A 56,345-nucleotide genomic window follows, 5' to 3' on the forward strand; every position below is an offset into this window, starting at 1 on the left:
AAGGGCGAGAAGCATGGATGGGATCGTACAAACAATCATTCCGATAAAGGCATACCGGGGTTCAATTTCATATAAAAAACCTCCGAAAATAGTAAATACCGCAGTGCTCCAGCTGAGAACAAGCGCTGAATATATGCCTTGGGCTTTCGGGATTTGCGCGGGTGAAATATTTTTAATTAAGTATTTCATAAATGCATAGTGTCCCATCGCGAATGAACAGGCATGCAGCGTCTGCGCAATACAGAAAATGATGACATGCGGAAAGGCAAATACGAGTATCCAGCGTACGGTAGCACCAAGCGCCGCCAAGGCGAGCAAAGAGCCTGCCGTAAATTGATGAAAGTATCGGTCAGCGATTGCAAAGAAGATAATCTCCGCGAGAACGGCGATGTTGATGATGATTCCGATGGCATATGCGGGCGCATCGATTTCCTGCAAAAAGAGATAACCGTAATTGTAATAAGACGCGTGTGCCGCATGCAGTAAGATAACGATTGCGAGCACCAGACCGAAATATTTGATGCGGAATAAGGCAAACATGCCCTCTTTTCTTGCGCGGTCTGTTTCCGGCCGTTTTGAAAGAACAGCTGGCGCATGCATAAAGCTGAGGCATGCGAATATCAGGGTGCCCAAAAGCAGTGCCCATAAAATCGCTTGATCTCCGAATATACCTGTAAAGACGGACAGGATGACGCCGGCTGAAACAAAACCCGCGGACCCCCACTGTCGGCTTGTCCCATAGGCCTTTAATTCGTTATGCTGTACAAGGACGCCGCAAGCGCTGTCTAAAGCAGGCATTAAAGCAGGGTAAAACACATGCAGCACTAATGTGACAAGAAGCAGGCTTTGAAAAGAATCAGCGGGAATATAACATAAAAGTGCGAGAAGCGTCCCGGTTCTGGCGCCGTTTAATAAGGCTTTGCTGCTGAATTTTCCTGATAAATAAGGGAAGAAAAATAATGTGGAAATCCCTCTTGCCGCCAAGCCCAGGCTCATAATGAAACTGGCTTCGGATACGGAAACCCCTTTTATATGCACCATCCATCCCGTCCAATAGGGCAGAAAAACACCCCATGTCATAAAAAAACTAAAAAAATGCAGACTCATCCAGCGATATGCTTTCATTCCCGTTCCTCCTTTAATTGGCATGTTATCATGTAAAGACATAAAGACAATATGAGATATCTCATATTTTTGGGGTGGACGATGGAAATTTATAAAGGCGAGAAAAAGCGGCATCAGTTAGAAAAACACTCAATCGCGCATTTATTCTCTTTCCCCGCTGAAGAGTTTATGGAAGTGCGCGAATATGAGCGGGACGAATGGATTATTCAAGAGGGCAGGAGGCCTGACTTCCTGTTTTACGTGCTTGAAGGAAAAGCGAAAATATATGTAACCCATCAAAACGGGAAAGTTTCTTTAATTAATTTTATCAACAAAAATGATTACATCGGAGAGATGGAACTATTACATGAAGTGTATTACACAAAAGGAATTCAAGCCTCAGCGAAGACTGTTTGTTTTGCTCTGCCTATTTACCGCTGCCGCGCGCAATTGCTGCAGGATGCGAAATTCCTGCGTGAATTGGCTAAGTTTTTAAGTGCTAAGGCAACGCTTATGGCTTCGAAATATTCACAAAGTCTGGCGTTCCCGCTTGAAAACCGGCTGGCCGATTTTATTTTGCAGACGGCTTATGAAGGGGTTTATAAAGAGAAGCACGTAACGGTCTGTGATTATTTGGGTGTATCTTACCGTCATCTCTTGCATGTGCTGACGCAATTCTGCCAAAAAGGGTATTTGCAAAAAGAAGGGCGGGGCTATCAAATTAAGCAGCATGATTCACTAAGTGAACTTGCGAAGGCGCTGAAGAATAAGTAGCACGCCCAGAAAAAACAGCCACCCGCAAGTTACGGATGGCTGTTTTCATTATACAAGCTGAGCTTGTTTTTTTCGTGCCTGTTTCGCGGCGTCGACCATATTTTTTAATGCCGCAACGGTTTCTTCCTGCTGTCTTGTTTTCAGTCCGCAGTCCGGGTTTACCCAGAAGCGGTCAGTCGGACACACTTCAAGCGCGTCATCAATAATTTGATAGATTTCTTCAGTTGCCGGCACACGCGGGCTGTGAATGTCGTAAACACCGAGTCCGAGGCCTTTCACGTAAGGATGTTCTTTCAAATATTCTAAAAATCCTCCGTGGCTTCTGCTGTGTTCAATTGTAATGACATCCGCGTCAAGATCATTGATCGTATCTACGATATCTTCAAAGTTGCTGTAACACATATGCGTATGAATCTGCGTCTCATTTTGCACAGAAGACGTCGTTAACCGGAATGCTTCTGCGGCCCAAGTTAAATATTCATCCCAATCCTGCGTTTTTAACGGCAGTCCTTCGCGGAGCGCGGGTTCATCCACTTGGATAATCTGAATACCGGCATCTTCAAGCGCTTTTACTTCTTTTCTGAGGGCAAGCCCGATCTGGAAGGCGATTTCTTTTCTTGAAATATCCACACGCGGGAATGACCAGTTTAAGATGGTGACAGGTCCCGTCAGCATGCCTTTCATGTGTTTTTCCGTCAGCGATTGGGCGTAGACCGTATCTTTTACCGTCATCGGTTCGATAAATTCGACATCTCCGAAAATGACAGGCGGACGTACGCAGCGTGAACCGTAAGACTGCACCCATGCATATTTCGTAAAGGCGAATCCGGCCAGTTTTTCACCGAAGTATTCGACCATGTCCGTACGCTCGAATTCTCCGTGAACGAGCACGTCTAAGCCGATTTCTTCCTGAATGTCAACCCAGCGCTTCGTTTCCGCATTAATAAAGGCTTGGTACTGTTCATCCGTCCAATCTTTTTTCCGCCATTTTTGCCGTGCGCTCCGCACCTCTGCAGATTGAGGGAAGCTTCCGATTGTCGTCGTCGGCAGAAGGGGAAGACCGAGTGATTCATTCTGCAGCGCCAATCGTTCTTCAAAGCTTGCCGGACGGGAGAAATCTTTTTCCGTCAGCTGATTCAGCTCTTCTTTTTGAGCTGAGTTCGCTCCTGTTGCGAATGCTTTTAAAGCCTTAAGTGCCGCTTTTGATTCTTCGATCTGCTCACTGACGGCCGCTTTGCCGGACAGAAGCCCTTCTTTTAAGACGCCGAGTTCCGCCAGTTTTTCTTTAGCGTATGACAGGCCGTTCAGCAAATCCTTTTCAAGATGCTCGTCAGGGTGTTTCGCCACCGGCACGTGCAGAAGGCTGCTTGAAGGCTGAATCCATAACTCCTCAACATCAGCGTGGCTGAGGATATCCAGAGCTGCATCAAGGCGTTCTTCAACATCGATTTTCCAAATGTTGCGGCCGTCGACCACACCGGCTGCCAGCACTTTATCTTTCGGGAAGCCGTGCTTTTTCAGCTGATCAAGGTTTCTGCCTTTATCATGCACGAAGTCAAGCCCGATTCCCTGTACGGGATAAGAAACGAGTTCTTCATATGCATCAACCGAATCGAAGTATGTCTGCAGAAGGACATTCAGTCCTGAAAGCTCTTTTGTGATCGCTTCATAGAGTTCTTTTGCGGCACGGACGTCTTCAGAAGAAGCTGTCACAAGGGCCGGCTCATCGATCTGAACCCATTTTACGCCTTCAGCTTCAAGTTCTTTCAGCAGCTGAACATAAAGAGGAACAAGGCGTTTTTGAATCGCTTTCGCTTCTGATTCTTCGTATCCTTTCGCAAGTGTGACGAATGTGTACGGACCGACGATGACAGGTTTTGTTTCCGCTCCGAATTCTTCTTTGATCCGGCGGTAGTCGTCAAGCTGTTTGTTTCTCGTCAGACGGAATTCAATGCTTTCGTCATATTCAGGAACGATGTAATGGTAGTTGGTATTAAACCATTTCGTCATTTCACTGGAAACGGCGTCTTTTACACCGCGGGCAATCGCAAAGTATGTATCAACGGGATCCGTGATGCTGCGGAATCTTTCCGGAATCCAGTTAAAGCTGACGGCTGTATCAAGCACATGGTCATAATGGGTGAAATCAGAGACCGGCACGATATCGATATGTTGGTCAAGCTGTGTTTTGACAGCTGATAAGAATAAACCGTCAAGTTCTTTAAGAAACGTTTCTTTGTCAGTGTTACCTTTCCAATAAGCCTCAAGCGTTTTTTTCCATTCTCTGTTCAAGCCGATTCTCGGAAAACCGAGGTTCGAAGTTTTGATTGTTGTCATTAAGTTTCCTCCTTTAAGTGAGATGTAACAAAAAAGCCTCTTTCTCATGAGAGAAAGAGGCTTTAACTTCAAAATGCAAGCCTCTCTTATCTCTCAGATCACGTCTGATGGAATTAGCACCGTGCCTTATGAGACAGTCGTCTCGGCGCAAAAATCACGCGCCCCATTTCACAATGGAATTACGGTCGGTTGCTGTTGGGGTCAAAAGGCCAATCCCTCGCCCAACTCTCGATAAGAGAAAATATTTAAATTTTTTTGAAAAGTTACATCATTTGTTGGTTATCTTATCAGCTTATTCAGATCACTGTCAATAGAAAATCTCACATTTTAAAAATTGGTGATGTAACAAGCTGATTAATCATTATATGAGAAAAATATCAGAAAGACAGCAGCTGTGCCTGTTCGGCTCTTTCCATCAGTACTTCAGGCGCGTCTAAATACAGAAATCCGTTCCCGGCCAATGTTTTGGCGATGTCCAAAGGAAGGGTCCGCCGCACGAGCTGGGCGTAGACTTCAGCCTCAGAAAGCGTCCGCTGAAACGCGTCCTGTTCAAGCCCTTTTATTAAGGCAAGCGCTCCGCTCACATGCGGGGCGGCCATTGAAGTGCCCGTCAGCTTCCCGTATTTATGGTTGGGAAGGGTGGAGAGAATATTTTCTCCCGGAGCCACCAGGTCAATCTCTTTATTAGCGTTTGAAAATTCAGACGATTTACGGGCGATTGAGACTGATCCGACTGCGATCACCTCGTTGTAAGCGGCTGGATACGACAGTTCCTCTGTACGTTCGTCTCCGTCACCTTCGTTTCCTGCCGCGCAAACGACCAGAACACCGCTTTTTACCGCATTTGTGACGGCTTCTTTCAATTCAGGCACATCGCTTGGCCCGCCGAGTGACATGGAAATAATATCGGCCTTTTGTTCAACGGCGTAGTTGATGCCGTTAATGATCCATTCGTATTTGCCGCTGCCATTTTGACCGCCGAGAACTTTAACGATTAAAAGGCTTGCTTCCGGCGCGACACCCGAAATTCCGCCGTTTGAATCATTGGCGGCAATCGTTCCGGAAACGTGTGTCCCGTGTCCGTTATAATCGGAAATCGCGTCTTCTTTGCCTCCGTCATCATCGGTGAAGTTTTTCCCGCCGACAATTCGGTCTTTCAAATCAGGATGATTGATGTCGCAGCCTGTGTCAAGCACCGCGATTTTAATATCCTTGCCTTTAAACCCTTTTGCCCACAACTCTGGCGCCTTAATCACTTTAATCCCCTCTGGAAGCTCGTTCACCTCCATGATCTGTTCATCCGTGACATAAGGAATCAAATGCATTTCACCATTCATAAAAAAGCCCTCCTTTTTTATGCTTGCGAGTGGATACAAGGGTGTTGCTACTATTTTATGGCAGATCATGCCGGCCGGAAAGAGTCATTTGAAGCATTTTCATAAAAAAGGCGTAATCTATCGCACTAAAAAACTTCAAATAAATGGATAGTTTAACAGCTTTTATTTTCATTCATGATCCGCTGACGGTATAATTGGAAATGGGAAAGGAGAAGAGATATGAAGATAAGTGAAGCATTATACAACTATTTTTCAGAACAAGTGGATCAAATTGCGAAAGAGTGGATCGAAACGATGGAAGATTCGGATCCGAATTCGATTTATTCTTTGACAAATCCCGTCATCACAGAAGAACTGACGGAGCAGGATAAAGAATTTTACCGGCATATTAATAAAATGTATATCATGCCGAAAAAAGAATTTTTAGAAGAGTTCGAGCGGTGGGTGATTGAGCTTGCGAAAGACCAGAAGCATCTGGATACTCCCGTCCAGTATGTGGTCCGTGAATTCATGAGAAACCGGAGACTATATGTCAGTTATTATGATGCGTTTGCCGATAAACATGAATCTTCGTTTGCACAGGGAGAAAGGAAAAAATGGGAGAATTTAATTGTACAAGTATTTGATTTTACGATTTACACGTTTGTCGATCATGCCGAGCATAACTCAAAAATGCAGCTGAATGCGCAAAGAGAAATGATTTTGGAGTTAAGCTCGCCGGTTATCACACTGAGCAAACGGACGGCGCTGCTGCCGCTTGTCGGCGATATTGACACGGAGCGCGCCAAATTCATTCTTGAAAATACGCTGAGCACATGTGCAAAACGGCTGATTGAACATCTGTTAATTGACCTGTCGGGTGTAGTGGTTGTCGATACGATGGTGGCGCATCAGATTTTTAAATTAGTTGAAGCGCTGAAATTGATCGGCGTCACGTCCACTTTATCCGGAATCAGGCCGGAAATCGCTCAAACCGCTGTACAGCTCGGCATTAATTTCTCAGATATTACGATCAAGTCCAATCTCGCTCAGGCTCTCAATTATCATCAATAACATACCAAAACAGGCTGCCGAATCACTCCGGCGGCCTGTTTTTATACAAACAACAATGAAATGAGCCAGCTTGCGCCGAATAACAGAAGCACGAGCAGGAAAAAGCACCAGTCGGCGCGGCGCACGGTAACAGTTCTGTAAAACGTGCGGTTTCGGCTCCCCGTAAAGCCTTTAGATTCCATCGCGATCGCCGTGCGTTCCGCCTTTCTGATTGCGCCTGCCAATAGCGGAATGGTGAAGCGCCTGAAGGCGGAGAGCTTTCCTTTCAGCCCGGAATCAGACGCCGCGCCCCTGATTCTGTGCGCCTGCCGGATGATCAGGATTTCATCTTTCAGAAGAGGGAGAAACCGGAACCCCGCGATAACGCCGTATGCAAGCTTGGGCGGCAGCTTACACTGCTGAATCAGACTGAGCATGAACAGAATCGGATCAGTTGTGAAAAGAAACATCATCGACAAAGCGGAAAAACATAAAATGCGAAAGGCGATAGAAATCCCAAGCGCCGCGTTATCACTGTTGACGGCAATCGGCCCGAGCTTAAACAGCAGGTTGCTTCCGGTTGTCGGGATGTTTCCGAATACGGCGGCTGTCCATAAAGAACCGAAGGCCAGAATGACAAATGGAATCGTGAACAGCAGCCATTTTTTCAGCGGCACACGCCCCGCCGAGAGGACGCCTCCCGCAATGATGATATAAAACAAAGCAGGGGTGTACGGATTATAAATAAACGACAGCATAATGACGCATAACAATACAGCCGCCGCCTTTATTGACGGGTTAACAGCCTCCAGCCGCAAGTTCATTTCTCCGCCTCCTGTCGTGTCTCATCCATTCATACCGCAGCGGCAAAGCCAAATGCGCCTGCTCGGCGATCCCGGTGTTATCAGAAAATAAAGCGTCGGGAGTTCCCCGGAATACCAGTTTCGTGCCGCAGAGCACAAGGATCGTGTCGGCATAATCTGAGACGAGTTCCATATCGTGTGTCACCATCAAAACAGCCGTTCCTTCCTTTTGAATCTCACGGAGCATTTGCATACACTCCCGCGCCGTTTTGGCATCCTGTCCGAAAGTCGGTTCATCAAGCATCAAAACGTTCACATTGTGCATAAGCATCGTTGCGACGCTGAGCCGGCGTTTTTGTCCTTGGCTTAAAGAAAACGGATGCTGTGAGGCATGGCGTCTCAGGCCGAATCGGGTTAACAGCTGAAGAGCTTTCTCCTTTGCGGCTCTGCTGCTTTCAAAACCGAATATCAGCTCTTGAATGACGGAATCTGTGACAAACTGGTGTTCAGGATTTTGGAAAACATATCCGATCAGCCGCCGCAGCTCTTTTTCAGAATAGGAATCAATCGGTCTGCCGTCTATTTTGATGTCTCCGCCCAGCGGACGGATGAGCTTGGCCGCGGCAGACAGGAGCGTGGATTTTCCTGTTCCGTTAGGGCCGGCAATCGCGGTGATTGAACCTTTTTTTACGGAAAAGCTCACATCCTGAAAAATGACGTCTGCCCCTCTTGAGAATGACAGCTCGTGAACGCTCAGCGCGTCTTCTGCCGAAAGCGCGGCGGGCCGGGGTTCGGGCAGAGACGGTACAGGTTCGTGAAACAGCTTTTCTTTACACAATGTAAAAGGAATGCTGACGTGCTCCTGCAATGAGATCACACGCGGAATCGGAATGCCGAGCTCTATCAGCTCTTCAATCTTTGTCTCAAAGATAACGTCCGTCTCTCCGTCCATCACCTTCTGACCCGTTTCGTCAAGGACAATCGTCCTATCCATCCACGGCGCCCAATGATCAAGCTGATGTTCGATAACGAGAAGGCCGAAGCCTTTTTTTGCTTGAAGATCTTTGATCAGCCGCACTAATTCACGTGCGGAATATGGATCAAGCTGTGCCGTCGGTTCGTCCAAAATAATGAGTTCCGGTTCCATCGCAATGATACAGGCAAGCGCCACTTTTTGTTTTGAACCGCCTGACAGCGAAGCGATCGTTCGCGTTTTCAGATGAGTGATCTCTAATTTTTCTAAAACGTCATCGATGATTGCGTCCATATCTTCTTTTGTATATTGCAAATTTTCCAGGCCGAAGGCGATTTCATCTTCAACCGTCAGCATGCAAAACTGCTGGTCCGGATCTTGAAACACGACGCCGATGGATCTGGCGGCGGGTTCTGTCAGATGTGAAAGAGGTGTTCCGTATAAAGACACGGTTCCCGATTGAACCCCATCGCATGCTTCCGGGTACAGACCGTTTAAACAGAGAGCGAGCGAGCTTTTGCCGCATCCGCTCGGCCCGAGCAATAAAGCCCGCTCTCCTTTGCGGAGCTGAAAGGACACGTTTTGAAGAATCGGCTTTTCATCCTGATCATAAGAAAAGGTAAGACGGCCGGCCGATAGAAGGGGCTCAGATGCCTGCATCTTGGTTCACCTGTTTCTTTTTCTTCTTGAATTGTTTTCCGAGCGCCATGCCGTTCAGCACCCCTGTGTAAGCCAGCGCATCACTGATTGCTTTGCCGAGAAGACCGGCAAGAAGCGCACCTGAGATCAGACGGATGAGAAGCATGACGGCTAATAAACCCGGATTCAAAACAGAGTATCCGGAAACGAACAAGTCATAAACGAAGCTCGTCACAGAAGACCCCATACCGGATAAAAGAAGCACGGGCAGGGTATACACCCGCCAGCGTGTCGCAAAAAAGACCGCTTCCGCACCGATTCCCTGTGCGATCCCGATCAGAATCACCATCGGTCCTGACGGATTTCCGAGTAAGCACTCCACAAACGCGGCGATGATTTCAGAAACGAGAGCCGCTCCCGGTTTTTGAATAATGTACGCGGCAATCACCGAGACGATAAACCAGATACCGTAAATCGGTTCGTAGCTCATCCGGCCGAAAAATCCTGCCGCTATATTGCTTGCATGAGTTGATACTAAATAAATGACAGCAAATACAACACTGATGACGGACATGACGACAATTTCTCTCATTTTCCAATTTTTCATTGTGATCTCCTGCTTTCTTATCAGATAGTCGTATGTATGAAAGAGTTGATTTTACAGGCGGTTTATATTCAGTTTCATGTTGTGGTGTCCTCCCCCGTTTTTTAATGAAAAATAAAAAACTGCATATCCGAGGGAATATGCAGCAGCAGAACGAAAACGCATGGGGAAAAACCCTGCGCTCCGGTCAATCTGCACTTCCCCACGCTGGTATTATCCAGATCGGGTTATAAGGGATCAAAACACGCCTACCGCATGTTTTATCTCAGCCGATAACAGCACCCCTAGTGCGTTTCCTATACAGTTTTTTATGATGACATCATCATAGTTGATCATGTCTGATTTGTAAACAGCCTTTCTTCAAACAGAGTTTGGAATCGGACCGGATGATCATTCATAAAGATAAGTAGAGCCCTTTTGATCAAAAGGAAACGGAGGACATCTATGTTTGTTCATACAGTGCAGTCTGGCGACTCGTTATTTTCCATCAGCAGAAAGTACGGATACCCTGTTGACAGCATCAGAAGCGTCAACGGGCTTGAGGAAACGAATATCGTTCCGGGGCAGGCGCTTTTAATCCCTCTTAATGAATATACGGTTCAGCCGAATGATACGTATGCCGTTATCGCAGGTAAGGCTTATGTGCCGCAGATGCAGCTGATGCAGGCAAACCCGGATATTCCGCCGAACCGGCTGCGGGCGGGTATGAAAGTGAAGATCCCTGATATCTCTAACTATCTTGCGGGAACCCTGCAATTTTATGTCATTCGGACGCCTGAAGCGGATAGAGAGCTAATTAATGATTTTGCGCCGTATTCTTCGGCGATTTCTTTGTTTGAATATCATTTTGGCCCGAATGGAGATATCATTAACGATTTAAACGACAGAACCGCAATAGAAACCACATGGCAGAACAGAGTGCGTCCGCTTGCCGTCATTACGAATCTGACAGAAGGGGGATTCAGTCCGGAATTAGCCCATCAAGTGCTGCAAAATCCGACGGCAAGAACGAATCTCGTCAACAATATCGTCTCCTTAACCGTAAGAAAGGGATACGGCGGTGTAAATATCGATTTTGAACGGGTCAGAGAAGCTGACAGGGACCTCTTCACAGGATTTCTCCGGCAGTTAAAAACCCGGCTTTCAGAGCATCAGCTCGCGTTAACGATATCGGTTCCGGCGAAAACAAGTGATGCAGTGCCGTGGCTGAGGGGATATGATTACGGCGGAATCGGAGCCGTCGTCGATTATATGTTCATTATGGCGTACGACTGGCACCACGCCGGCAGTGAGCCGGGACCCGTGGCGCCTTTGACAGAGGTCAGGCAAACGATCAATTTTGCCATCAGCAGGGTGCCGAGAAGAAAAGTGATTCTCGGTGTTCCGCTGTACGGGTATGATTGGGTGATTCCGTACCGTCCCGGAACGATCGGATCCGCCATCTCCAATCAGCGCGCCATGGAAACGGCAATGAAGCATCAATCAGTGATCCGTTATTCCCAGCAGGAGCGTTCCCCTTACTTCCGGTATACTGATGAAAATGGAAGAACGCATGAAGTGTGGTTTGAGGATGTGCGGAGCATGAGTGAAAAAATGGTTCTCGTTCGGGAGTTCGGACTGCAGGCGATCGGCGCGTGGCAATTAACGCTCGGTTTCAAACCGGGCCCGTGGCTGCTTAGGAACTTTTTCACGATCCGAAAAATATAGCTGCATGTCCCGCTCCGCAAGTGATTTTTTTCCTATGATAACGGGTCTTCTTTTGGACAATCTAAAATTGAACAGGAGGTCTGTCATATGAAGAAAAGGGAAGAGCAGTATATCAACGAGGCTGAGTATGTACCGCATCCGACAAAAGAAGGGGAGTACGCGCTCATGCTGCATGAATCCTATCATTTCCTTTCAGAAGAGGATGAAAGCGATTTGCCGGAATAAGGGCTTTATGCCTTTATTCCGATTATTTTATAGGCATGTGCTGAAATCACAAATTTAAGGTTGACACATTCCTTTTTTTTCTGTAATCTCAGTGTGTCAATTCAAATAAGAACTTCGTTAGGTGAGGCTCCTGTATGGAGATACGCTGCTGCCCAAAAATGTCCAAAGACGCCAATGGGTCAACAGGAATCATCGACATAAGGTGATTCTTAACGCAGCTGGATGGCTGTCCTATGCCATACAGTGCTAAAGCTCTACGATTGGAGGCCCCGCACGTTTATTTGCCGTGCTTGTTTTCGCCTTCATATCAGAAGGTTTTTTTTATGCCTCAAAACGTACACGACTGAGCATGATAAGGAGGTGCGGAGTATGGATTCTCCCCATTCGAGTATGTCAGAAGAAGTACCCATATACAGCCAGATAACCAGTGACGACATGATGAGGAGACAAACCGCCGCACTTCCCTTGACGGACGGCGCGTCTCCGTAAAGGAGGTACGAGTCCCGATGGTCCAAAACATGACCTATGACGAACTCATATTACGCATAATTATTTTATTGCGGGACGGAAAAATAAAAGAATTCCGAAACATGATAGATGAGCTTCAGCCCTATGACATGGCATTTTTGTTTAAAGAAATGCCGGAAAAGCACCGGGCCCGCTATCTGTCATATATGACGGTTGATGACATCACCGACATGATCGGAGAGCTGGAGCGGGAATTTCAGCTTGCCGTTTTGCATAAAGTCGGTAAAACGAAAGCCACTCTCGCAATGAATAAAATGGATAACGACGATCTCGCCGCATTGCTGGAAGAGATGGATGAAGAACTGAAAGAACAGCTTTTATCCAGCATGGAGGCTGAGGAATCAAAGGCCGTGCAGCTTTTGATGAACTATCCGCAAGAATCGGCGGGACGGATGATGACGAACCGCTTCGTCTGGATTCCGCAGCATTATACAGTAAAAGATGCGGTTGTGAAGCTGAAAAGCTTTGCAGAAATCGCAGAATCAATAAATTATTTGTACGTGATTAATGACAGCAAGCAGCTTGTCGGAGTGCTCTCTTACAGAGATTTAATTCTCGGCGAGCCTGAGGATAAAGTGCAGGATCTCATGTTTACGCGTGTCATCTCGGCCGGGGTGCTCCAAGACCAGGAAGAAGTCGCCCGGCTGATCCAGCGGTATGACTTTTTAGCCATTCCGATCGTGGAAGAAAATCATGTGCTTGTCGGTATTGTCACTGTCGATGATATTATTGACGTCGTGATTAAAGAAGCCGATGAAGATTACGAAAAATTCGCAGCCTCCGGTAAGGCGATTACATTTGATACGAAAGCGTACGTTGCGGCGTACCGCCGTTTGCCGTGGCTCATTCTGCTTTTGTTTATCGGATTGATTTCCGGAAGCATTCTGAATTATTTTGAAGATACATTGCAAAAAGTCGTCGCCCTCGCGTTTTTCATGCCGATGATCGCGGGAACGACGGGTAATACAGGCACACAGTCACTCGCCGTCGTCATCAGAGGACTGGCTAAAGAAGAAATGAATAAAAAAACCATCTTTAAACTGATTTTCCGTGAATTAAGAACCGGTATCTATATCGGCATCGTCTGTGCGATCGCGATTACGATTGTCGCAACCGTCTGGCAGAAAGACTTAACGCTCGGTTTTGTCGTCGGTTCATCGCTGCTTGCAACGTTGATTATCGGTACGATGGCCGGAACGATCGTCCCTATTATTCTTCATAAACTGAACATTGACCCGGCGATTGCATCAGGACCGCTGATTACGACGCTGAACGATATTTTGTCCTTATTAATTTATTTCGGCATTGCAACTGCATTTCTTCATGCTTTATAAAAAAAGTCCGTCTCACAGGAGGCGGACTTTTTTGATCAGCGGTTTTTATACTTAAAATGAGCATTAAGCTGTCCTTCCAGCATTTTTTTGCGGAGCTGCGGGTCGTTTTTGAGAGCCTGTTCTTTTTTTCGCATGTCTTTTAAAATCTCAGCCGTCTGCACGCCGTCTTCCCGCTTGTTGGCAATATCCATCAGCCGCTCAACGTCCGCAAAGGAATACTTTCTCGTTCCCCGTGATGAACGCTGCGGGTAGATTAATTTCCGTTCTTCATAGTATCTGATCTGTCTGACTGACAATCCGGTTAATTCGCTTACAATGCCGATCGAGATTACTTTTTTATCTTTGTAAGATTGTTCGTCTGTCGTCATTTTTCCACCCCTGGATGTCTTTTACTCATATTATATAAGAAAAAAAGAGAAAAAACCTGACGCTTGTCAGGTTTTCTGACGCGGAATAGAAAATTTTAGAAAAAAAGCGGCAGAAAAATTGACAAGGTTAATGCATGGTCCTGTGCCCCGTTTTATGCTTACTGTACAGACACAATGAGGAGGAAGGATAGGAATGGAGAAAGAAAAAGCGGTTTCGCTGGCAAAAGAAATCATTGAATTAGATATGAAACGTGATGAAATGCTGGAGGCGTTCATGCAGATTGCCGGGGAACACGCTTTTCCGCTGCTCAGAGCCGTTCAGAACGGACTTTACCGAAAAACATCATAATCTACAGAAGTTTTACAATGGCTTTATACGTCTTTGATATAAAAGCGTTATTCTGATCATAGAATAACGGAAAAACAAAGGAGGCTGCCATGAGTCGTTTGCTTCAAAATGCATTGGACAAAGAGAGAAACCATTATTCCAAAAAGCTTCTGCAGATCGGAGTCTATACGAAAGAAATACTCAATTCCATGACAATTACGGAGCTGAGAAAGGAATACGCGTATTTTTTTCGGAACATTCCCTATAAAGAACGGAACCCTTATACAAATTAAATGATGTATAAGGGTATTTTTTTATATAAAAAAGAAGGAATTCTGAAAAACGGCACGAATAGAATATAAAACAAAGAACGACTCTTATGAATTGTAAGGGTTTACATTATTTTTTTATAAAAATCTTAAATACGGGGTAGATATGATGAGATTATCATTTAACGAAGAAGAAGTGATGCGTTCGATGAATTTGTACAAAGTTTTTGCAAGGGCTTTCAAGAGTGTGTCTGAACACAGCATCCGAGACAGTAAAGAACACGGTTTTAATCCGACTGAATTTGCCGTTTTGGAGCTGCTCTATACGAGAGGGCCGCAAAAGCTTCAGCAAATCGGGTCGCGTCTTTTGCTTGTCAGCGGGAATGTCACCTATGTCATCGACAAGCTTGAAAGAAACGGGTTTTTGGTCAGAGAACAAGACCCTAAGGACAAACGGTCTGTTTACGCCCATTTAACTGATAAAGGAAACGAGTATTTGGATAAAATTTATCCGATTCATTCATTGAGAATTGCGAGAGCGTTTTCAGGACTTATGCCTGAAGAACAGGAACAGCTGATAGCCTTACTGAAAAAAGCGGGAATTCACAGCCAGCATTTGCTTTTCCGTTAAAAGAAAGCGGATACAGACACTCTTCTTCACGAAGAGTGTTTTTTTTCTGTTCCGGACAGTAGAGCCTGAAGCGGTTTTTGCATAAGCTGATACAGGTCGGCATCATTATTTACCAATCATAATGTGACATGCCCCATGCCAAAATATGAGGGTGCTTTGATTATAAAGAAGGTGAACATGTGAGAAGCTGTCTGCTGTCTATATGGTACTTACTTGATCCGCTTTATTTCTTCTTTACCCGGCTGACGCTGATTGATAAACGGCAATCGAATGTATTCCGCGTCCGTTTGACTAGATATAAAGGAAAAGAAGTCATCCTGAGCGACGGAACCAGAATTAAAAAAAACGACGTGTTAGTTAAGATTCATCTTCATAATGTCAAACTCCTGAAAGAGCTGCAGCCTATTGAAAGCGCGGTCAGAAGGGGGATTATGCTATATCAGAAGGTATATCAATCCATGCCTCATTTAGCGGATTATATTAACCAGCATAAACGGAAAGACGAGATTAAGGGAGTCGTCGGCATTACAATGCTTCATAAAGGAGCGGCGAGACTCGGTTTTGATGTGATAAAACCGTCCAGCGGCTGCTACAGGCTGTTTAAGAAAGCGGCCCATATTCCGATTTTATACTTTACTGCAAAACAGCTCACCTTCAAAAACATTCCTTACTCCTGCTATTTATTTATTTCCAAAGAAAAATTGATGTGCACGTATCAGACTGAAAAGAGCTGACAAAAAGCGTCAGCTCTTTCTCTTGATTTGCTCAAGCACGATTGAAAGCGGGCCGTCCTGCGGATTCCGGTAAAAATCATAAAACGGATCTCCCTCTGTCCTGACGCGGTTCACTACTGTATCGATCGTATAATCATCAGGTGTTAAAGAGGAGTTGACTTCGCTCCAATAAAGGGGAGCCGCAACCGTTCCCAATTCGTTGCCCCGGGTCGAATAGGGGGCGATAATGGTTTTCCCTTCGGCATGCTGCAAGTAATCTAGGTAGAGCCTGCCGTTTCGGTTTTTGATAAACCGCTCTGTCGTAAAAAGATCCGGCCGCGTCCTGACGCAATAATCGGCGATGAGCATTGTGAACGCACGGGTTTCTTCATAGGTGAATGCTTCCGGTGAAAGCGGGATGTAGAGCTGAATGCCTTTATTTCCGGAGAGCTTCGGGAATGACGTAATGCTGAATGAGTCAAACAGCTGTTTCAGCACATGCGCAGCCTCCACTGCCATAGGAAAATCATTCCTTGACGGAGGATCAAGATCAATGACAATCTCTGCGGGCCTTTCAGAATGCACTGTCTGAAACGGAACGTGAAATTCAAGCGCCAGCTGATTGGCCAGCCATAGAAGTGACGGTATGCTGCTGCATACGATGTGCTCGTGGCTCCCGTCAAACACGCTTGAGACAAAGTCCGGCGTGTAGTCCGGTTTGTTTTTTTGAAAAAAAGATTCGCCAGGCGCGCCGTGCGGATAACGGATCACCGTGACGGCCCGATCTTTAAGAAAGGGCATAAGAAAATCGCTCATTTTCACCATATAACTAAGGAAATCTGCTTTCGTTTTTTCACGTTTTTTAAAAACAATCTTATCCAGGCTTGTGAACTGCAGCTTCGGCGGCAGCGTTTTAGAGTGAAGGATAAGCTGCTGATACGTGCATTCCGTCCAATCCATTTCAAACTGAAAAGACACAAAAGATACTTCACGCAGCGTGTCCTGCAATATGGTTAAATACTGCACGGTCATGCAGATAGAAGGCTCAAGTGTATACTCGCCGCTTTTTTGTTTTTTTCCGTGGGTCTCCATAATGGTTCTGACGGCGTTTTTTTCTTCCGCCTGCATGCCGTGGGAAACGGAAGCGATCGGGACGGCGGTGCCGTCTTTTAAAACAGAGGCCGTTACATACCCGTTCTTCGGATTAAACCCGGTTAATAGCACATGTGCCGTTTTCATATGTTTATACTTTTGCCAGTCGGGGGAGCGTTTATTTTCCGCCCAGCCGCTGGAAGCCCTTTTTGCTACGATACCTTCTCCGTCATGGCGGACGACCTTGTCCCAAAGCGCATCAAAGTCAGTGTGTTCCGGAATGTATTGAATCGCTTCTTCCGCTAAGTGATGAGGGCAGGCTGGAAGATTTGCTTCTTTAAGCAGTTTGGAAAGGGCGCGTTTCCGTTTCACATACGGTAATGAAACGGTGCCCGCGCCTTCCAGAACGAGGAGATCAAATGCCAGAAAGCGGCACGGCCGTCTATCAGCGGTGCTTTCAATTGCTTCCGTCCGTTTTAAACGTCCGCGGATTTGAAGATGCTCAAAGTCCGCTCTGTACGGATTGATTAAATAGACAAGCTCTCCGTCAAGCGTAATGGGGAACCTGTCTTTCATGTGCTGAAAACACCGAGCCGCAAAAGCCGTGATTTCCGGAAATTGATTCGTCAGCGTCTGTCCGTTTCTGCTGGTTAATGTAACGCCGGTTTCGTCTATGCGGAGAAGACAGCGGAACCCGTCATACTTTACCTCATAGCGCCACTCACTGCCTTCAGGCGGTACAGAGGTCAAAATCGGCTGCATCGTCAGCACCATGATTAAGACGTTCCGGCTTTTTGTCTGGTCGTCTTCTGCTTTTTGCCTCCGCCGCCTGCTGACGCGGCGTCTTTTGGCCGCGCCGGTGCAGCCTGTTCGCGATCCGGCCGCTTCGTCCGGTCAATGCTTGCCTGAAGCGCGCTGACAAGATCGATGACATCTTCGCGCGGGCCGGCAGCAGCCGGTGTCACGCCCGCTTCTTCATGTTCGAGCTTATCGTTAATTTTAGCGAGAAGGGCTTTCCGGTATGTGTCTTCGTATTGTTCCGGGTCAAACTCGGTTGTCAGCTCATTAATTAACGTAATCGCCGTCTGCAGCTCTTTTTCATTAACGGCTGTCTGCTCGGGAACGCCCGGCACATGTCCGGCATTTCTGACTTCATCCGGATAATGAATGGATTCCATCACGATGCAGTTGTCATACACGCGAAGAATCGCAAGCTGCTGTTTAGAGCGGATCGTAATGGAGGCAATCCCGATTTTACCCGTCGTCCTCAGCGCTTCCCGCAGAAGTGTATAGGCTTTTGTGCCGTTATCTCCCGGCCCGACATAATATGACCGGTTAAAATAAATCGGATCAATTTCCTGCAGCTGGACAAAGTCAACAATCTCAACCGCTTTTTCTTCATGTTCCTGTTTTACGTCTTTCAAGTCTTCGTCTGTCATAATGACGTATTTCCCTTTTACATACTCATAGCCTTTCACGATTTCATCAGGTTCCAGACTTTTTTCACATCCGGTGCAGATTTTCTCGTATTTAATCGGCGCATGGTCTTCTTTATGAAGACTGCGGAATTTTATATCTTTATCTTCAGTGGCCGCAAAGAGCTTGACCGGGATATTGACGAGGCCGAAACTGATCGAACCCTTCCACATCGTGTGCATGAATAAAAACTCCTTTTTGTCTTTATTGTGGATAAACGGGTCCGTTCCATGTGTAGCAACTTATGGGTGTTGCGGCGCTTCATTGAGCGGCTGTTCCATTTCCTCAGGCGGAAATGGTCGGCTGAAAAGGAAATGAATTCTTTATTTACAATCAGTGAATCGATAAGTTCTTTAAAGCGCTGAAGTCCCTGAAAATCATCAGTGGTAATCAAAAAGATTATACAAAATCATTCCCCGGGAAATGCCTACGCATTCCCATGAAGTGACTGAGAAAATTTCCCGCTCCCATATGAACTGAATTCGCGGTCAGCCGCCGCTTCCTTTTCCGGAGATCTTAAGTGATGTAAACGCCGCCAGACAAGCAATCAGGAGACAGGCGGGACGGTGTATTGCGCATGTCATTCCCTCCCGCTATACTGATCTGAAACGACTCACATTTATAAAGGGCATGTCTAAAAGATATTTCAGCCTCAAGGTTTTGTGTTAAAATCATTCTTAAGTTTCGGAATATAGACGTAAGCCGGGGGTGATAGATCATCGAAGATTTCATCATATCAATAATAGAGGCGTTTAAAAGCTTATCTTATGCCGGAATTTTTTTGGCGCTCAGTATAGAATTCATCCCGGCGGAAATTGTTCTTCCGCTTGCGGGCTATTGGGTCTCAAAAGGGGATATGACGCTTGCCGGGACCGTGTTTGCCGGTTCGCTCGGCGGTGTTTCAGGTCCGCTTGTCTTATATGGAATCGGCAGGCTGGGCGGTCGGCCGTTTTTGCTGAAATATGGAAAGTATATATGGATAAAACCCGAATCCCTGCAGAAATCAGATGATTTCTTTCAGAAGCACGGAGGTTTGGTCGCGTTCAGCGGCCGTTTTATACCGGGGGTCAGGACGCTGATTTCTTTGCCGTGCGGCATTGCGAAGATGAATGTCTGGGTCTTCTCTCTATATACATATGCAGCGATGCTGCCGATTACATTTGCTTACGTATACCTCGGAATGAAACTCGGGGAAAATTGGAAAAGCGTCGGTTCCATTCTCGATCAATATATGCTGCCGCTCGGTATATTCATTGTGTTGCTTCTCATTCTTTGGATGTTTTTAAAGAGAAGAAAACAGCGGGCCAAAACAGAAAAAATTTCTCAATTTGTTAAAAAAGTTAAGCGTTGACAAATGATGAAACAGGCTTTATCATGAGCGTATAAACAAATATTTCTTGAAATCCCAAAGGGGAGTAGCGTCCGGATATTCCGGAAACAAAGTCGTCAATTCATGGATCATATCCATCGGCTTTGTTGGCATGCCAATCATTCATGTCTAGCAAGACCTTTGCCTTATATCGGCAAAGGTCTTTTTTGCGTAAAAAACCGCCGGTATAAGCTCGGATGATAGAAAAAAGAAACGGAGGGAATGGATTGGACTTTGCATTATTATTGGAGTATGGATGGGTTCTTCTCGTTTTAATCGGGCTGGAAGGGATTTTGGCGGCGGATAACGCGCTGGTGATGGCTGTGATGGTGAAGCATCTTCCTGAAAAACAAAGGAAGAAGGCTTTATTTTACGGATTGGCGGGCGCATTTATTTTGCGTTTCGGGTCGCTGTTCGCCATTTCTTTTCTGGTGAATGTTTGGCAGGTCCAGGCCGTCGGCGCTTTATATCTGTTTTACATTGCGGTCAGCCATTTGCTGAAGCGGTATGTATTTAAAGATAACGCCGGTCAGAAAACGCAGAAAGAAAGCGGGTTTTGGCAGACTGTCTTGAAAGTGGAGCTCGCGGACATCGCTTTTGCCGTTGATTCCATTTTAGCGGCGGTCGCGCTTGCCGTAACGCTCCCGGGAACTCAGCTTCCTGCCATCGGCGGCTTGGACGGCGGTCAGTTTCTCGTTATTTTAGCCGGCGGCGTAATCGGTTTAATCATTATGCGTTTTGCGGCATCAATGTTCGTATCCTTACTGAAAACCAGGCCGGGCCTTGAAACGGCGGCATTTGTGATTGTCGGATGGGTAGGCGTGAAGCTCGCTCTTTATACATTGGCCCATGAGGAACTCGGTATAATTCCGGCAGATATCATCCATTCGGCGGCCTGGAAAATCATTTTCTGGGCGGTTCTGGCTGCCATTGCGGTTTGCGGATGGTTTATGTCAGGAGCAAAACAAATAGAGTCTGGCGCGGAATCGGAAAAAAGAGAACACGCGTAAAATGATCAAAAAGGGAGTCTGGCTTTTTAAAAAGCAGGTTCCCTTTTTTGTTTGAAACGCTTACATTTAAGACATATGATAACAATTTTATAACAGCATTGTTACAAAAAACACAGAGAAAACCCCCTTAATTCTGCATGGGGGCACGAAATCATGTATAGTACGTCTTATTGGCTTGTCATAATTGAGACAAATGAAATCGATTTCTCTTTTTCTTCCTTTGCGAATCCCTACTAAATTAGCTATGATTATGAGTAGTTATAGGGAGGAACTGAGGTGAAACCAGTGCTTAGCCTTTTGTTTAAATTGGGAAAAAAGAAGCAAACGCTTGAAACATCTGTTGAAAAAATACAAAAAGGCGACAAAGATCTGCAGAACGATTTAATACAGCAATATAAGCCTTTTATCGCGAAGACGGTTTCATCCGTTTGTAAACGATATATAGATGAAAAAGACGACGAATTCAGCATCGGGCTGATCGCGTTTAACGAAGCCATTGAAAAATATTCGGCTGAAAAAGGTAATTCGCTGCTTGCATTTGCAGAGCTGATTATAAAAAGAAAAGTGATAGACTATATCAGAAAAGAAGCAAGAACCGCTCAGCATATCAATATGGATGTGCAGGAAGGCGACGACCAGGAATCTTCGCAGAGCCTTATCGAAGCGGAGCTTTCCATTGATGAATACCGCAAACAGATAGAACAGGAACAGCGCCGGGAAGAAATTCTTTTTTTTCAGAAGCAGCTGAAAGAATACGGCCTGTCTTTTAAAGAGCTGCTGGAACAATCGCCGAAGCATACAGATGCGAGGCAGAATGCGATTAAGGTAGCCTACACGCTTGTTGAAAATGAAGAGCTGGCGTCCATTTTGCACCAGAAAAAACAGCTTCCTGTCAAGCAGCTGGAGCAGCTCGTGTCGGTCAGCAGAAAAACGATCGAACGGAACCGAAAATATATCATCGCCATGAGTATTATTATTACCGGTGATTATATTTATTTAAAAGATTATCTTAAAGGGGTGTTGCACTCATGAGAAGAGGGATCATAGTAGAGAAAAATAAAAAATTCGTCACGTTGCTAACCCCTGACGGACAATTTTTAAAAACAAAAAATGATCACCGCACTTGTGAAATCGGAGAGGAAATTACGTTCGAAGGCGAAACGCGTATGGGAAGAAGGGCCAGCTTTTTTGATTTTCTGAAACTGCGCCCTTTTAAATTGGGAGTGTTTACGATGACTGCTATTATTTTGTTTATTTTAATTTTGCTCCCGGTTTTTTCTGATAACAAAGCTTACGCGTATATGACGCTTGACATTAATCCCAGCATTGAAATGGCTTTAAACAGCAAATATGAAGTCATTGAACTGACACCGCTGAACCATGACGCCAAACAGGTCATCAGTGACATCGGAGATTGGAAAAGCAGCGATTTTAAGGAAGTCATCAGTAATATTATTACCGATTGCAGCAAGCATGGATATGTAAAGGAATCAAAAGAGATTTTAATTTCCACGGTTTATGAAAATACAGATGACAATACATATAAAAAAGGCGTTAAAAAACAGTTGGCTGACATGACTGAAAAATATAAGGGCACCTATCAGGTCCAATCGCTTGAATCTGATATGGAAACAAGAGAAAAAGCAAAACAGGAAGGGATGTCAACAGGCAGCTACATAAGAAGAAACGAAAAGAAAACAGAAGAAAAACAGCCTGAAAAGCAAACCGACGGCAATGAAACAGATCAAAAAGATACCGAAACAGACGCTGATCAAAGCGAGCAGCCGGACACAGAAAAGCCGGCGGCTGATGAAAAGACAGCTCCTGATGAAGAAAAGGCAGCAGAGAAGCCGGGAAACAATGAAACAACGCCCGGTACGGAAGAAGCGAAGCCGGACAGTCAGGACGGCAATCAGCAAACCGAAAAAAATGCAGCTTCCGGATCAGAGGAAAACACACAGAAGGAACAAGATGGGGAAACAGAGCAGCCCCCAACACAAAATCCTCAGGAAAACGGAAATGACAAAGAGCCTAAGCAAAAGTATTACAATCATTACTGGAATCATGATCGCAATGAACATTGGGAATCCTATCGGCATCATGAAGATTCGTCAGACCGAAGGAATCCGAACGGCTACCGGCACGGAAAGGAGAATGCCGATAAATATCAAAATTCGCCGAGAAGTCCCGGCGAATAAGCTGCATTATTGATTTTTCCCGTTTAATTGTGATTGAGCCTGCTGTACAAGACGTTTTGTCATTTCCCCGCCTACAGAGCCGTTTGCGCGTGCTGCTGTATCAGAGCTAAGGTTCACGCCGAATTCTTGAGCCACTTCGTATTTAAATTGGTCAAGTGCCTGCTCAGCCCCTGGAACTAAGAGTTTATTTCTGCTCGCCATCTTTTTCATCTCCTTTTCTCTGGCAAGATGTGTTTTCGCATTTTAGTTTCAAACGGAACGGTATTGATTATGCTGGCAATTGTTGTACAGCAAAAAAACCCCGGCGCAGACACCGGGGCGAAGAAGCGTTATGAATTATAATAAATGGCTGGTCATTTTGTAGGCTGAGGCTTGAATATGGAAAGTCAAAACGGAGAGCACCGTGACGGCGATTATGGATCTGATATTGTTCCATTGTCCGCTTCCGAGTTCTTTAAAGCAGCCTTTGAGCTTGTCCGTCTGCTCTTCGACGAGCTCCTGCAGGCTCGTTTCCTTCATCGGCGGGTTTGCCTTATGATGAAGATAATCAATCACTTGGGCGCAGCTTTCATAGTAGCTGATCGGGCTGATGACGTCGTCTGATCTGTCTGTGATCGTGTTAAAAGCGATTTTTAATATGCCGCGTATATGTTCGAAGTCATAAATTGATTTTAAATCACGTACAATGAGAAGGATGACAGCTTGTTCAATTGTATATTTTTTGCCGAGTAAGGGGTGGCCGATTAAATCTTTAATATCGCGCTTCACCCAGTTTTGGACGGCGGTTGATTTTAAAGACGTCAGCTCGCACAGATTTCCCAGCTCGACAATCTCGTTAGTTGAAAGCCCGTATTCCTTTTTCTCTTTTTTTCGTTCGAATCTCGTCAGAAATTCAGGGATATGCAGACGGCTTTCCGCTTCATCCAAGGTCATATCCGCTGATTGCAATAAGATTTGGAGAGGGGTTGCGTCTCCTTGGCCTTTTAGCGCGTAAAGAAGCCGGACCATATCAGTTCGGGTCAGTTTAAACGTGTTCATGGTTCACCTCTGATTGATTACGTGTTCACTTTTTAATATCACTGAGAATTACATTAACATCATACGTCGAAATTGTTGCATTTTCAAACAGATCATTTATAATTTAAGTAAATAAGTTCTTTTGATCTTAAAAAAGACGGAGGTAATTATGGCGAAAAGAATATTTCTGTTTATTTTAACGAACCTTTTGGTCATTACGACAATCGGAATTGTGCTTACGATTATTACAAGCGTTACCGGTGTCGGCTCGTATATACAAAATGGCCGCATTGATCTGATGGCATTGCTCGTGTTCAGTCTTGTCGTCGGTTTTGTCGGTTCTTTTATTTCTCTCGGAATGTCCAGATGGATGGCCAAAACGATGATGGGCGTCCAGGTGTTAAATCCGAAGAAACAGTCGCTCAGCTATGAAGAACAACAATTGGTTGACCGTGTGCACAGATTGTCCCGTGCCGCAGGGATGACGAAAATGCCTGAAGTCGGCATTTATCATTCCCCGGAGGTCAATGCTTTTGCGACCGGACCTTCTAAGCGCCGTTCGCTTGTCGCGGTTTCTTCAGGTTTATTGCAGCAGATGGATGATGCTGCGGTGGAAGGGGTTCTTGCCCATGAAGTCGCACACATCACAAACGGTGATATGGTCACGATGACGCTGCTGCAGGGAATCGTCAATACGTTCGTTGTATTCCTTTCCCGAATCGCGGCATGGGTTGCAAGCCGCTTTGTCAAAGAAGACCTCGCGCCGGTCGTTCATTTTATCGCGATGATCGTGTTTCAGATTATCTTTTCCATTCTCGGCAGTCTTGTCGTCTTCGCTTACTCGCGCCATAGAGAGTTTCACGCTGACCGCGGCGGTGCAGACCTTGCCGGCAAGGATAAAATGATTCACGCCCTGCGTACGCTGAAGTCTTATACAGGACATGTGAATGAAGAGGACCAGACGGCGGTGCAGACGTTAAAAATTAACGGTAAAAAGCATTCGTCACTGTTCTCCACACACCCTGATCTCGATGAGCGCATCCGCAGGCTGGAAGCAAAATAATCAACAAAACCTCTGACAATCGTTTCAGAGGTTTTTTGTTTAAAGATCGGCAAATTACATAAGGTAATGAAAAATCTTTCTAAAAAGACCTTTAAAAATTCTCCCAATATCATTAGAATAATTACGTACTACATTTGAGAGGCAGAAGGAACTATCTTATGAAATTAAAACTGAAGAAATTCATACAGATCTTGTCGCCTGCACAGCTGATTGCATTATATTATTTTCTTGCTGTGACGGTGGCATTTATTTTGCTAAGTCTGCCGGCCGCCCACAAACAAGGGGCCAGCTGGTCGTTTATAGACGCGCTGTTTACGGCTGTCAGCTCAGTCAGTGTCACCGGTTTAACGGTCGTCAACACGGCTGATACATTCAGCACGGCCGGGATTGTCATTTTGGCTTTCGTGCTTCAATTCGGCGGAATCGGCATCATGACGCTCGGAACATTCGTCTGGCTCATTATGGGCAAACGGATCGGTCTGCGGGAACGGAAGCTCATCATGGTGGATCAGAATCAATCGCAGTTTTCCGGTATCGTCAACCTGATGAAGCAAGTGCTGTTTTTGATTTTATTAATCGAGTTTTTAGGCGGCATCATCCTAGGAACATATTTTTTAACGTATTATGATTCGTTTGAACAGGCGTACTTGCACGGATTCTTTGCGAGCGTCAGCGCCACGACAAACGGCGGTTTTGATATTACGGGAAATTCACTCGTCCCGTTCAGACATGACTATTTCGTGCAGTTTATTACGATGCTTCTGATTATTTTCGGTGCGATCGGTTTTCCGGTGCTCGTAGAAGTAAAGGACTTTTTGTTTTCAAAACAGCGCAGATACTCATTCACGCTGTTTACGAAAATTACGACCGTTACGTTCGGAATGCTCGTTTTGTTCGGAGCCGTGGGCATTTACGCGCTTGAAGCAAGCCATGTCATGAAGGGGAAAAGCTGGCATGATGTTTTATTTTTATGTCTCTTTCAATCAACCGCTACGCGAAGCGGCGGGCTTGCGACAATTGATATCAGCCAGCTGTCGGCGCCGACATTATTTTTCATCTGCGCCCTCATGTTCATCGGCGCATCACCGAGCTCGGTCGGCGGCGGAATCCGTACGACGACGTTTGCGCTTAACCTTCTTGCCCTGTTTCATTTTGCCCGGGGAAATAAAGCGGTCAAGGTCTTTAAACGCGAGCTTCACCAGGCTGATGTCATGAAGTCGCTGGTCGTTACGATGATGGCGATTCTGCTCGTGTTCGGATCGACGCTGATTCTGGCCGTGACCGAGAAAAATCAGACGCTCCTCGGACTGCTTTTTGAAGTGTGTTCCGCATTCGGAACGACCGGCCTGTCGCTTGGGATTACTCCGCATTTAAGCGACATCGGAAAATGCGTCATCATGATTGTCATGTTTATCGGCCGGATCGGCATTTTGACGTTCCTTTATCTGATCGGCCGAAAAGAAATCGAAGCAAATTATCACTATCCGAAGGAAAGAATGATTATCGGCTGACACCGCTTTTCAGAAAGCGGTGTTTTTTATTGCCGTAAAATGGATGAGTGGAAACAGTTTCTTTGGAGATTCTACTTGTAAAGAGGTGACGTCATTGTTTACCGTATTTTGGAAGTCGGTAGTTATGATAGCGGTCGGTACCTTTTTATTGCGGATTGCCGGACGGAAATCAATCAGCCAGCTGTCGGTGACCCAGACAGTCATCATGATTTCGATCGGCTCGATTATTATTCAGCCGTTTATTGAACATAATTTATGGGAAACTATTTTCGCGGCGGCGATTTTTATTGCGGTATTAATCCTGATGGAATATTTAGAAATCAAATCAAGCTTTTTTGAGTTTTTATTTTCAGGAAAAACCGTCGCCGTTGTCAGAAACGGAAAAATCATCCCGGAAAACCTAAAAAAAATGCGTTTTACCGAAGCTCAGCTGTCAATGAGGATCAGGCAGGAAGGCCTCGGAGACATTCAAGATTTTAAATATGTGCTGCTTGAGCCGAACGGACAGATCGGCTATGAACTCATTGATGAGGCCAAAAACGTGACAGTGCGCGACTTGAAAAAAATGCTTGATGAATTCAAAACAGATTTGCTGACAGAAGGAGGAAATCAAATGAAACGCAAAGCAGCAAAGAATGAAGCTTTGACCAACAACAACACACCGACTGAGAGCATGGACAAAGATGCATACAAAACACAATATGACGGTGATCCCGGACTGAGAGGCGCAAACCGCAAATCAAAACACGGCAAACAAGGAGGCGAGTAACATGACGAAAAAAAACCGCCACAGCAAAGACATGCAAAACCATAAAAAGCCGATGGACCCTAAATTGCTTGAAGAAGAGTTTGCAAGCGAGCTCGGTGATTATAACGCCGGAAAATGGATTGAAACGCTTGAACAGACGAAGCCAAAGAAAAAAGAAGACGGCAAACAATAAAAAATACCTCTTAGGCGATAACGCTTAAGAGGTATTTTGCATTATTTCGAATAAGCACTGTTTCTTGTTCCTTTCACCGCTTCAAGCCAGCCGGTGATCCGCAGCTCAATAAACGGCTGTGCGGCCGTTTTCACCGCATTGCTGGAGAGAATGGACGTAAGAGCGGCCGTTAAAATTAAGAGCATGACTAAATTCTGATAATCAGATAAGTGATCTTCAAGCCCGATCTGCCGCAGCGTTTTTATAATGAATCCATGCAGCAGATACACGTAAAACGTTCTCGTACCCCATTTCGTAAAGAAATAACGCTTTTGCGGAACGAGCGCCAAAAAGCTGAAAGTGGCGGCAAAGGCCAAAACATACCAGCCGATGCGCGACAGACCGCTCAACAGCGACACTGTGCCGAATGTAGAATAAGGCTCCGATCCGAACAGCCACGAGTAATCAAAATCAATACACCAGCATAAGAGGAAAACAATCCCCAGTACGCCCGCGGCAATCTGCCTGCCTCTTTTAGCCCGAAGCAAATCAAAGTGCCGTTTCTTTAAATAAAACCCGACGAGAAACATCGGTAGAAAAACAAACGTCCGTGAAAGACTCAGCGTGCTGCTGATAAAATCAAGATACCCGATCATGACGGCAAGCCAGCAGCTCGCCCCAAGCGCCCACATTTTCGGCAGCTTCGTAAAGGGGTAAAGCAGCAGATTCCAAAAGAATAAGCTGACTAAAAACCAGAGAGACCACTGCGGATCAATCGGATTGACGCTTGCCATGCTTTCATCCTGAATCAAATAGTAAAAAACTGAGTAAATGCCCTGAAAAATCAGGTACGGAATAATCAGCTTCACAGCCAGCTTCTTCACATAACCTTTCCGCTTAAAGTTTTTTGCGAAATAGCCGGAAACCAGGATAAAGGCCGGCATATGAAAAGTATAAATGAATTTGTAGAGGTGGAGCATAAACTCATTTCCGTTAATAAATGACCGGAGGATATGGCCGAACACCACCAGAAAAATCAAGATAAACTTGGCGTTGTCAAAGTAACTGTCTCGCGATTTTGTCATAGCATCACCTTCTCTTCAAAAATCATCCACTGCATGATTATTTCCTGTTGGTGTTCATTTTAAAATAAAAAACAAAAAATTGAAGGAGGACAAAAGGGATTGTTAGGATGATGTAATGGGGAGGTAAGGATCGTAGAAAAAGACTTTAACTTGTCATATCATTGAAATTTTCTGAAATGTATAGGGCGAATGAAGGAAGATGAGGTATTTTGTAGAAATATTGAAGGATAGGTTTTTGAAGAAGGAGTGTACTGAATGGCTGAAACTCTGGATTTGCAAACAAACGAGTCGCTGAAAGAGCAGCTGAAGCGGATGAAAGAGGAAAATGACCGCCTGAAGAGTGATTTGAACCGGTATCACGTGATTATGAATAACACGCTTGATGCCATTTTTATATGCCGTAAGGAAATGAAAATCGTCCAGGCGAACGAGGCTGCGGCCCGGATGATGCAGATTGAGGCAGAGAACCTCATTAACCGCTCCGTCCTGGATTTTTTATATTCCGTGCCTCAGGAAGAACTGAATAAGGCCGTGAAAAAGTTTTTAAAAAAAGGCCATCTGTGGAAAGAGGTGCCGATTAAGCTTGACAGCGGCGCGACGAAATACATTGAATTCCTCGCCAGAGACGGAATTGGGGAGGATTATTTTTTTGTGGTGATGAGGGACATCTCCTCTAAAAAAATATTAGAGCGCGAATTCTCCATGAACGAGCAGCTGTTTAAAGATTTGTTTGACAGGGCTGTCGACGGCATCGTGCTGTTTGATAAGGACGGCGGGTTTATTGATGCGAACCTCTCTTTTTGCAAAAGCTTTGAGATCGGCCAGAATGAATTGTCCCATCTGTCGCTCCGCCATTTTACCGACGGAGAAAACAAAAAGCATCTGAAAGAAATCTGGGAAACCCTCCGCAGAAAAGGAAACGCCAAAGGAGAACTGCCCGTCAAGCTTCGGTCGGGCGAAGAGAAGCTGTTTGAATTTACGATTACGTCCAACTTAATCAGCGGGTTCTACATGTCCATTATGAGGGACATAACAGAGAAACGGTTGATGGAATTGAAACTTTTCAAAAGCGAAGAGCGATTCCGCGAAATTTTTGAAAACGCCATGGACGCGATTGTCATTTGGTCTGATGACGGAAAGATTGCCAAAGCAAACGAATCGGCGTGCCGCATTTTCGAACTGCCGATGGATAAACTGGTGGAGACGAATTTATGTACGTTTATCGTTGATCCGCAGAAAAAATACAAACAGATTAAGAAAAAATATGAAAAATACGGGGAAATCCGTGAAGAAATGCTGTTTCAGATGGCAAACGGCCAATTTAAAGAGCTGGAATTCACATCAAAACGAACCATACTTGAAGGTCAGCATTTAACCATTTTAAGAAATGTCAGCGATCGTAAGCGGATGGAAAAGGAATTGCGGGAAAGCGAGCTGAAATTCAGAAAAGTATTCAACGGCTCAATGGACGGCAAGGTCTTATTTGACAACCAATTCCGCATTATTGACGCGAATCCTCTCGCAAGCCGTATACTCGGTATGCCGGATGAGGAGCTGAGAGCGTACACCGTTCCGGATATTCTTTCTTTATTTGATATTGAAAACGCGGGTGTTCCCGCCAGAAAGATTGATTTAGAAGGAATGGATAATGAAATCCCCTTCCTGTTAAGCAGCAGCGACAGCCGCAAACTGGAATTCTCCTTCAAAAGAAATATCATTCAAAATATGAATCTGGCCATCTTTAAAGATGTCACAGAGGCCAAAGAGCTTGAAGAGAGGCTGCGGAAATCCGACACTCTTCATGTTGTAGGGGAGCTGGCGGCGGGCATCGCCCACGAAATCAGAAACCCGATGACGGCGCTGAAAGGGTTCATTCAGCTTCTTCAAGGAAGCATTGAAGGCGAATATTCTCTGTACTTTAACGTCATTACCTCAGAATTAAAACGCATCGAGTCTATCATCACTGAATTTTTAATTTTAGCGAAACCCCAGGCGATATTATATGAAGAAAAAGACGTGACGCAGATTATGAAAGACACGGCTGATCTTTTGAATGCCCAGGCCAATCTTGTCAATGTGCAGATCCATCTGAACCTGACCGGAAACATCCCGCCGATTTACTGTGAACCGAATCAATTAAAACAGGTGTTTATCAATATTTTAAAAAACGCCATTGAAGTCATGCCGGGCGGCGGCAATATCTACGTGACCATTCAGTCTTCTGATCAAGACCACATTTTGATTTCTATTCAAGATGAAGGAACAGGCATTTCCGAAGACAAATTAAAACGTCTGGGTGAACCATTTTACACGACAAAAGACAGGGGAACGGGCCTCGGTCTCATGGTCAGCTATAAAATCATCGAAGAACATCAGGGACGCATTCATGTGGAAAGTGAAGAAGGGAAGGGCACCGTTTTTCATTTGACGCTTCCGATCCGGCAGAATACCGAAGAAAGAAGGAGCGGGGAATGATCTGTTTTACAAGTGTGAGAGCGCCGTTTGGAACCGTCATCATAACAGAGGAAGAGAGCTTTATTACCGGCCTGTTTCTCACCGGGGAAGATTTTGAGGAATGGCGGAAAGACGCGCCCGGCGTAAAGCCGTGCGAAACCGCTTTGCTGTCGGAGGCGAAACAGCAGCTGGCATCATATTTTTCAGGAGAAAGAAAGCAATTCTCTCTGCCTCTGAGACAAAAAGGCACACCCTTTCAGGAAAGGGTATGGAACGCGCTGACGATGATTCCTTACGGGGAATCCCGAAGCTACGGCGATATGGCTGAAGCGATCGGAAAACCGAAAGCGGTGCGCGCCATCGGACAAGCCAATAAACGAAACCGGCTGCCGATTTTGATCCCTTGCCATCGGGTAATCGGCAAAAACAGCGCCTTAACGGGATACGCGGGCACGAAGACGGATGTAAAAGCGGTGCTGCTGAACATCGAACAAATATCCTATAAAGAAAAATAAAGCGTATGGCACGTTCCGTTTTTTCACGTCCGACATATCATTTTATTAAGTGAAAAAAGTTGGTCTGATGAAAAAGGAGGACGAAGCCTGATGAAAATGAGCCGTCCGCAAAAGATAGCCGGTTATGCAGAGCTGTTTTTTAAAATGCATCTCATTACAGCCGTCCAAAAAGATGAAGTGATTACATTGTGCAGACAAAAAAACCGCTGACATTGCCTGAGGCAATATCATCAGCGGTTTTTCAGCTCAGCTGGCAGTCAGTGAATAATTGTTCAATTTCTTCCGTGTAAGAGCCGGTCACAATTCCTTTCTCGGTTATAATGCCGGAAATCAGGCTGCCCGGTGTGATGTCAAAGGCCGGATTGAAGACCGGCACATCTTCGGGAGCGGTGCGTATGCCGGAGATCTGTCTGACTTCATCCGGATCTCTCTCTTCAATCGGAATCTGATAGCCGTTTTCAATCTGCAAGTCAAATGTCGAAAGCGGTGCGGCCACAAAAAACGGAATTTGAAAGGCGTTTGCCAAAATAGCGAGGCCGTACGTTCCGATTTTGTTGGCCGTATCACCGTTTTTTGCAATTCTGTCAGCGCCGACAATGACTGCAGAAATATGTTTTTCCTTCATTGTATGGGCGGCCATGCTGTCGGTAATGAGCGTGACATCAATTCCGCCCTGCATCAGCTCCCACGCCGTCAGCCGTGATCCTTGGAGAACGGGTCTTGTTTCACATGCGTAGATATGAAGGCCGAGATCTTTTTGTTTCGCTAAGTAAAAGGGAGCAAGCGCCGTACCGTATCGGCTTGTGGCAATCGAGCCCGCATTGCAGATGGTCATGATCTGGTCGCCTTTTTTAAAAAGGTGCAGCGCATTCTGGCCGATCATTCGGCATGTTTCTTCATCCTCAATCTGAATTTGAATGGCTTCATGAACGAGCGTTGTCTTCGCTTCATTGATTGAGATCGCATCCCTGATGGAATCCGTCAGTCTGTCAAGCGCCCACGCGAGGTTGACGGCAGTGGGCCTCGAACTGTTTAAATACGCTTTGACATCCGCGAACTGACGTCGGAAATCCGAAAGGTCGCGGGCTTCAAACGACTTGGCGGAGAGCGCGAGTCCGAACGCCGCGGTTATACCGATGGCCGGGGCGCCCCTTACTTTCAGCGTGACAATCGCGTCGAATACATCTTCCTTTGTTTCAAGTTCCACATATTCAGTGACGTCGGGAAGCTTTTGCTGATTTAAAATGCGGATGTAGGTTTCTTTCCATTCTACAGAACGGGGGATGGCAAATTCATTGGTCATGCTGCATCATTCCTTTACACGGAGCTTAAATTGGTCCAGAACCTCGGTGATATGCTTCAGTTTTTTTCTGTTTTCGATATAATAGGCGCCGATGTCAAGCGCGAGCTTCTTCCGTTCGATTCGTTTGTCAAACGGAGTGATTTCATCTAAGTCAGCCACATGGGCGAGTCCGATCGTGCGCCGGATCAGTTCGCATCCCGCAAAACCGACCGCTTCCTCAAACGCGTTTTTCAGTGTGTCTTCCAGCAGGTGTCTGCGGGAAGGCAAGCAGTCTTTCTCCCATGCTTCACTGAATGTTTTCACAAATGTATCCCATACGGCGGCAGTATGATCATATAACGGCTGTCTGTCGTCACCGTCGCGGCTGAGGGCGTTTAACAGCAGATTGGCGATAAATTGGCCGATGTCAAACCCGATCGGTCCGAAGAAAGCAAACTCGGGATCAATCACCTTTGTTTCATGTTCATCGGCGAAAATGCTTCCCGTGTGCAGATCGCCGTGAACCAATGTTTCCGCGGAATTCAGAAAGATGGCTTTCAATTCGTCAGCACCTTCTTTCAGCCGGGAATTGTTCCAAACTTTTTCTGCGTATGGGCGCAGCTCCTCTTCAAAATCGTTTGTCTCATGGTCGAGAAACGGTTCTGTAAACACAAGCCTTTCCGTAATATTGCAAAGCTCAGGATTTGTAAACTGCTTTGCGAGCTGCTGCTTTACTTTCGCATCAAGCGCATAATCGGATGAGTAAAAAAGCGTTTTCCCTAAAAATTCACCGATATGGGCGGATAAGTTCGGATAATGCTTCCCTTCCAGCAGCCCTTTTCTTGAAATCCGCAAATGCGAGAGGTCTTCCATTACCGTGACGGCCATTTCAGTATCGGAATAGTAAACGGCCGGAACGAGGTGCGGCACGTGTTCGCCCTGGCGGATGAGGGCGCTGCTTTCGATTCTCGCCCTGTCAATTGTAAGCGGCCAGCTTTCACCGACGACTTTCGCGTAAGGAATCGCCTGTTTGATAATCAGTCCTTTTTTGTTTTCTTTATCGTAAACATGAAAGACGTAATTTAAATTGCCGTCGCCGATTTCACGGCATGTCAGAGTGCTTTTGTTTTGGAATAAGCCGAGCTTGACGGCTAACGCGGCGGCGGAGCTTTCTGTTAATTGTTCATAAAGACTTGTTTTAGTTGCTGACATGGATTTACCCTCCAATTATGTAGTGGCAGTAAGAGATCGTGACGGAGAATACGCCCGAAAAAAAAGCCTCCTTCTCTGAAAGAGAAGGAGGCTGAAACAGTGCAGTCCGCCTCTTATCTCTCAGATAACATCTGATGGAATTAGCACCGTGCCTTATGAGACAATCGTCTCGGCGCAAAATGTACGCGCCCCATTTCACAATGGAATTACGGTCGGTTGCTGTTGGGGTCAAAAGGCCAATCCCTCGCCCAACTCTCGATAAGAGAAAAATATATTGATTTGTATCACAATTCGGATTAATCAGTTGATGAAAATATTAGCAGGTGCCGGATATTCTTGTCAACGTTTTTTTGAAAATTAATATAGTTCACGCCGCAAGTCTTGAAAAACCGGAATGGTTCCCCGCACGGCCGCGCTTTCTGACACATCGATTTCCGCCCGGACTGCGCCTTCCGTCCGGTCTCCTTCGGCTAAAATCCGGCCCCACGGGTCAATAATCAGGCTGTGGCCGGCAAATTCATTATCGGGATTGGACCCCGTGCAGTTAGAGGCTGCGACAAAACATTGGTTTTCAATTGCTCTGGCGATAAGCAGGCTTCGCCAATGATCAAGGCGGGGCAGAGGCCATTCCGCAGAGATAAACAGGACATTCGCGCCCCGGGACGTATGCTTTCTGATCCATTCGGGGAAACGGATATCATAGCAGATCAGTCCGGCGCACTTGACACCGTCAAGCTCAAAGGAACCGTCGCTGTTTCCTGCTGACAAGTAAAGGTGTTCATCCATCAGCTGAAACAGATGGGCTTTCTGATACCGCTTCACGATCTGTCCGCTGTTATCGGCGATGTACATGGTGTTATAGACATTTTCGCCTTCTTTGACCGCAAAAGATCCGGCAACGAGGTGTACGTTGTATGTTTTTGCCGTTTCTTTAAGCCATTGTTCCGAAACTTTGCCGTTTTCATCCGCCAGCTGGTCTAGCCGTGTGAGATCATAGCCGGTCGTCCACAACTCAGGAAGCACGATTACATCCGCATGGCGGCTTTCTTGCTCAATCAAAGATTCTGCTTTTTTAAAGTTTTCTGAAGGATTTCCGTATGAAATATCAAATTGCAAACAGGAAACGGTCCATTTCATTTTTTAACACCTCAAGTTTCTCTTTACTTTTTTTATTTAACCATATATGATGATGGACTATCATTTCAAGACATTTTTAGAAGGTGAAAATATGAACTTTGAAATCTCAGATGTACTCAAACAGCTGCCGGAACAATTTTTCGCATCATTGGTGCAAAAAGTGAATCAAAAGCTGAAAGAAGGCAGAGACGTCATCAATTTAGGGCAGGGAAACCCTGATCAGCCGACGCCTCAGCATATCGTTGAAGAAATGAAGCGCGCCGTCGAAAGGCCGGAAAATCATAAATACTCATCATTCCGGGGCGCTTACAGCTTCAAAGAAGCAGCCGCTGCATTTTATGAAAGGGAGTACGGGGTCACGCTTGATCCGGAAACGGAAGTCGCCGTGCTGTTCGGAGGCAAGGCGGGACTTGTTGAGCTTCCGCAATGTCTTTTAAACCCGGGAGATACCATTCTGGTGCCTGATCCCGGATATCCTGATTACTGGTCAGGCGTCGCCCTTGCAAAAGCGAGAATGGAAATGATGCCGCTGACGGAAGAAAGAGGGTTTCTCCCTGATTACAGCGTAATTCCTGAAAAGGTGCGGAGCGAGGCGAAGCTGCTGTATCTCAATTATCCGAATAATCCGACCGGCGCTGTGGCGACAGAGGCGTTTTTCGAGGAGACGGTCGGTTTTGCGGAGCAAAACGGCATTTGTGTCGTTCATGATTTCGCGTACGGAGCCGTCGGCTTTGACGGGCATAAACCGCTGAGCTTTTTGCAGACCGAAGGCGCAAAAGAGACGGGAATCGAAATCTATACCTTGTCCAAAACGTATAATATGGCGGGCTGGCGGGTCGGATTTGCCGTCGGAAACGCTTCTGTCATCGAAGCGATCAACCTTTATCAGGATCATATGTTTGTCAGCCTGTTTCCCGCGGCGCAGCAGGCGGCGGCAGCCGCACTTTTAGCGGATCAGGCATGCGTCGCGGCGCAAAATGACAGATATGAATCAAGACGCAATGCATGGATTAAAGCCTGCCGCAATATCGGCTGGGATGTGACGGCTCCGGCGGGCTCCTTTTTTGCATGGCTCCCTGTGCCTGACGGTTATACGTCACAGTCGTTTTCAGATCTGCTGCTCGAGAAAGCGGATGTCGCGGTCGCTGCCGGAAACGGGTTCGGAAAATGGGGGGAAGGCTATATAAGAGTCGGTCTTCTGACAAGTGAAGAAAGACTTAAAGAAGCTGCGGAACGGATCGGGAAACTGAATCTTTTCACCCGAAAAAGCATTGACATATCAGAATAACAATGCGATAATTCAAAATACTTTATAAAATCATTATTCTTATCAAGAGCAGGCAGAGGGACGAGCCCGATGAAGCCCGGCAACCGACTGATAAAGCACGGTGCTAATTCTTGCAGCAGGAGCTGAGAGATAAGATTCGGACATAACACGAAGCCTCTTTCTGCTCAAACGGAAGAGGTTTTTTTATGTTTTGCGAAAGAAAGAGAGGCGTTCACGCATGAGCGAAGTATTGGCAACATATCTTCTGACAGACACAACGGACAGTGAAAAGCGGGCGGAACAGATTGCGGCGGGGCTGACGGTAGGCTCCTGGACTGACCTGCCCCTGGTGAAGCAGGAACAGCTCAGAAAACATAAAGGGCGGGTCGTAAAAGTTGAGGAGAAAGAAGGAACCTCAGAAAACGAAACACAATCCGTCATCACCATCGCCTATCCCGAGGCGAATTTTTCAAGAGATATTCCGGCCGTCCTGACGACGGTATTCGGAAAGCTGTCACTGGACGGAAAAATAAAATTGACTGATCTTGAATTTTCCGAAGGGTTTAAACGCTCCCTTCCCGGGCCGAAATTCGGTATATACGGCATCCGCAAACTGCTGGGCGAATTTGAAAGACCGCTTCTGATGAGCATATTTAAAGGCGTGATCGGACGGGATCTCGCCGACATTAAAGAACAGCTCAGACAGCAGGCGCTCGGCGGCGTGGATCTTATTAAAGATGACGAAATTTTCTTTGAAAATGAACTGGCTCCGTTTGAAACCCGCATTATCGAAGGAAAACAAGTCCTGAAGGAAACCCGGGAGGAAACGGGGCATAAAACGCTGTATGCCGTAAACCTTACGGGAAGGACCGCTGAATTGCGGGATAAAGCGAGGCGCGCGGCAGAACTCGGGGCGGACGCGCTTTTATTGAATGTGTTTGCTTACGGTTTAGATGTGATGCAGAGCCTTGCTGAGGACAGGGAAATCCCGCTTCCGATCATGGCGCATCCGGCAGTCAGCGGCGCGTTCACATCATCTCCCGTTTACGGCTTGTCGCATGCGCTTTTGCTCGGCAAGCTGAACCGCTATTGCGGCGCTGATTTCAGTTTATTTCCGTCACCTTACGGATCCGTTGCTCTTCCGAAGGAGTCCGCGCTTGCAATCCATGATGAATGTGTAAAAGACGATGTCTTTCATCCGTCGTTTGCCGTCCCATCAGCAGGCATTCACCCCGGTATGGTGCCATTGTTGATGCGCGATTTCGGCATCGATCACATCATCAATGCCGGCGGAGGCATTCACGGCCATCCGAAAGGAGCCGAGGGCGGGGGAAAAGCGTTCCGCGCCATCATTGATGCGTTGCTTGAAGCGCAGCCGATTGAAGAAAAAGCCGCGTCGTGCAAAGATCTTCAGCTCGCATTAGACAAATGGGGAAGGGTGGAAGCCGTATGACCCGCACGCCGCTGATTATTTGTGATTTCGACGGAACGGTCACCATGAACGACAACATTGTCAGCATGATGAAAGAATTCGCGCCTCCTGAGTGGCTTGAATTAAAAGACGGTGTTCTGTCTAAAAGCATATCAATCCAAGAAGGAGTCGGCCGGATGTTCGGACTGCTGCCGAGCAGCCTAAAAGAAGAACTGACCGGCTTTATTCTGAAGGATGCGAAAATACGGGACGGCTTTTTGGATTTTGTCTCGTTTGTCCGGTCAAACGGTCTCCCGTTTTATATCGTAAGCGGGGGAATGGACTTTTTTGTGCATCCGCTTTTGGAAGGGATCGTAGAAAAGGAGCGGATTTTCTGCAATCATGCATCCTTTGACAATGAGCATATTCATATAGACTGGCCGCACGCCTGTGACGGAGACTGTACCAATCAATGCGGCTGCTGCAAACCGTCAGTCATCCGTAAGCTATCCGATCAGCAGAAATTTCTCATTATGATCGGTGATTCGGTCACGGATGTCGAGGCTGCAAAGTTGTCCGATATGTGCTTTGCGAGAGATTATCTTTTGACTGAATGCAAAGAACTCGGCCTCCGGCATCTGCCTTTTCAAGATTTTCATGAGGTGAAAACAGGCATTGAAAACATCGGGGAGGTGCAGGCATGGCTGCAAAAGAAGAACGCTGGCGCGAACTTGCCGAGGTAAAACGCGAGCTGGCTGAAAGAGACTGGTTCCCGGCAACGAGCGGGAATCTTTCCATCAAAGTATCCGACGGGCCGCTGACTTTTCTCGTTACGGCGAGCGGAAAAGACAAACGAAAAGAAACAGACGAAGATTTTCTCTTAATCGATGAGTACGGGAAGCCCGCTGAGACCGGCCATTCTTTAAAACCTTCAGCGGAAACGCTTCTCCATACTTACTTATACCAAAAGACAGACGCCGGTTGCTGTCTGCATGTCCATACCGTCAATAATAATGTCATCTCAGAGCTTTACGGGGATGAAAAACAAATCACTTTTCAGGGGCAGGAGATGATTAAGGCGCTCGGATTATGGGAGGAAAACGCGTCTGTGACCGTTCCGATCATTGACAATCCGGCGCACATCCCGGCATTGGCCGAAAACTTCGCGCACCATGCGGACGCCGGCTCAGGCGCGGTGTTAATCCGCAATCACGGCATTACGGCATGGGGGCGGACCGCATTTGAAGCGAAAAGGGTGCTGGAAGCCTATGAATTTTTATTCAGCTGTCACCTCAAGCTTCTGTCACTTCGGCCGCAGCTAGTAAAATAAAAGGAGGAATAGAAAATGGCGACCATCAGAATTCATGACGAAAAAAATACGCTCATTGAACATCAGGAAGAAGTAGCGCGCTTCTTAGACGAACAAGAGGTGATCTATGAGCAGTGGAACATTGAAAAACTTCCGTCTGAGCTTTCGGAAAAATACGATCTAACCGAAGATGAAAAAGAACGGATTCTCGCGGCGTTTGACACGGAGATTCAGGACATTTCAGCCCGGCGCGGATATCAGTCTCAGGATGTCATTTCTTTATCAGACACCACGCCGAATCTTGATGAATTATTAAAAAACTTCCAAAGAGAACATCACCACACGGATGATGAAGTCCGCTTTATCGTCAGCGGACACGGCATCTTCGTCATTCAAGGCAAAGACGGCACATTTTTCGACGTCCGTTTAAATCCGGGAGATTTGATTTCAGTTCCGGAGAACATCCGCCACTACTTTACGCTTCAGGAAGACCGCCGGGTCGTCGCAATCCGAATCTTCGTGACGACTGAGGGCTGGGTGCCGATTTACGAAAATGAAAGTGTGCAAAACTGATAGACGCCCGAACCTCTCATGCACCCACCGGCATGAGAGGTTTTTTATTGTAATATAAAGTCAGCTGTGGCTGTTTTTTAATTCTTGAATATGCCGCATTCTGTTTATATCATTACCCGAATGGGTATTATTCTCGTATTCATGCTAAAGATTCCAATATGAAATGAAAAAATAAGTTATTTAGTAAAAAAATGTTTACAAATAAAGTATAATCTGTAATAATGCTCAATAACCCAATCAAACTTGTTTCCTATTCTTTTAGCGGTGAGGGGTGAAGTGAATGGGCAGTTATTCTGAACAAGAAAAATTGCTTGTATCTATTGATAAAAAAAGAAAAATGATGATAGATGCAGCTAACAGGCAAGGGTTTACAGGATATGACACGATCAGGCACAGCCAGGAACTGGACTGTCTGATGAACGCGTATCAGCAGCTGGTAAACCGTGATCGTACACATCACCAAGGAATACAGGGCCTTGTGAAGAAAATAGGCTTGTTCTCCCGCGGTGACGTCATGCCTGCATATGAAGCAAACAAATGATTGATGATAAAACAGATAACGAAGACTGAATGCGCTTCCTGATCAAGCGCTGCATCCGAAAGATGACCGCGTACAGTCAGCACATTTTTCCGCTGGCACGGCTCACGAAGCGCCTCGTACTATCTGCCGGCTATGATGCCGTTCCTCTGGTATATCCTCTTACACATACTCTTCTTTAAATAAAAAACACCCCGATCAGGGTGTTTTTTTCATCGAGAAGCGGCAGGGAGGGTAATGGTGACCTCTGTGCCCTTATCGACTTCGCTTTGAATGTCAATCGAACCGCCGTACATCAGCATGATTCGTTTACATACGACAAGGCCGAGGCCGGTGCCTTTTTCCTTTGACGTTACAAACGGAAGAAAAATGTGCTCAAGCATATCTTCAGAAATGCCCATTCCGTTGTCGGCCACCTTAATGACTGCTTTATGATCGCGGGCTTCTAAATAGATGGACAGCCGGCCGCCTTCCTGCATGGATTCCAGCGCGTTTTTCGCGACATTTAAAATCACCTGTTTAATATGGTCTTTCGTGCAGTTGACCTTGAGCGGCCGATTGACGAGAATCTCCACATTCACTTCCACATTGTATAGATTCCCTTCAGAATAAATAATCGGCATAATCTCATCAAGAATATCCTGCAGCGAGTTCACTTCCAACCGTTCAGCAGTGGGTTTTCCAAGCACTAAAAACTCACTGACAATCTGATTGATCCGTTTAATCTCCTGCTCAATAATTGAGAAATACAGCTGATCTTCCTCCGATTTGTATTTTTTCTGCAAAAGCTGAATGAAGCCGCTGATCCCTGTAAGCGGGTTGCGGATTTCATGGGCGGTGCTGGCGGCAAGCGTTCCGATCAGCTCCAATTTCTGCGCTTCATTTTGAGCGCGCTCCAGCTGGGTCTTGCGCTTAAGCAAATAATATTGAACGAGGATGAACAGAATATTCAGCAGCACGGCAATACTGGACATCGGCAGCAGCACGCTTTTGGTCAGCTCATTCAGCTCAACCGGTTTCGGATAAACATTGATATTCCAATTAATATCATCCAGATAGCCGCTGACCGGTTTCACACCTTCTGATTGATCAGCCCGTCCGCTGGCAAATATCACTTTATTCTGATTGGTTGCCTTGACATAAACGTCAGGGCTCAGCATATTGATCATATTTCTCAAATAATCGACTTGTATGGCGGCTACTAAATAATCCGTGACTTCCCGTTTTGCGTCTAACACCGGCACGCAGATCGTGAAGATGCGCTGGCCTGTAATTCTGCTGGAGTAGTCATTTGTGATGACCGTTTTTTTCGTCTTTTTCGCCTTCGTAAAATACGGTCTGTCGGCCAAATTCACCTTTGATTTCAGATCAGTCGTGCTTGCGATGACATCACCTTTGGAATTCAGCATATACAGTCCGCTGAATCTGGGTTCATCCTCAAAAGCCTGATCGAGAATGTCAATGATCTTTTCTTCATTGACAGGCTTATCGACAGCGATCGCAAGTGTTGTCATCCGGGCTTTTGTTTCACCGATTAAATAATTGAGCTTATTGCGGTGAAGGTTGAGCATCATACTGGCTTCCTGTATGTGTTTATCGGCTATTTTCTGCTTTTCTTTTTCATAAATGAAAAAGCTGATAATAAGTGCCGGGATGATCACCAATATGAGATAAAGCTTGATCTTTCCCCGGGCACCTTTAAATGTATTCACTCTGCATCGCTCCAACATTACACTTGAATAGAGGTATTATATCATTTTTATACTTCTTTAATAAGAAAAAATAACCAAAATGATAGAAAAACAAATTATTTTATTAAGGTCTGACAAAAAGAAGAGAAATTTTGGAAACATTTTTGTTGACATTTTTCATTTTGTTTATTAATGTTTCTCTGTAACGGTTTCTTTTGTAAAAGGATGATTGAATGTATGACGGATAAAACAGAAAACTCATTGAAATTATTTATTGTACTGTCACGTGCGTACCGATCTATTAACGACCATATGAATAAACATATTCATAAGCACGGCCTGAACCCGACGGAATTTGCGGTGCTTGAGCTGCTGTACCACAAAGGCAACCAGCCGCTTCAGCAGATCGGCGACAAAATTTTATTAGCGAGCGGAAGTATTACATACGTTGTTGACAAATTAGAGAAAAAAGAACTTCTCATCAGAAAAGCCTCGCCGACTGACAGAAGAGTGACTTTCGCACAGATTTCCGAAAAGGGAATCCGTCTTTTGGACGATATTTTCCCTGATCATGCTGACGAAATTAAAGAAATGATCAGTGTGCTGAGTGATGAAGAGATAGAAATGTGTACGGAAATGCTGAAAAGAGTGGGGTTAAACGCTAAACATTTTCATCAGAAATAAAAAAGGAAGCCATTTGAAAGGCTTCCTTTTTTATATTACTGATTTTGGTCAGTCGCGGCGTTTCTAGGCTGTATCAATACCTCGACGCGCCTGTTTTTGCTGCGCCCTTCAGCGGTTTTGTTCGACACGGCCGGTTTATACTCTCCGAAACCTTTGGCGCTGAATACTTTTGCGTCAAGTTTCGGGTTTTCTGTCAGAATAGCCATGAAGTTGACGGCCCGCATGACGCTTAAATGCCAGTTAGATTGATATTGTGAGTTTTTAATCGGTACATTGTCCGTATGTCCGCTGATAATAATGTTCCTCGGCGGATTCAGCACAAGGAGATTCGAGATTTCCTTGGCAAGCGGAATATCTTCCTGACGGATATCCGCCCGTCCGGAATCAAAAAAGATACTGTCTTTAATGGTAATTAAGAGTCCTTCTTTAGTCAGCTTTGTTTCCAGCTGAGTTTCAAGCTTTTTATTTTTTATAAATTGATTGACTTGCTTTTGCACGCCTTCAAGTTCTTGGCGGTCGGCTGCTTCTCTTTCTTTCTTTTTCTGTTCTTTATCTTTTTCCTTGTCTTTTTTTAACTGATCAACGCCGTCTTTTTCGTTTTCAGGAGGGGTGACGCTTGAATATTCAAGAACACCCGTGCCTCCGGTAAACACGGCGTTAAATGATTTAGACAGCATTTGGAATTTCGCCGCATCGACCGAGCTCATGGCGAACAATACAATGAACAGAGCCAAAAGAAGGGTGAGCAAATCCGCGTACGGGATCAGCCAAGACTCATCCACATGCTCGTCATCATGCTTCTTCTTCTTTTTTCTCGCCATTGTTTGCCTCTCCTTCTTGTTCAGCGACTTTTGCGCGTTCATTCGCAGGAAGATACATGAGAAGTTTTTGTTCGATCACTTTCGGGGCCTGTCCTTCAAGCACTGACAGAACGCCTTCGATCATGATTTCACGCAGTTTGACTTCCTGCTTTGATTTGCGTTTCAGTTTGTTGGCGAAGGGATGCCATAGTACATATCCTGTGAAAATCCCGAGAAGGGTGGCGACAAACGCCGCACTGATGGCATGTCCGAGCGCCTCGGTATTGTTCATGTTGGAAAGAGCCGCGATAAGGCCGATGACCGCACCCAAAACGCCGAGTGTCGGCGCATATGTGCCGGCTTGTGTAAAGATGGCTGCGCCGGCCTGGTGTCTGTCTTCCATCGCTTCAACTTCCTCAGTCATAATATCTCTGATAAATTCTGCGCTTTGTCCGTCAACCGCCATACTCAGGCCGTTTTTCAAAAATGCGTCATCCACGTCTTCAATGCTTGCTTCCAATGCGAGCAGACCTTCACGTCTGGCGATTTGCGCCCATTGAGAGAACATAGGAATTAATTGCGCAATTGTCAGCTGTTTGTTTTCTTTAAACAGCACTTTAAAAAGGGCAGGCACTTTTTTGATTTCTTTTCCGGGGAATGCGATGATCACCGCAGAAATCGTACCGAACAAAATAATCAGAATAGCTGCCGGGTTAGCGAGTGCGCTTAAGCTGACCCCTTTCAGCACCATGCCCACGCTTAAAGCAATCAAGGCGAGGATGATACCGATAATCGATGTTTTATCCATAGTTTTCACCAAATCCTTTATACTAGCTTTCTATGGTTAATATCGGTGGCAGTGCATGGAACTTTAGGGTGATTGAGAAATTGTTCCCGAATTCTTCACAGTTTCTCCCTTCTGACATGGATAAAGAAACAAAAAAGCGGCTCCCCGCGAGGAGGGAACCGCTTTTTTCTTATTGTGCTCGGACTTTGATGCCGTCCTCTTCCATTACGACATGGAAGGCTTTTATATCGTTGTTATCCAATAAGAGATCTGTCATTTCGTCCTCGATCAATTCTTGGATGGTTCTTCTGAGCGGGCGTGCTCCGAAAGCTGGGTGGTAGCCGATTTCAGCGATTTTTTCTTTCGCATCATCGGTGACGTTCAGGCTGATGCCGCGCTCTTTTAATGTGTCTTCAAGCTCTGTGAGAAGCAGGCTGACGATTTTCACGAGATGTTCTTTTTTCAGGGATTGGAATTCAATGATGCTGTCAAACCGGTTTAAAAACTCCGGTTTGAAGAACGCGCTCAGTGAATCAATCAACGTTTGTTCTTCCAGGACGCTCTCTTCAGATTGGAATCCGACTTTCACCTGTTTTTCGTCGGTTCCAGCGTTGCTTGTCATAATCAAAACGGTATCTTTGAAGCTGACCGTTCTGCCCTGGCTGTCTGTCAGACGGCCGTCCTCCATAATCTGCAGAAACATATGCTGGACATCAGGGTGGGCTTTTTCAATCTCATCGAGCAGCACGATGCTGTACGGATTGCGGCGCACTTTTTCCGTTAATTGACCGGCTTCATCGTGTCCGACATATCCCGGCGGTGAACCGATGATTTTTGATACGGCGTGTTTTTCCATGTATTCACTCATATCGAGACGGATAATGGAATCTTTTGTACCGAACAGTTCATCTGCGAGTGTCTTTGATAACTCGGTTTTTCCGACTCCGGTCGGTCCGACAAAGAGGAAGGAGCCGACAGGTCTGTTTTTGGATTTTAAGCCGGCGCGGCTTCGTCTGACCGCTTTCGCCACTTTTTTCACGGCTTTTTCCTGACCGATGACGCGCTGATGAAGATGCTCTTCAAGTTCCTTCATTTTGACTTGTTCATCAGCCTGGAGTTTTCCGACCGGAATGCCTGTTTTCTGTTCAATGATGGCTTGAATATGCTCCGCCCCGATTTCAGGTGAAGAGGCCGGAGCTTCTTGTGCCAGCTGCTTTTCCAACGCCGCTTCTTCATCACGCAGTTTCGCGGCAAGCTCATAATTTTCTTCATGAAGCGCTTTTGTTTTCTCCGCGTCAATTGCTTTGAGTCTCTCAGCCGCATCTTCTTCATTTACGGTATCAAGCTCCAGGTTCGCCTTAGAGCCGGCTTCATCTAATAAGTCGATCGCTTTATCCGGCAGGTGGCGGTCCTGAATGTAACGGGATGAAAGCGTAACACAGGCGTTTATCGCTTCATTGCTGAATGTGACGCCGTGGTATTTCTCATATTTATCTTTAATGCCTTCCAGAATGCTGATGGCTTGTTCTATTGTAGGCTCGTGAACCATGACAGGCTGGAAGCGTCTTTCAAGCGCCGCATCTTTTTCAATCTGACGGTACTCTTTCAGCGTTGTCGCCCCGATGACCTGCAGCTCGCCTCTGGCAAGCGCCGGTTTCAGGATGTTCCCGGCATCCATTGATCCCTCGGCAGAGCCGGCGCCTACAAGAAGGTGAATCTCGTCAATGAACAAGATGACGTTTTTCCGTTCTTTTAATTCGTTCATTAATTGTTTCATTCTTTCTTCAAACTGGCCTCTGATCCCTGTATTGGCGACGAGAGAAGCGACGTCAAGCAGGTAAAGCTCTTTGTTTTTCAATTTGTTCGGCACATCGCCTTCAGCGATTTTAAGCGCGAGGCCTTCTGCAATAGCCGTTTTACCGACGCCCGGCTCACCGATCAGCACCGGATTGTTTTTATTCCGGCGGTTCAAAATTTCAATTACGCGCGCCACTTCATGATCGCGGCCGATCACAGGGTCAATCAGACCTGCTTTTGCGCCGTTTGTGACGTTTTGAGCGAGCTCGTCGAGCAGGCCTTTTTCAGGGCCGGCCTGCTGTTTATTTTGATTGGGAGCGAAACCTTGCTCAAACGGGAATCCGAATGATTGCGGCCCCATGCTCATAGACGGTTTTCGGGTTAATTCTGTATAACATGTTTCACATAAAACGAATTGTTTTTGAATGGAATTGACTTGCATGTTCAGGCGAATCGTCGCCTCGTTTTTCTGACAATGTTGACAACGCATTTGCCAAAACCTCCTCCGGAAAATGTTTGATCATCTTTGACCAAATAGATTAGAAAATAAGGTCTTAACTTTGACCTTCTTTGATTAATAGTATACTCTGACCTTCTTTGACTTTCAAGTGTTTTGTTTCAAACCCCGAAAAATAAATGTTTACAGCATGATAAGTGATATTTGTGAGGTCTGATTATTTTTGACCAATATAGTCAGAAAGGAAATGAAATGCTTTGACCTTTCTTGATGAAGAGTATACGCCGGCCCTTTTTTTCTTTCAATATTTTTGCTTAGAGGAGAGAGCTGAATCTGTTTTCTCCGGGGAAGGACGATTTGTTCGTCTTTTCGGGCGACTTGTCTCATAAGCATATATAAAGGCCTGGACAAATCTGCGCTTAGCCGGAGGGTGAAATGGGACAAACAAAAGGTTCTGCAAGTCAGCTTGCATTTGTATACGTAGGCACGGTTGTAGGAGCCGGTTTTGCCACGGGAAGGGAAATCGTTGAGTTTTTTCTGAAGTTTGGCTGGATCGGTCTGTTCGGTATCGTGGTAAGCGGTCTGATGTTTACATATTTAGGCGCCAAAATCATGATCATTTCCAAACGGATTCACGCAGCATCTTATCAGGAATTGAACACATATTTATTCGGCCAGTCCATCGGCCGCGCCGTGAATATGTTTATGATGTTTATATTGCTGGGAGTGACCTCTGTCATGCTGTCCGGAGCGGGAGCGCTGTTTCATGAACAGCTTGGCTGGCCCGCACAAGCCGGGATCCTTCTGACGATCGTACTGAGCTTTGCCGTCATGACAAGCGGTGTTAAAGGTGTGTTCGGCGTCAATATATTGGTTGTGCCGCTTTTAATTTCTTTCTCTTTTATCGTGACAGCTGATTCATTTGTATTTACAAGCACGAGAAACGCGGACGAATGGGTATGGCCTGACAAGTGGAATTGGCTTTTGTCCGCCGTCTCTTACGGCGCGTTAAATTTATCGCTCGCCCAAGCCGTGCTTGTGCCGCTTGCGAATGAAATGTCTTCAGAGAAGGTGATCAGAAGGGGGGCTTATTTTGGCGGCGTTCTGTTGACACTGGTGCTTGCCGCGAGCTTTTTATCATTATCGGTGCTGCCGGATGTGCTGGAGTTTGACATTCCGATGGCTCAAGTCGTCTATTCGTACTCGCGTTCGCTTCATATCATTTATTTGTTTATTATTTTCGGAGAAGTTTTTACGTCGGTCATCGGCAATCTATACGGATTGGAAAAACAATTAAACAGTTTTCTTCATATAAAAAGTACATATATTTACGGCGGCATTTTGGCGTTTGCTTTCATTATCAGCCAAATCGGCTACGGACAGCTGATTTCCACCGTTTATCCGGTGTTTGGGTATGTGAGCCTCGCTTTCATCGGCGCATTGATTTGCAAAAAAATCCCGAAAGAAAAATAAGGATATAAGGAAAATGTCTGTATTTTTTGGGAATTCCCCTTCTTTTTTCCTGACATTTCTGTATAATGAATTGGGAAATGATGGGGAGGAGTAAGAGATGAAAGCTCGACGTGTATTATTGGGATTTATTTTTATTTGTATCGGCATTGCGTTTTTTTTACAGAGGGCGGGAGTTATTCATATATCCGCAGGTTCGGCGTGGCCGTTTCTTTTCATTATAATGTCCGCAGGGTTTCACGCCGGATTTATTTTTGCGAAAAAAACGCCTGAACAGGCGGAACTGCTCGTTCCGGGCGGTATGTTTTTTGTGCTGGGCTGCCTGTTTTGTTTTGAAACGGCAACGGGATGGACGTATTCAGACGTGACGTGGCCTGTTTATATATGGGCGCCTGCTCTCGGTCTGTTTGAGCTGTGGTATTTCGGCGGGAGGAAGTTAGGTGTATTGATTCCTGCTTTCATCATGACAGCCGTGGGAGCACTATGCTTTGCCGGTATGCTGATGACGGGGCTGTGGCCGCTTTTGATCATCGCAGCCGCGCTTTTGTTTCACGCCGTTGCCTTTATGCAGCCGAAAAAAAGATCGGGCCTTCTTATTCCGGGCGGCATTTTGCTTGTGACGGGTTGCTTGTTATGGTTTGAAACGCTGACGGATTGGACATACGCAAATGTGACATCGCCTGTCTACCTCTTTTCCGTTGCGTTCGGCCTGTTTGAAGCCTGGCTGTTCGGCAGAAGGCAAAGAGGGCTTTTGACTGCTGCGGCGGTTCTGTGCGCCGCGGGCATTTTCGGCATATTCACCAATGCAAATGAAGTCATCAGCGAACGCGGCTGGCCCGCTCTCATTCTTTTGCTGGGCGCCGCTTTTCACATTCCGATTTTCGGCCCGAAACCTGTCAAAAACGCGGGACTTCTTGTACCGGGCGGCATCTTATTGATTACGGGGATCTTGTTTGTCTTTGAAACGGCAACCAATTGGTCCTACTCCGGTGTGACATGGCCTGTTTACCTGTTGGCAACGGCATTCGGTTTATTTGAGCTGTGGCTGTTCGGCGGGAAACAGAAGGCGCTGCTCATCCCGGTTGCGGTGCTGACCTTGACAGCACTTTGCTTTATGATGACGAATCAGCCGATCATTCCGGTTTCTGTTTTCTGGCCTGCTTTATTTGTTCTGATCGGGATTGCGCTGATGGTATTTCCGGGGAAAAAACGCGGGGCTTAAACCCGCTTTTGCAGCCTGACACAGGGTTCAGGCTGTTTTTTTATTGTCACGGGAAACAACATTATGGTATGATAGCAAAAGTGAAAAAAGAAGAAAATCCGTATTGATGCGGGAGAGGTTCTAGCTACACCCTCTATAAAAAACTAAGGACGAGCTGTATCCTTGGATACGGTTTTTTTATGTTTTTTAGGGCGCCTTCTCCGAAAAAGGCGCTTTTTTTATGGAATGATAGATAAGGGAGAGAAAGACATGAAAAAAGAAAAAGCAGTTGTGGTGTTCAGCGGAGGCCAAGACAGCACGACTTGTTTATTATGGGCTTTGCAAAACTTTGAAGAAGTGGAAACCGTTACATTCCATTATAATCAGCGTCACCAAGAAGAAATCGATGTGGCAAAATCGATTGCCGAAAAGCTCGGTGTCAAAAATCACTTGCTTGATATGTCTCTTTTAAATCAGCTCGCGCCGAATGCGCTGACAAGAGATGATATCGAAATTGAAGCGAAGGACGGGGAACTGCCGACAACCTTTGTGCCGGGACGCAACCTTGTATTTTTATCCTTTGCATCGATTCTTGCATATCAAATCGGCGCGCGCCACATTATCACCGGTGTTTGCGAGACTGATTTCAGCGGCTACCCGGACTGCCGTGACGAGTTCGTCAAATCCTGCAATGTCACCGTCAACCTGGCGATGGAAAAGCCGTTCGTCATTCATACGCCGCTTATGTGGCTGAACAAAGCAGAAACGTGGAAACTTGCTGATGAGCTCGGCGCGCTTGATTTTGTAAAGAATAACACACTGACTTGCTATAACGGCATCATTGCGGACGGATGCGGCGAATGCCCGGCATGCCTGCTCCGCAATAAAGGATATGATGAATATATGAAAATGAAAGGAGAGCGAAACTAATTGCTTTCTCAAATTTACCCGCAGGTTCAGCATCCTTATTCGTTTGAGTTGAATAAGGACATGCACATCTCAGCCGCGCACTTTATTCCCCGCGAAAGCGCCGGAGCGTGCAGCAGAGTCCACGGGCACACGTATACAGTAAATATTACAGTTGCGGGGGATGAACTGGACGATTCAGGCTTTCTCGTGAATTTCAGCGTGCTGAAGAAATTGGTGCACGGCGCTTATGACCATACATTGCTGAATGACCATGACGAGTTTTCTGCTGATGATGACAGATATTCACTGCCGACGACCGAGGTCGTGGCCAAAACGATTTACGATAAGGTGCAGTCCTACCTCGAAACACTGGAGAATCAGCCGGTCTGCGTGCAGATTTTTGTCAGGGAAACCCCGACAAGCTATTGCGTATACCGCCCGAAAAAAGGTGATAGGAATGGCTAAAGGAATTCCGGTATTAGAAATTTTCGGACCGACGATACAAGGGGAGGGCATGGTTATCGGCCAGAAAACCATGTTCGTCCGCACGGCGGGCTGCGACTACTCCTGCAGCTGGTGCGACTCCGCTTTTACATGGGACGGCTCAGCCAAAAAAGATATCCGCTGGATGACGGCGGAAGACATTTACCGCGAGCTGAGAGAAATCGGCGGAGACGCTTTTTCCCATGTCACCATCTCAGGAGGAAACCCGGCACTGTTAAAGCAGCTTGACGCGCTGATTCTGCTGCTGAAAGAGAACGGGGTGCGCGCCGCTTTAGAAACGCAGGGAACGGTCTATCAGGATTGGTTCACAATGATTAACGACCTGACGATTTCACCGAAGCCGCCAAGTTCGGGGATGACAACCGATTTTGCAAAGCTCGATCACATTGTGTCTTCGCTTGATGCGGCAGAAAGGCTTAACGCGGTCAGCTTAAAGGTCGTCATTTTTAATGATGAAGATCTGCAATTCGCGAAAACCGTGCACAAGCGGTATCCGAATATTCCGTTTTATCTTCAGGTCGGAAACGATAACGTCCATACGACGGACGACCGGGCATTGATCGCACATCTGCTCGGAAAATACGAAACACTCGTTGATAAGGTTTCAGCCGATTCGGATCTGAATCTCGTCAGAGTCCTGCCTCAGCTGCATACATTGCTTTGGGGCAATAAACGGGGAGTTTAATAGAAAGGGAGATTTATATGACAAGAAAAGAATCAGAATTAGAAGGAGTTACGCTCCTGGGGAATCAAGGGACAAACTATTTATTTGAATATGCGCCGGAGGTTTTGGAATCATTTCCGAATAAACACGTGAACCGTGATTATTTCGTTAAATTCAACTGCCCGGAATTTACGTCGCTTTGCCCGAAAACGGGACAGCCGGATTTTGCAACCATCTACATCAGCTATATTCCGGACGAAAAAATGGTGGAAAGCAAATCGCTGAAGCTGTATCTTTTCAGCTTCCGCAACCACGGAGATTTCCACGAGGACTGCATGAACATCATCATGAATGATTTGATCGAATTAATGGACCCCCGCTACATTGAAGTATGGGGCAAATTCACGCCTAGAGGCGGAATCTCCATTGACCCGTATACAAACTACGGCAGACCGGGAACAAAATATGAAAAAATGGCCGAACATCGGATGATGAATCATGATATGTACCCGGAGACGATTGATAATCGGTAATTATTCCGTTGTGTGATACGGAGTGTGAAACGAAGTGGAGTCACAGTAAAATCCGAACATTCAGTGCTGATTTTCAGCGGAATTGTGACCGAGTCACAGCGAAGTGTGACCCGCACTAAGCTCAATAAAAGTGTGACCCGGTCACACTAAAAGTAGGAAAAGTCACACCTGAAAATGGCTCTACTCATGGGAATTGTATTAAAAAGTGTGACCTGAGGTGCAACCTGAACTGTGACTTTTATGCAGTGAAAAATTGATAGTACAGAAGCAGATTAAGGCGTACAATTTGTACGTCTTTTCTTTTTTATCCGAAAGAAAAAATGCCTATCTAGAGATCATAGGCATTAAATATTATTATCAATATCTTCATTTATTTTTTGGCTAAGTTTCTGAACCTTCTCTTTAACATTTGAAACAGCTCTTTTTTGAATTTCATCAAAGTTTTCCTGAATATAGTCCATGACACTTCTTATTAGAACTTCACTTTCAAAATTGAATATCTCATTTATTACTGACTGTTCTTCATCTGTTAGGTGATGGTATTGAAGTTGTTTAGCATTTACTTCAGCAGCTACATCAATCCTCACTTTAGTTGTTCTGGTTGTACAATTTCATATTCACCTTCTGCATACTTTTGCTCCGCATAATGGCTTCCCCATTGACAGAGCTCCTGCAAGATAGGTTTAAGAGATTCTCCAAGTTCAGTGGATGAATATTCAACCTTCGGCGGTACTTGATTATACATCTTTCTGCTCACAAGTCCACTGGCTTCAAGCTCTCTAAGTGTTTGAATCAGCATTTTCTGAGTTATATTTGGGATCATGCGCTTTAATTCACTCGTTCTCTTTGGTCCATTCATTAAAAAGTATAATACAAGGCCTTTCCATTTTCCGCCAATAACTTCCTTTGTCACTTCAAACCCACAGCTAAATTTTTTCATGTCTAAAGCTCTCCATTCCACATTTATTACTTTTTAGTTACTATATCACAAAAAAGTGGGTACTTCCGATAATGTGCTTACTGAAGGATACTATATCTTGTAGGTTGTTCTTCAAGTACTTAAAGGTACTAGACATAAAATAAAATCAATTCTAAAGGAGTGTTAAGTATGGGTAAATTTGAAGGTAAAATAGCGCTTGTAACGGGTGGAACAAGTGGGATTGGTCTTGCTACAGCACAAAAATTTGTAAACGAAGGTGCATATGTTTATATCACGGGACGTAGACAAAACGAACTTGATAAAGCTGTTAACCAAATTGGCAAGAACGTAACCGGTGTTCAAGGTGATATTTCTAAGCTTGAAGACTTAGATAAACTATATGACATGATAAAGCAGGAAAAAGGTAAGTTGGACATTCTTTTTGCTAATGCAGGCACCGGCAACTTCCTTCCATTAGGTGAAATTACTGAAGAGCAGGTTGATAGAACGTTCGACATTAACGTTAAAGGAACCATCTTTACTGTTCAAAAAGCGTTATCACTATTCCCGGACAAAGTAGGTTCTATTATTGTAACGGGCTCTACTGCTGGATCAATTGGCAACCCAGCGTTTAGTGTATATGGAGCATCTAAAGCAGCATTAAGAGCACTGGTTCGCAACTGGATTCTTGACCTAAAAGGTACTGAAATCCGTGTAAATGTGGTGAGTCCAGGAGTTATTCTTACACCTGCATACGATGAACTTTTTGGTGATGCACTTGAAGGAGCAATGGAAAATACCAGAAATACTGTTCCAGCTGGAAAAGTTGGGACACCTGAAGAAGTAGCAAACGCTGTATCTTTCCTTGCTTCAGACGAAAGCAGTTACTTGACGGGTGTTGAATTGTTCGTAGATGGCGGGCTAGCACAGGTATAATTTCACTGCGCAGAGATTACAAATAGTCCCCAAAAAAGGTTAAAATCAATCGTTTGGTAAGGTGTGAAATTGGTGTGACTTCATGATTAATGTCTAGAGCAAGTACTTATGGGACAAGACTTTGACCTGCCTTTTCTTCCACGAGGACTGCATGAATATCATCATGAATGACTTGATCGAATTAATGGACCCCCGCTACATTGAAGTATGGGGCAAATTCACGCCTAGAGGCGGAATCTCCATTGACCCGTTTACAAACTACGGCAGACCGGGAACAAAATATGAAAAAATGGCCGAACATCGGATGATGAATCATGATTTGTATCCGGAGACGATTGATAATCGTTAATCACTATAAAAGCGTGCCTATTATGACTTTTATGCAAATAAATTGCTATTGCGGAGGTAATGTAAGACGTACAAATGTGTACGTCTTTTTCTTTTAAGCACAAAAACAATTTATTAACGAAAGTATTTTGGCAGAAAGGCTAACAAAATCAAAGGAAAATATGTTGTAGATTGCTTTCTTTTTTTGTGGGGCATCCATATCCAATCACGTTATCTTGCACTTGAACATTTTTTATAGACTGGTACCGCGACAAATTATTTCTCTTCTACATACCAATAAAGTAGACATTAAAAAGTGAAAGAGAGGGCGAAAATGTGTGAAAATTCTTTTCCTCGAGAGTCATCCCATGTGGCTCTATGGTTTACCAAATGGGTTTAGGGAAGCAGGACATACCGTAATGATTTCCGGTCCTGTAAGTCGGGAAAATATCACTGAAATGATAGACGAATTTAAACCAGATCTAATAGTATCTATGGGATGGACACCAGAGCATTCAAGGGAAAAGCAGGCCTGGATTCGCAACGCTACTAAAAAGGTGAATATCCCTCTCGTTTATTGGGCAACTGAAGACCCGCTGCACACTCAAAACTTTACTATCCCGTTAATTAAAAAGGTGAAACCAGATTTTGTTTTCACGGTTACGCCTTCTCTGTGTAAAACTTATGAAAGCATGGGGATTAAAGCAGCTCACTTAGACTTTGCATTTCACGAAAGTATACATCACCAGATTAAACCATTAGCAAAATACAGTTGTGATATAGCAGTGGTGGCTAATGCTTACCCTAATTTTCTTGAAGAACATCCGGAAGTGTTCCGTTCGTCCTCTTTAAAAACGCTTATTCGTCCTCTTATACGGAAGGGTATTCGCATTGATTTTTGGGGGAGAAACTGGGAAAAAATGAGTAAATATATAGGAAGAGAAATTCCCCGCAATTGGATCCATGGATACCTTGATTATACTGAAGCATATAAAGTCTACAGTTCAGCAAAAGTCGTTATCGGTTTGCAAAACTGTGAAAGCCAACTTACGCAACGCACCTATGAGATTCTTGGTTCCGGGGGGGTTTTATTGACATCGGATACACCAGCAGTTCGAGGTAAATTCAAACCTGGCCGCGATCTCATCGTTTCTTCCTCCCCAAAAGAAACATTGGAAAAGGTTAAATACTATTTGAATCATGATAGCGAGAGAAAAAAGATTCAGATAAACGGTAAAAAGGCTGTAAAGAATGATTCCTATCTGCATAGAGCCGAGAGAATGCTTGAGGTGCTAAAAAGCAGAGGAATTATAAGAAACTTAGGGGAAACCATTCATTATGTAGATGTTCTCAAAGAAAAATACGTGATCCATCATGTTACTCCCGGTGAAACATTATCAATAATTGCCAGGAAGTATAATGTTTCCCTGCAGCAACTCATGGAGCTTAATCATTTCAAATCAGATCAAATATATGCTGGACAAATCATTAAGATTAGAGAGAAACTGTTTAGAAATATTGATAACAAATTTTTCTAAAGGAGAGTAATATGAATGAAGGGGAAAATACCTAAAATAAGAAATCAAGCGAATAAAGTAAAAAGAACGCCTCGTTATATGGAATTTCCCGTGACATACGAAGTATATCATGTGGAATCCGGCGATACATTATGGACGATTTCTAAATCCTTCAATATCCCGGTACAACAACTTATAAATCTTAATAAGCTTTCTTCAGATAGAATTTATCCTGGACAAATTATAAAGATAAGAGAAAGATAATCTTTGAGGTTTCGGAAACGAATCAAATTGAAATGACAATCCTCATTTTTTTATTTGTGGGGAACTTGATATTTTTGGGGATGAAGGGGTTATGAGATGTTTCAAATGAGCTATTTCTATTCTGGATTAGGATGGGATTTTATTCAACACGTTGATCAAACGAACGGAGTATTAAATGTTGTGTCTCCTGATTTTTTCTATATCAGAAAAGATGGATCATTACTTCTCCGTTCAGCTAATCCCGATGTGATTAAAGCTCTTCATAGAAGAAAATTAAAAGTAGTTCCTTTTCTAAGCAATCATTGGGATCAGGATTTGGGGCGATTTTCATTAATGAACCGAGTTCTTTTAGCTAAACAAATTTCTCATGCAATAGAAGAACTGGATTTGGACGGAGTTAATATCGATATAGAAAACCTTACAGAAAAAGATCGGAATTTATTTACAGATTTTGTTAGATTGGTAAGGAAAAGTATTCCTAGACATAAAGAAGTATCAGTTGCAGTGGCGGCAAATCCTTTTGGCTGGACGAAGGGCTGGCACGGATCATATGATTACGAGTATTTAGCTAAATATGCAGATTACCTTATGATTATGGCCTACGATGAAAGCCACCTTGCTGGACCTACTGCAAGTGTAGGATGGGTGGAAAAGTCCATTCAATATGCTCTGACCCAAAAAATCTCTCCTAAAAAACTAGTTTTAGGATTGCCATTCTATGGCCGCTGTTGGATGAAAGG

The 56,345-nt window shown here is 45.3% G+C and carries 57 protein-coding genes, 1 pseudogene and 6 riboswitches (2 of these 64 cut by a window edge); of the genes and pseudogenes, 37 read left to right on the forward strand and 21 right to left on the reverse strand.

What is annotated here, in order from left to right; genetic code table 11:
* Positions 1-1,125: the 5' portion of an MFS transporter gene (locus tag NSQ37_RS12480; protein ID WP_167340620.1), read on the reverse strand. The gene continues 60 nt to the left of window position 1, outside the view; the window shows 1,125 of its 1,185 coding nt (coding positions 1-1,125); its start codon is at positions 1,123-1,125; the stop codon falls past the left edge of the window.
* A gap of 81 nt (positions 1,126-1,206) precedes the next feature.
* Between NSQ37_RS12480 and yeiL the strand changes: the two genes are divergently transcribed.
* Positions 1,207-1,878: a transcriptional regulator YeiL gene (gene yeiL / locus NSQ37_RS12485; protein ID WP_167340621.1), complete on the forward strand. Its 672-nt coding sequence runs from the start codon at positions 1,207-1,209 to the stop codon at positions 1,876-1,878.
* 48 nt (positions 1,879-1,926) lie between these two features.
* On the opposite strand, the gene metE is transcribed toward yeiL, so the two are convergent.
* Both metE and NSQ37_RS12495 read right to left on the reverse strand, forming a co-directional pair.
* Entirely contained in the window at positions 1,927-4,215 is a 2,289-nt protein-coding gene (metE, locus tag NSQ37_RS12490; protein ID WP_076423999.1) for a 5-methyltetrahydropteroyltriglutamate--homocysteine S-methyltransferase, read from the reverse strand.
* 83 nt (positions 4,216-4,298) lie between these two features.
* Positions 4,299-4,453, reverse strand: a riboswitch (SAM riboswitch).
* A gap of 139 nt (positions 4,454-4,592) precedes the next feature.
* A complete protein-coding gene (locus tag NSQ37_RS12495; protein ID WP_007407222.1) occupies positions 4,593-5,552 on the reverse strand; it encodes a S8 family peptidase in 960 nt (319 codons plus the stop codon).
* A gap of 219 nt (positions 5,553-5,771) precedes the next feature.
* On the opposite strand from NSQ37_RS12495, the gene NSQ37_RS12500 reads away from it, so the two are divergent.
* On the forward strand, positions 5,772-6,605 hold the full coding sequence (locus NSQ37_RS12500) for an STAS domain-containing protein (protein ID WP_059367122.1): 834 nt from the start codon (positions 5,772-5,774) through the stop codon (positions 6,603-6,605).
* Between the two features lie 41 nt (positions 6,606-6,646).
* Here the strand turns inward: NSQ37_RS12500 and NSQ37_RS12505 are convergent, their stop codons facing one another.
* Genes NSQ37_RS12505 through NSQ37_RS12515 form a run of 3 tightly spaced genes read right to left on the reverse strand, consistent with a single transcriptional unit; the run spans position 6,647 to position 9,606 of the window.
* Complete coding sequence (locus NSQ37_RS12505) at positions 6,647-7,408, reverse strand: energy-coupling factor transporter transmembrane component T family protein (protein WP_012117396.1); 762 nt, start codon at positions 7,406-7,408, stop codon at positions 6,647-6,649.
* A complete protein-coding gene (locus tag NSQ37_RS12510; RefSeq protein ID WP_253613035.1) occupies positions 7,383-9,020 on the reverse strand; it encodes an ABC transporter ATP-binding protein in 1,638 nt (545 codons plus the stop codon). Before NSQ37_RS12510 ends, NSQ37_RS12505 begins: the two co-directional genes overlap by 26 nt.
* Positions 9,007-9,606, reverse strand: a complete 600-nt coding sequence (locus NSQ37_RS12515; RefSeq protein WP_025284635.1) for an ECF transporter S component — start codon at positions 9,604-9,606, stop codon at positions 9,007-9,009. Before NSQ37_RS12515 ends, NSQ37_RS12510 begins: the two co-directional genes overlap by 14 nt.
* 179 nt (positions 9,607-9,785) lie before the next feature.
* Positions 9,786-9,899: riboswitch (TPP riboswitch) on the reverse strand.
* Between the two features lie 148 nt (positions 9,900-10,047).
* On the opposite strand from NSQ37_RS12515, the gene NSQ37_RS12520 reads away from it, so the two are divergent.
* The 3 genes from NSQ37_RS12520 (at position 10,048) to mgtE (ending at position 13,397) form a co-directional block, all read left to right on the forward strand.
* Entirely contained in the window at positions 10,048-11,310 is a 1,263-nt protein-coding gene (locus NSQ37_RS12520) for a glycoside hydrolase family 18 protein (RefSeq protein ID WP_007407217.1), read from the forward strand.
* 87 nt (positions 11,311-11,397) lie between these two features.
* Positions 11,398-11,535, forward strand: coding sequence for a transcriptional regulator SplA domain-containing protein (locus tag NSQ37_RS12525; protein WP_003154740.1), 138 nt, complete (start codon positions 11,398-11,400; stop codon positions 11,533-11,535).
* Between the two features lie 106 nt (positions 11,536-11,641).
* Positions 11,642-11,807: riboswitch (M-box (ykoK) riboswitch) on the forward strand.
* A gap of 234 nt (positions 11,808-12,041) precedes the next feature.
* Positions 12,042-13,397: a magnesium transporter gene (mgtE, locus tag NSQ37_RS12530; RefSeq protein ID WP_012117400.1), complete on the forward strand. Its 1,356-nt coding sequence runs from the start codon at positions 12,042-12,044 to the stop codon at positions 13,395-13,397.
* 35 nt (positions 13,398-13,432) lie between these two features.
* On the opposite strand, the gene tnrA is transcribed toward mgtE, so the two are convergent.
* Complete coding sequence (tnrA, locus tag NSQ37_RS12535) at positions 13,433-13,765, reverse strand: MerR family transcriptional regulator TnrA (protein ID WP_003154734.1); 333 nt, start codon at positions 13,763-13,765, stop codon at positions 13,433-13,435.
* A gap of 193 nt (positions 13,766-13,958) precedes the next feature.
* Between tnrA and NSQ37_RS12540 the strand changes: the two genes are divergently transcribed.
* The 4 genes from NSQ37_RS12540 to NSQ37_RS12555 all read left to right on the forward strand — a co-directional run bounded on the left by NSQ37_RS12540 (position 13,959) and on the right by NSQ37_RS12555 (position 15,727).
* Complete coding sequence (locus NSQ37_RS12540) at positions 13,959-14,114, forward strand: hypothetical protein (protein ID WP_099566684.1); 156 nt, start codon at positions 13,959-13,961, stop codon at positions 14,112-14,114.
* Positions 14,115-14,203: 89 nt separating this feature from the next.
* Entirely contained in the window at positions 14,204-14,386 is a 183-nt protein-coding gene (locus NSQ37_RS12545; RefSeq protein WP_003154731.1) for a Fur-regulated basic protein FbpA, read from the forward strand.
* Positions 14,387-14,528: 142 nt separating this feature from the next.
* Complete coding sequence (locus tag NSQ37_RS12550) at positions 14,529-14,993, forward strand: MarR family winged helix-turn-helix transcriptional regulator (protein ID WP_007610911.1); 465 nt, start codon at positions 14,529-14,531, stop codon at positions 14,991-14,993.
* 179 nt (positions 14,994-15,172) lie between these two features.
* Complete coding sequence (locus NSQ37_RS12555; protein ID WP_132106164.1) at positions 15,173-15,727, forward strand: YkoP family protein; 555 nt, start codon at positions 15,173-15,175, stop codon at positions 15,725-15,727.
* A 9-nt stretch (positions 15,728-15,736) separates the two neighbouring features.
* Here NSQ37_RS12555 and NSQ37_RS12560 read toward each other — a convergent pair whose 3' ends face one another.
* Positions 15,737-17,572 carry a DNA ligase D gene (locus tag NSQ37_RS12560; protein ID WP_253613033.1) on the reverse strand — a complete coding sequence of 612 codons (1,836 nt, stop codon included), beginning with the start codon at positions 17,570-17,572 and terminating at the stop codon, positions 15,737-15,739.
* Positions 17,573-17,574: 2 nt separating this feature from the next.
* Entirely contained in the window at positions 17,575-18,456 is an 882-nt protein-coding gene (gene ku / locus NSQ37_RS12565) for a non-homologous end joining protein Ku (protein ID WP_015239724.1), read from the reverse strand.
* Between the two features lie 533 nt (positions 18,457-18,989).
* Between ku and NSQ37_RS12570 the strand changes: the two genes are divergently transcribed.
* The 4 genes from NSQ37_RS12570 (at position 18,990) to NSQ37_RS12585 (ending at position 22,851) form a co-directional block, all read left to right on the forward strand.
* Complete coding sequence (locus tag NSQ37_RS12570) at positions 18,990-19,625, forward strand: DedA family protein (protein ID WP_369878818.1); 636 nt, start codon at positions 18,990-18,992, stop codon at positions 19,623-19,625.
* Between the two features lie 245 nt (positions 19,626-19,870).
* Positions 19,871-20,653: a TerC family protein gene (locus NSQ37_RS12575; protein WP_020955719.1), complete on the forward strand. Its 783-nt coding sequence runs from the start codon at positions 19,871-19,873 to the stop codon at positions 20,651-20,653.
* Between the two features lie 276 nt (positions 20,654-20,929).
* Positions 20,930-21,685 carry an RNA polymerase sigma factor SigI gene (gene sigI / locus NSQ37_RS12580; RefSeq protein WP_003154719.1) on the forward strand — a complete coding sequence of 252 codons (756 nt, stop codon included), beginning with the start codon at positions 20,930-20,932 and terminating at the stop codon, positions 21,683-21,685.
* Positions 21,682-22,851, forward strand: coding sequence for an anti-sigma factor domain-containing protein (locus NSQ37_RS12585; protein ID WP_007407209.1), 1,170 nt, complete (start codon positions 21,682-21,684; stop codon positions 22,849-22,851). Before sigI ends, NSQ37_RS12585 begins: the two co-directional genes overlap by 4 nt.
* Before the next feature lie 6 nt (positions 22,852-22,857).
* Here NSQ37_RS12585 and NSQ37_RS12590 read toward each other — a convergent pair whose 3' ends face one another.
* Positions 22,858-23,052, reverse strand: a complete 195-nt coding sequence (locus tag NSQ37_RS12590; RefSeq protein ID WP_003154717.1) for an alpha/beta-type small acid-soluble spore protein — start codon at positions 23,050-23,052, stop codon at positions 22,858-22,860.
* A 135-nt stretch (positions 23,053-23,187) separates the two neighbouring features.
* The gene (locus NSQ37_RS12595) at positions 23,188-23,889 is read right to left on the reverse strand and encodes a DUF1836 domain-containing protein (protein ID WP_007407208.1); all 702 of its coding nucleotides are present in this window, start codon (positions 23,887-23,889) and stop codon (positions 23,188-23,190) included.
* A 148-nt stretch (positions 23,890-24,037) separates the two neighbouring features.
* On the opposite strand from NSQ37_RS12595, the gene htpX reads away from it, so the two are divergent.
* The 4 genes from htpX to NSQ37_RS12615 all read left to right on the forward strand — a co-directional run bounded on the left by htpX (position 24,038) and on the right by NSQ37_RS12615 (position 27,383).
* Complete coding sequence (gene htpX / locus NSQ37_RS12600) at positions 24,038-24,931, forward strand: protease HtpX (protein WP_085341932.1); 894 nt, start codon at positions 24,038-24,040, stop codon at positions 24,929-24,931.
* A gap of 158 nt (positions 24,932-25,089) precedes the next feature.
* Positions 25,090-26,442 carry a TrkH family potassium uptake protein gene (locus NSQ37_RS12605; protein ID WP_007408478.1) on the forward strand — a complete coding sequence of 451 codons (1,353 nt, stop codon included), beginning with the start codon at positions 25,090-25,092 and terminating at the stop codon, positions 26,440-26,442.
* Positions 26,443-26,536: 94 nt separating this feature from the next.
* Positions 26,537-27,211, forward strand: coding sequence for a DUF421 domain-containing protein (locus tag NSQ37_RS12610; RefSeq protein ID WP_042635144.1), 675 nt, complete (start codon positions 26,537-26,539; stop codon positions 27,209-27,211).
* A 1-nt stretch (position 27,212) separates the two neighbouring features.
* Entirely contained in the window at positions 27,213-27,383 is a 171-nt protein-coding gene (locus tag NSQ37_RS12615) for a hypothetical protein (RefSeq protein ID WP_007610936.1), read from the forward strand.
* A gap of 41 nt (positions 27,384-27,424) precedes the next feature.
* Here NSQ37_RS12615 and NSQ37_RS12620 read toward each other — a convergent pair whose 3' ends face one another.
* Complete coding sequence (locus NSQ37_RS12620) at positions 27,425-28,447, reverse strand: acyltransferase family protein (RefSeq protein WP_144463988.1); 1,023 nt, start codon at positions 28,445-28,447, stop codon at positions 27,425-27,427.
* Positions 28,448-28,702: 255 nt separating this feature from the next.
* Between NSQ37_RS12620 and NSQ37_RS12625 the strand changes: the two genes are divergently transcribed.
* Positions 28,703-30,922: a PAS domain-containing sensor histidine kinase gene (locus NSQ37_RS12625; protein ID WP_014417571.1), complete on the forward strand. Its 2,220-nt coding sequence runs from the start codon at positions 28,703-28,705 to the stop codon at positions 30,920-30,922.
* Positions 30,919-31,416, forward strand: coding sequence for a methylated-DNA--[protein]-cysteine S-methyltransferase (locus NSQ37_RS12630; protein WP_007408473.1), 498 nt, complete (start codon positions 30,919-30,921; stop codon positions 31,414-31,416). Before NSQ37_RS12625 ends, NSQ37_RS12630 begins: the two co-directional genes overlap by 4 nt.
* Positions 31,417-31,657: 241 nt before the next feature.
* Here NSQ37_RS12630 and mtnA read toward each other — a convergent pair whose 3' ends face one another.
* From mtnA to NSQ37_RS12650, 3 genes are all read right to left on the reverse strand, one after another.
* Positions 31,658-32,719, reverse strand: a complete 1,062-nt coding sequence (gene mtnA, locus NSQ37_RS12640) for an S-methyl-5-thioribose-1-phosphate isomerase (protein WP_015239731.1) — start codon at positions 32,717-32,719, stop codon at positions 31,658-31,660.
* Positions 32,720-32,725: 6 nt separating this feature from the next.
* Entirely contained in the window at positions 32,726-33,910 is a 1,185-nt protein-coding gene (gene mtnK / locus NSQ37_RS12645; protein ID WP_253613031.1) for an S-methyl-5-thioribose kinase, read from the reverse strand.
* A gap of 110 nt (positions 33,911-34,020) precedes the next feature.
* A riboswitch (SAM riboswitch) is annotated at positions 34,021-34,175 on the reverse strand.
* Between the two features lie 92 nt (positions 34,176-34,267).
* A complete protein-coding gene (locus NSQ37_RS12650; RefSeq protein ID WP_144463986.1) occupies positions 34,268-35,047 on the reverse strand; it encodes a carbon-nitrogen family hydrolase in 780 nt (259 codons plus the stop codon).
* 91 nt (positions 35,048-35,138) lie between these two features.
* On the opposite strand from NSQ37_RS12650, the gene NSQ37_RS12655 reads away from it, so the two are divergent.
* The 6 genes from NSQ37_RS12655 to NSQ37_RS12680 all read left to right on the forward strand — a co-directional run bounded on the left by NSQ37_RS12655 (position 35,139) and on the right by NSQ37_RS12680 (position 40,148).
* Complete coding sequence (locus NSQ37_RS12655) at positions 35,139-36,335, forward strand: pyridoxal phosphate-dependent aminotransferase (protein ID WP_032871316.1); 1,197 nt, start codon at positions 35,139-35,141, stop codon at positions 36,333-36,335.
* A gap of 36 nt (positions 36,336-36,371) precedes the next feature.
* A riboswitch (SAM riboswitch) is annotated at positions 36,372-36,471 on the forward strand.
* An 81-nt stretch (positions 36,472-36,552) separates the two neighbouring features.
* The gene (mtnW, locus tag NSQ37_RS12660; protein WP_085341935.1) at positions 36,553-37,767 is read left to right on the forward strand and encodes a 2,3-diketo-5-methylthiopentyl-1-phosphate enolase; all 1,215 of its coding nucleotides are present in this window, start codon (positions 36,553-36,555) and stop codon (positions 37,765-37,767) included.
* Positions 37,764-38,468: a 2-hydroxy-3-keto-5-methylthiopentenyl-1-phosphate phosphatase gene (mtnX, locus tag NSQ37_RS12665; protein WP_007408467.1), complete on the forward strand. Its 705-nt coding sequence runs from the start codon at positions 37,764-37,766 to the stop codon at positions 38,466-38,468. The genes mtnW and mtnX overlap by 4 nt, the downstream gene beginning before the upstream one ends.
* Positions 38,426-39,055, forward strand: coding sequence for a methylthioribulose 1-phosphate dehydratase (locus NSQ37_RS12670; protein ID WP_014417578.1), 630 nt, complete (start codon positions 38,426-38,428; stop codon positions 39,053-39,055). Before mtnX ends, NSQ37_RS12670 begins: the two co-directional genes overlap by 43 nt.
* Positions 39,056-39,070: 15 nt before the next feature.
* Complete coding sequence (locus tag NSQ37_RS12675) at positions 39,071-39,607, forward strand: 1,2-dihydroxy-3-keto-5-methylthiopentene dioxygenase (protein WP_007408465.1); 537 nt, start codon at positions 39,071-39,073, stop codon at positions 39,605-39,607.
* A 280-nt stretch (positions 39,608-39,887) separates the two neighbouring features.
* A complete protein-coding gene (locus NSQ37_RS12680) occupies positions 39,888-40,148 on the forward strand; it encodes an aspartyl-phosphate phosphatase Spo0E family protein (protein WP_003154690.1) in 261 nt (86 codons plus the stop codon).
* 209 nt (positions 40,149-40,357) lie between these two features.
* On the opposite strand, the gene NSQ37_RS12685 is transcribed toward NSQ37_RS12680, so the two are convergent.
* A complete protein-coding gene (locus tag NSQ37_RS12685) occupies positions 40,358-41,875 on the reverse strand; it encodes an ATP-binding protein (RefSeq protein ID WP_046559543.1) in 1,518 nt (505 codons plus the stop codon).
* Between the two features lie 198 nt (positions 41,876-42,073).
* Between NSQ37_RS12685 and NSQ37_RS12690 the strand changes: the two genes are divergently transcribed.
* Positions 42,074-42,520, forward strand: coding sequence for a MarR family winged helix-turn-helix transcriptional regulator (locus NSQ37_RS12690; RefSeq protein WP_007408463.1), 447 nt, complete (start codon positions 42,074-42,076; stop codon positions 42,518-42,520).
* Positions 42,521-42,555: 35 nt separating this feature from the next.
* Here NSQ37_RS12690 and motB read toward each other — a convergent pair whose 3' ends face one another.
* The 3 genes from motB to clpE all read right to left on the reverse strand — a co-directional run bounded on the left by motB (position 42,556) and on the right by clpE (position 46,394).
* Positions 42,556-43,341: a flagellar motor protein MotB gene (gene motB, locus NSQ37_RS12695; RefSeq protein WP_085341936.1), complete on the reverse strand. Its 786-nt coding sequence runs from the start codon at positions 43,339-43,341 to the stop codon at positions 42,556-42,558.
* Positions 43,313-44,128 carry a flagellar motor stator protein MotA gene (gene motA / locus NSQ37_RS12700; protein ID WP_007408461.1) on the reverse strand — a complete coding sequence of 272 codons (816 nt, stop codon included), beginning with the start codon at positions 44,126-44,128 and terminating at the stop codon, positions 43,313-43,315. The genes motB and motA overlap by 29 nt, the downstream gene beginning before the upstream one ends.
* A gap of 169 nt (positions 44,129-44,297) precedes the next feature.
* A complete protein-coding gene (clpE, locus tag NSQ37_RS12705) occupies positions 44,298-46,394 on the reverse strand; it encodes an ATP-dependent protease ATP-binding subunit ClpE (RefSeq protein ID WP_253613029.1) in 2,097 nt (698 codons plus the stop codon).
* A gap of 402 nt (positions 46,395-46,796) precedes the next feature.
* Here clpE and NSQ37_RS12710 point away from each other — a divergent pair, with 402 nt between their 5' ends.
* The 6 genes from NSQ37_RS12710 to queF all read left to right on the forward strand — a co-directional run bounded on the left by NSQ37_RS12710 (position 46,797) and on the right by queF (position 51,642).
* Positions 46,797-47,834 (forward strand): YkvI family membrane protein, encoded by a 1,038-nt coding sequence (locus tag NSQ37_RS12710; protein ID WP_341123908.1) that lies wholly within the window; start codon positions 46,797-46,799, stop codon positions 47,832-47,834.
* 97 nt (positions 47,835-47,931) lie between these two features.
* Complete coding sequence (locus NSQ37_RS12715) at positions 47,932-49,053, forward strand: hypothetical protein (protein WP_122503870.1); 1,122 nt, start codon at positions 47,932-47,934, stop codon at positions 49,051-49,053.
* A gap of 108 nt (positions 49,054-49,161) precedes the next feature.
* A riboswitch (PreQ1 riboswitch) is annotated at positions 49,162-49,206 on the forward strand.
* A gap of 96 nt (positions 49,207-49,302) precedes the next feature.
* Positions 49,303-49,962: a 7-cyano-7-deazaguanine synthase QueC gene (gene queC / locus NSQ37_RS12720; protein WP_003154679.1), complete on the forward strand. Its 660-nt coding sequence runs from the start codon at positions 49,303-49,305 to the stop codon at positions 49,960-49,962.
* Positions 49,963-50,406 carry a 6-carboxytetrahydropterin synthase QueD gene (queD, locus tag NSQ37_RS12725; RefSeq protein ID WP_007408455.1) on the forward strand — a complete coding sequence of 148 codons (444 nt, stop codon included), beginning with the start codon at positions 49,963-49,965 and terminating at the stop codon, positions 50,404-50,406.
* Positions 50,399-51,130: a 7-carboxy-7-deazaguanine synthase QueE gene (gene queE, locus NSQ37_RS12730; protein ID WP_015239741.1), complete on the forward strand. Its 732-nt coding sequence runs from the start codon at positions 50,399-50,401 to the stop codon at positions 51,128-51,130. Before queD ends, queE begins: the two co-directional genes overlap by 8 nt.
* 17 nt (positions 51,131-51,147) lie before the next feature.
* Positions 51,148-51,642: a preQ(1) synthase gene (gene queF, locus NSQ37_RS12735; RefSeq protein ID WP_003154673.1), complete on the forward strand. Its 495-nt coding sequence runs from the start codon at positions 51,148-51,150 to the stop codon at positions 51,640-51,642.
* Positions 51,643-51,986: 344 nt separating this feature from the next.
* Here queF and NSQ37_RS12740 read toward each other — a convergent pair whose 3' ends face one another.
* Both NSQ37_RS12740 and NSQ37_RS12745 read right to left on the reverse strand, forming a co-directional pair.
* Positions 51,987-52,229, reverse strand: coding sequence for a hypothetical protein (locus NSQ37_RS12740; protein WP_167340422.1), 243 nt, complete (start codon positions 52,227-52,229; stop codon positions 51,987-51,989).
* Entirely contained in the window at positions 52,226-52,582 is a 357-nt protein-coding gene (locus tag NSQ37_RS12745) for a winged helix-turn-helix transcriptional regulator (protein WP_167340629.1), read from the reverse strand. The genes NSQ37_RS12740 and NSQ37_RS12745 overlap by 4 nt, the downstream gene beginning before the upstream one ends.
* Positions 52,583-52,750: 168 nt before the next feature.
* Between NSQ37_RS12745 and NSQ37_RS12750 the strand changes: the two genes are divergently transcribed.
* From NSQ37_RS12750 to NSQ37_RS12770, 5 genes and pseudogenes are all read left to right on the forward strand, one after another.
* The gene (locus tag NSQ37_RS12750; protein WP_015239743.1) at positions 52,751-53,497 is read left to right on the forward strand and encodes an SDR family NAD(P)-dependent oxidoreductase; all 747 of its coding nucleotides are present in this window, start codon (positions 52,751-52,753) and stop codon (positions 53,495-53,497) included.
* A 136-nt stretch (positions 53,498-53,633) separates the two neighbouring features.
* Positions 53,634-53,846, forward strand: a pseudogene (locus NSQ37_RS12755) (7-cyano-7-deazaguanine reductase); the annotation flags it as partial.
* A gap of 316 nt (positions 53,847-54,162) precedes the next feature.
* Positions 54,163-55,362: a spore protein YkvP gene (ykvP, locus tag NSQ37_RS12760; protein WP_032871328.1), complete on the forward strand. Its 1,200-nt coding sequence runs from the start codon at positions 54,163-54,165 to the stop codon at positions 55,360-55,362.
* 15 nt (positions 55,363-55,377) lie between these two features.
* Entirely contained in the window at positions 55,378-55,605 is a 228-nt protein-coding gene (locus NSQ37_RS12765) for a LysM peptidoglycan-binding domain-containing protein (RefSeq protein WP_007409588.1), read from the forward strand.
* A gap of 96 nt (positions 55,606-55,701) precedes the next feature.
* Positions 55,702-56,345, forward strand: partial view of a glycosyl hydrolase family 18 protein gene (locus NSQ37_RS12770; protein WP_032871331.1) — the 5' portion only. It continues 292 nt past the right edge of the window; only the first 644 of its 936 coding nucleotides appear in the window; its start codon is at positions 55,702-55,704; its stop codon lies off the right edge, out of view.

Origin of the sequence: Bacillus sp. FSL P4-0334, from assembly GCF_038004825.1 — a bacterium.
In the GTDB taxonomy this organism is placed as follows: domain Bacteria; phylum Bacillota; class Bacilli; order Bacillales; family Bacillaceae; genus Bacillus; species Bacillus velezensis.

What these genes read in the sequence shown, in the direction of transcription:
- yeiL (WP_167340621.1), top strand. Translation starts at nt 1,207, where the DNA reads ATGGAAATTTATAAAGGCGAGAAAAAGCGGCATCAGTTAGAAAAACAC.
- metE (WP_076423999.1), bottom strand. Translation starts at nt 4,215, where the DNA reads ATGACAACAATCAAAACTTCGAACCTCGGTTTTCCGAGAATCGGCTTG.
- NSQ37_RS12495 (WP_007407222.1), bottom strand. Translation starts at nt 5,552, where the DNA reads ATGAATGGTGAAATGCATTTGATTCCTTATGTCACGGATGAACAGATC.
- NSQ37_RS12500 (WP_059367122.1), top strand. Translation starts at nt 5,772, where the DNA reads ATGAAGATAAGTGAAGCATTATACAACTATTTTTCAGAACAAGTGGAT.
- NSQ37_RS12505 (WP_012117396.1), bottom strand. Translation starts at nt 7,408, where the DNA reads ATGAACTTGCGGCTGGAGGCTGTTAACCCGTCAATAAAGGCGGCGGCT.
- NSQ37_RS12510 (WP_253613035.1), bottom strand. Translation starts at nt 9,020, where the DNA reads ATGCAGGCATCTGAGCCCCTTCTATCGGCCGGCCGTCTTACCTTTTCT.
- NSQ37_RS12515 (WP_025284635.1), bottom strand. Translation starts at nt 9,606, where the DNA reads ATGAAAAATTGGAAAATGAGAGAAATTGTCGTCATGTCCGTCATCAGT.
- NSQ37_RS12520 (WP_007407217.1), top strand. Translation starts at nt 10,048, where the DNA reads ATGTTTGTTCATACAGTGCAGTCTGGCGACTCGTTATTTTCCATCAGC.
- NSQ37_RS12525 (WP_003154740.1), top strand. Translation starts at nt 11,398, where the DNA reads ATGAAGAAAAGGGAAGAGCAGTATATCAACGAGGCTGAGTATGTACCG.
- mgtE (WP_012117400.1), top strand. Translation starts at nt 12,042, where the DNA reads ATGGTCCAAAACATGACCTATGACGAACTCATATTACGCATAATTATT.
- tnrA (WP_003154734.1), bottom strand. Translation starts at nt 13,765, where the DNA reads ATGACGACAGACGAACAATCTTACAAAGATAAAAAAGTAATCTCGATC.
- NSQ37_RS12540 (WP_099566684.1), top strand. Translation starts at nt 13,959, where the DNA reads ATGGAGAAAGAAAAAGCGGTTTCGCTGGCAAAAGAAATCATTGAATTA.
- NSQ37_RS12545 (WP_003154731.1), top strand. Translation starts at nt 14,204, where the DNA reads ATGAGTCGTTTGCTTCAAAATGCATTGGACAAAGAGAGAAACCATTAT.
- NSQ37_RS12550 (WP_007610911.1), top strand. Translation starts at nt 14,529, where the DNA reads ATGATGAGATTATCATTTAACGAAGAAGAAGTGATGCGTTCGATGAAT.
- NSQ37_RS12560 (WP_253613033.1), bottom strand. Translation starts at nt 17,572, where the DNA reads ATGGTGCTGACGATGCAGCCGATTTTGACCTCTGTACCGCCTGAAGGC.
- ku (WP_015239724.1), bottom strand. Translation starts at nt 18,456, where the DNA reads ATGCACACGATGTGGAAGGGTTCGATCAGTTTCGGCCTCGTCAATATC.
- NSQ37_RS12585 (WP_007407209.1), top strand. Translation starts at nt 21,682, where the DNA reads ATGAGAAGAGGGATCATAGTAGAGAAAAATAAAAAATTCGTCACGTTG.
- NSQ37_RS12590 (WP_003154717.1), bottom strand. Translation starts at nt 23,052, where the DNA reads ATGGCGAGCAGAAATAAACTCTTAGTTCCAGGGGCTGAGCAGGCACTT.
- NSQ37_RS12595 (WP_007407208.1), bottom strand. Translation starts at nt 23,889, where the DNA reads ATGAACACGTTTAAACTGACCCGAACTGATATGGTCCGGCTTCTTTAC.
- htpX (WP_085341932.1), top strand. Translation starts at nt 24,038, where the DNA reads ATGGCGAAAAGAATATTTCTGTTTATTTTAACGAACCTTTTGGTCATT.
- NSQ37_RS12605 (WP_007408478.1), top strand. Translation starts at nt 25,090, where the DNA reads ATGAAATTAAAACTGAAGAAATTCATACAGATCTTGTCGCCTGCACAG.
- NSQ37_RS12615 (WP_007610936.1), top strand. Translation starts at nt 27,213, where the DNA reads ATGACGAAAAAAAACCGCCACAGCAAAGACATGCAAAACCATAAAAAG.
- NSQ37_RS12620 (WP_144463988.1), bottom strand. Translation starts at nt 28,447, where the DNA reads ATGACAAAATCGCGAGACAGTTACTTTGACAACGCCAAGTTTATCTTG.
- NSQ37_RS12625 (WP_014417571.1), top strand. Translation starts at nt 28,703, where the DNA reads ATGGCTGAAACTCTGGATTTGCAAACAAACGAGTCGCTGAAAGAGCAG.
- NSQ37_RS12630 (WP_007408473.1), top strand. Translation starts at nt 30,919, where the DNA reads ATGATCTGTTTTACAAGTGTGAGAGCGCCGTTTGGAACCGTCATCATA.
- mtnA (WP_015239731.1), bottom strand. Translation starts at nt 32,719, where the DNA reads ATGACCAATGAATTTGCCATCCCCCGTTCTGTAGAATGGAAAGAAACC.
- mtnK (WP_253613031.1), bottom strand. Translation starts at nt 33,910, where the DNA reads ATGTCAGCAACTAAAACAAGTCTTTATGAACAATTAACAGAAAGCTCC.
- NSQ37_RS12650 (WP_144463986.1), bottom strand. Translation starts at nt 35,047, where the DNA reads ATGAAATGGACCGTTTCCTGTTTGCAATTTGATATTTCATACGGAAAT.
- NSQ37_RS12655 (WP_032871316.1), top strand. Translation starts at nt 35,139, where the DNA reads ATGAACTTTGAAATCTCAGATGTACTCAAACAGCTGCCGGAACAATTT.
- mtnW (WP_085341935.1), top strand. Translation starts at nt 36,553, where the DNA reads ATGAGCGAAGTATTGGCAACATATCTTCTGACAGACACAACGGACAGT.
- mtnX (WP_007408467.1), top strand. Translation starts at nt 37,764, where the DNA reads ATGACCCGCACGCCGCTGATTATTTGTGATTTCGACGGAACGGTCACC.
- NSQ37_RS12670 (WP_014417578.1), top strand. Translation starts at nt 38,426, where the DNA reads ATGGCTGCAAAAGAAGAACGCTGGCGCGAACTTGCCGAGGTAAAACGC.
- NSQ37_RS12675 (WP_007408465.1), top strand. Translation starts at nt 39,071, where the DNA reads ATGGCGACCATCAGAATTCATGACGAAAAAAATACGCTCATTGAACAT.
- NSQ37_RS12680 (WP_003154690.1), top strand. Translation starts at nt 39,888, where the DNA reads ATGGGCAGTTATTCTGAACAAGAAAAATTGCTTGTATCTATTGATAAA.
- NSQ37_RS12685 (WP_046559543.1), bottom strand. Translation starts at nt 41,875, where the DNA reads ATGTTGGAGCGATGCAGAGTGAATACATTTAAAGGTGCCCGGGGAAAG.
- NSQ37_RS12690 (WP_007408463.1), top strand. Translation starts at nt 42,074, where the DNA reads ATGACGGATAAAACAGAAAACTCATTGAAATTATTTATTGTACTGTCA.
- motB (WP_085341936.1), bottom strand. Translation starts at nt 43,341, where the DNA reads ATGGCGAGAAAAAAGAAGAAGAAGCATGATGACGAGCATGTGGATGAG.
- motA (WP_007408461.1), bottom strand. Translation starts at nt 44,128, where the DNA reads ATGGATAAAACATCGATTATCGGTATCATCCTCGCCTTGATTGCTTTA.
- clpE (WP_253613029.1), bottom strand. Translation starts at nt 46,394, where the DNA reads ATGCGTTGTCAACATTGTCAGAAAAACGAGGCGACGATTCGCCTGAAC.
- NSQ37_RS12710 (WP_341123908.1), top strand. Translation starts at nt 46,797, where the DNA reads ATGGGACAAACAAAAGGTTCTGCAAGTCAGCTTGCATTTGTATACGTA.
- NSQ37_RS12715 (WP_122503870.1), top strand. Translation starts at nt 47,932, where the DNA reads ATGAAAGCTCGACGTGTATTATTGGGATTTATTTTTATTTGTATCGGC.
- queC (WP_003154679.1), top strand. Translation starts at nt 49,303, where the DNA reads ATGAAAAAAGAAAAAGCAGTTGTGGTGTTCAGCGGAGGCCAAGACAGC.
- queE (WP_015239741.1), top strand. Translation starts at nt 50,399, where the DNA reads ATGGCTAAAGGAATTCCGGTATTAGAAATTTTCGGACCGACGATACAA.
- queF (WP_003154673.1), top strand. Translation starts at nt 51,148, where the DNA reads ATGACAAGAAAAGAATCAGAATTAGAAGGAGTTACGCTCCTGGGGAAT.
- NSQ37_RS12745 (WP_167340629.1), bottom strand. Translation starts at nt 52,582, where the DNA reads ATGAAAAAATTTAGCTGTGGGTTTGAAGTGACAAAGGAAGTTATTGGC.
- NSQ37_RS12750 (WP_015239743.1), top strand. Translation starts at nt 52,751, where the DNA reads ATGGGTAAATTTGAAGGTAAAATAGCGCTTGTAACGGGTGGAACAAGT.
- NSQ37_RS12765 (WP_007409588.1), top strand. Translation starts at nt 55,378, where the DNA reads ATGAAGGGGAAAATACCTAAAATAAGAAATCAAGCGAATAAAGTAAAA.